The organism is Flavobacterium sp. IB48, from assembly GCF_016405855.1.
In the GTDB taxonomy this organism is placed as follows: domain Bacteria; phylum Bacteroidota; class Bacteroidia; order Flavobacteriales; family Flavobacteriaceae; genus Flavobacterium; species Flavobacterium ginsengisoli.
This window is the reverse complement of sequence record NZ_JAEFCA010000001.1, coordinates 1,528,588-1,586,258: the sequence shown is the minus strand read 5'-3', so window position 1 is coordinate 1,586,258 and position 57,671 is coordinate 1,528,588. Positions and strand designations below refer to the sequence as shown.

General features: G+C 33.0%; 55 protein-coding genes (2 of these 55 only partly in view). 25 read left to right on the top strand and 30 right to left on the bottom strand.

Features of this window, described 5'->3' with window-relative positions; all coding sequences use genetic code 11:
- The 4 genes from JC605_RS06910 to JC605_RS06895 all read right to left on the bottom strand — a co-directional run.
- A protein-coding gene (locus JC605_RS06910) for a prephenate dehydratase (protein ID WP_111425077.1) crosses the window boundary here: on the bottom strand, nt 1-707 show its 5' portion. It extends 133 nt beyond the left edge of the window; only the first 707 of its 840 coding nucleotides appear in the window; the start codon lies at nt 705-707; the stop codon falls past the left edge of the window.
- Nucleotides 708-1,216: 509 nt separating this feature from the next.
- Nucleotides 1,217-3,610: a ribonucleoside-diphosphate reductase subunit alpha gene (locus tag JC605_RS06905; RefSeq protein WP_198855472.1), complete on the bottom strand. Its 2,394-nt coding sequence runs from the start codon at nt 3,608-3,610 to the stop codon at nt 1,217-1,219.
- Nucleotides 3,611-3,872: 262 nt separating this feature from the next.
- The gene (locus JC605_RS06900) at nt 3,873-4,850 is read right to left on the bottom strand and encodes a ribonucleotide-diphosphate reductase subunit beta (RefSeq protein WP_198855471.1); all 978 of its coding nucleotides are present in this window, start codon (nt 4,848-4,850) and stop codon (nt 3,873-3,875) included.
- Between the two features lie 338 nt (nt 4,851-5,188).
- On the bottom strand, nt 5,189-5,758 hold the full coding sequence (locus tag JC605_RS06895) for a DUF3109 family protein (protein ID WP_198855470.1): 570 nt from the start codon (nt 5,756-5,758) through the stop codon (nt 5,189-5,191).
- A 321-nt stretch (nt 5,759-6,079) separates the two neighbouring features.
- On the opposite strand from JC605_RS06895, the gene JC605_RS06890 reads away from it, so the two are divergent.
- The 3 genes from JC605_RS06890 (at nt 6,080) to JC605_RS06880 (ending at nt 7,575) form a co-directional block, all read left to right on the top strand.
- A complete protein-coding gene (locus JC605_RS06890; protein ID WP_008465051.1) occupies nt 6,080-6,658 on the top strand; it encodes a MarC family protein in 579 nt (192 codons plus the stop codon).
- 106 nt (nt 6,659-6,764) lie between these two features.
- Nucleotides 6,765-6,968, top strand: coding sequence for a hypothetical protein (locus tag JC605_RS06885; protein ID WP_095928256.1), 204 nt, complete (start codon nt 6,765-6,767; stop codon nt 6,966-6,968).
- A 1-nt stretch (nt 6,969) separates the two neighbouring features.
- Nucleotides 6,970-7,575, top strand: coding sequence for an FAD-dependent oxidoreductase (locus tag JC605_RS06880; RefSeq protein WP_198855536.1), 606 nt, complete (start codon nt 6,970-6,972; stop codon nt 7,573-7,575).
- Nucleotides 7,576-7,580: 5 nt separating this feature from the next.
- Here the strand turns inward: JC605_RS06880 and JC605_RS06875 are convergent, their stop codons facing one another.
- From JC605_RS06875 to JC605_RS06850, 6 genes are all read right to left on the bottom strand, one after another.
- Nucleotides 7,581-8,195 (bottom strand): hypothetical protein, encoded by a 615-nt coding sequence (locus JC605_RS06875; RefSeq protein WP_198855469.1) that lies wholly within the window; start codon nt 8,193-8,195, stop codon nt 7,581-7,583.
- Between the two features lie 35 nt (nt 8,196-8,230).
- Entirely contained in the window at nt 8,231-8,548 is a 318-nt protein-coding gene (locus JC605_RS06870; RefSeq protein WP_198855468.1) for a hypothetical protein, read from the bottom strand.
- 129 nt (nt 8,549-8,677) lie between these two features.
- Nucleotides 8,678-9,043, bottom strand: coding sequence for a nuclear transport factor 2 family protein (locus JC605_RS06865; protein ID WP_198855467.1), 366 nt, complete (start codon nt 9,041-9,043; stop codon nt 8,678-8,680).
- A 17-nt stretch (nt 9,044-9,060) separates the two neighbouring features.
- On the bottom strand, nt 9,061-10,638 hold the full coding sequence (locus JC605_RS06860) for a S41 family peptidase (RefSeq protein WP_198855466.1): 1,578 nt from the start codon (nt 10,636-10,638) through the stop codon (nt 9,061-9,063).
- The gene (locus tag JC605_RS06855; RefSeq protein WP_198855465.1) at nt 10,638-11,069 is read right to left on the bottom strand and encodes a dCMP deaminase family protein; all 432 of its coding nucleotides are present in this window, start codon (nt 11,067-11,069) and stop codon (nt 10,638-10,640) included. The genes JC605_RS06860 and JC605_RS06855 overlap by 1 nt, the downstream gene beginning before the upstream one ends.
- A 5-nt stretch (nt 11,070-11,074) precedes the next feature.
- A complete protein-coding gene (locus JC605_RS06850) occupies nt 11,075-11,668 on the bottom strand; it encodes a HupE/UreJ family protein (protein ID WP_057115093.1) in 594 nt (197 codons plus the stop codon).
- A gap of 168 nt (nt 11,669-11,836) precedes the next feature.
- On the opposite strand from JC605_RS06850, the gene JC605_RS06845 reads away from it, so the two are divergent.
- Entirely contained in the window at nt 11,837-12,268 is a 432-nt protein-coding gene (locus JC605_RS06845) for a TerB family tellurite resistance protein (RefSeq protein WP_198855464.1), read from the top strand.
- A gap of 78 nt (nt 12,269-12,346) precedes the next feature.
- Here JC605_RS06845 and JC605_RS06840 read toward each other — a convergent pair whose 3' ends face one another.
- The 3 genes from JC605_RS06840 to fbp all read right to left on the bottom strand — a co-directional run bounded on the left by JC605_RS06840 (nt 12,347) and on the right by fbp (nt 14,564).
- Complete coding sequence (locus JC605_RS06840; protein WP_198855463.1) at nt 12,347-12,763, bottom strand: hypothetical protein; 417 nt, start codon at nt 12,761-12,763, stop codon at nt 12,347-12,349.
- Between the two features lie 258 nt (nt 12,764-13,021).
- Nucleotides 13,022-13,525, bottom strand: a complete 504-nt coding sequence (locus tag JC605_RS06835) for a hypothetical protein (protein ID WP_198855462.1) — start codon at nt 13,523-13,525, stop codon at nt 13,022-13,024.
- A 31-nt stretch (nt 13,526-13,556) separates the two neighbouring features.
- Complete coding sequence (fbp, locus tag JC605_RS06830; protein WP_198855461.1) at nt 13,557-14,564, bottom strand: class 1 fructose-bisphosphatase; 1,008 nt, start codon at nt 14,562-14,564, stop codon at nt 13,557-13,559.
- Nucleotides 14,565-14,735: 171 nt separating this feature from the next.
- Between fbp and JC605_RS06825 the strand changes: the two genes are divergently transcribed.
- From JC605_RS06825 to JC605_RS06810, 4 genes are all read left to right on the top strand, one after another.
- Entirely contained in the window at nt 14,736-15,224 is a 489-nt protein-coding gene (locus tag JC605_RS06825) for a GNAT family N-acetyltransferase (protein WP_198855460.1), read from the top strand.
- 139 nt (nt 15,225-15,363) lie between these two features.
- Nucleotides 15,364-16,623, top strand: a complete 1,260-nt coding sequence (locus JC605_RS06820) for an aspartate kinase (protein WP_198855459.1) — start codon at nt 15,364-15,366, stop codon at nt 16,621-16,623.
- Nucleotides 16,624-16,771: 148 nt separating this feature from the next.
- Complete coding sequence (locus JC605_RS06815) at nt 16,772-16,993, top strand: hypothetical protein (RefSeq protein WP_198855458.1); 222 nt, start codon at nt 16,772-16,774, stop codon at nt 16,991-16,993.
- Between the two features lie 2 nt (nt 16,994-16,995).
- A complete protein-coding gene (locus JC605_RS06810; RefSeq protein ID WP_198855457.1) occupies nt 16,996-17,220 on the top strand; it encodes a DUF5808 domain-containing protein in 225 nt (74 codons plus the stop codon).
- Nucleotides 17,221-17,224: 4 nt separating this feature from the next.
- Here JC605_RS06810 and JC605_RS06805 read toward each other — a convergent pair whose 3' ends face one another.
- Both JC605_RS06805 and JC605_RS06800 read right to left on the bottom strand, forming a co-directional pair.
- Nucleotides 17,225-19,483 carry a TonB-dependent receptor domain-containing protein gene (locus tag JC605_RS06805; protein ID WP_198855456.1) on the bottom strand — a complete coding sequence of 753 codons (2,259 nt, stop codon included), beginning with the start codon at nt 19,481-19,483 and terminating at the stop codon, nt 17,225-17,227.
- Nucleotides 19,484-19,599: 116 nt separating this feature from the next.
- Nucleotides 19,600-20,658, bottom strand: coding sequence for an AraC family transcriptional regulator (locus JC605_RS06800; RefSeq protein ID WP_198855455.1), 1,059 nt, complete (start codon nt 20,656-20,658; stop codon nt 19,600-19,602).
- 92 nt (nt 20,659-20,750) lie between these two features.
- Between JC605_RS06800 and JC605_RS06795 the strand changes: the two genes are divergently transcribed.
- The 4 genes from JC605_RS06795 to JC605_RS06780 all read left to right on the top strand — a co-directional run bounded on the left by JC605_RS06795 (nt 20,751) and on the right by JC605_RS06780 (nt 26,707).
- Entirely contained in the window at nt 20,751-20,978 is a 228-nt protein-coding gene (locus JC605_RS06795; protein WP_198855454.1) for a hypothetical protein, read from the top strand.
- 98 nt (nt 20,979-21,076) lie between these two features.
- Nucleotides 21,077-24,511, top strand: a complete 3,435-nt coding sequence (locus JC605_RS06790; RefSeq protein ID WP_198855453.1) for a hypothetical protein — start codon at nt 21,077-21,079, stop codon at nt 24,509-24,511.
- Between the two features lie 63 nt (nt 24,512-24,574).
- Nucleotides 24,575-25,150: a hypothetical protein gene (locus tag JC605_RS06785; protein ID WP_198855452.1), complete on the top strand. Its 576-nt coding sequence runs from the start codon at nt 24,575-24,577 to the stop codon at nt 25,148-25,150.
- 477 nt (nt 25,151-25,627) lie between these two features.
- Entirely contained in the window at nt 25,628-26,707 is a 1,080-nt protein-coding gene (locus tag JC605_RS06780; RefSeq protein ID WP_198855451.1) for a glycosyltransferase, read from the top strand.
- A gap of 145 nt (nt 26,708-26,852) precedes the next feature.
- On the opposite strand, the gene JC605_RS06775 is transcribed toward JC605_RS06780, so the two are convergent.
- From JC605_RS06775 to JC605_RS06765, 3 genes are all read right to left on the bottom strand, one after another.
- On the bottom strand, nt 26,853-28,163 hold the full coding sequence (locus tag JC605_RS06775) for a porin (RefSeq protein ID WP_198855450.1): 1,311 nt from the start codon (nt 28,161-28,163) through the stop codon (nt 26,853-26,855).
- Nucleotides 28,164-28,326: 163 nt separating this feature from the next.
- Nucleotides 28,327-29,412, bottom strand: coding sequence for a cell wall metabolism sensor histidine kinase WalK (locus JC605_RS06770; RefSeq protein ID WP_198855449.1), 1,086 nt, complete (start codon nt 29,410-29,412; stop codon nt 28,327-28,329).
- A 206-nt stretch (nt 29,413-29,618) separates the two neighbouring features.
- Nucleotides 29,619-30,302 (bottom strand): response regulator transcription factor, encoded by a 684-nt coding sequence (locus JC605_RS06765; protein WP_008465097.1) that lies wholly within the window; start codon nt 30,300-30,302, stop codon nt 29,619-29,621.
- A 243-nt stretch (nt 30,303-30,545) separates the two neighbouring features.
- Between JC605_RS06765 and JC605_RS06760 the strand changes: the two genes are divergently transcribed.
- From JC605_RS06760 to JC605_RS06745, 4 genes are all read left to right on the top strand, one after another.
- The gene (locus JC605_RS06760) at nt 30,546-33,320 is read left to right on the top strand and encodes a TonB-dependent receptor (protein WP_198855448.1); all 2,775 of its coding nucleotides are present in this window, start codon (nt 30,546-30,548) and stop codon (nt 33,318-33,320) included.
- A gap of 213 nt (nt 33,321-33,533) precedes the next feature.
- The gene (locus JC605_RS06755) at nt 33,534-34,712 is read left to right on the top strand and encodes a hypothetical protein (RefSeq protein WP_198855447.1); all 1,179 of its coding nucleotides are present in this window, start codon (nt 33,534-33,536) and stop codon (nt 34,710-34,712) included.
- Nucleotides 34,713-34,819: 107 nt separating this feature from the next.
- Nucleotides 34,820-35,158 carry a T9SS type A sorting domain-containing protein gene (locus JC605_RS06750; protein ID WP_095928275.1) on the top strand — a complete coding sequence of 113 codons (339 nt, stop codon included), beginning with the start codon at nt 34,820-34,822 and terminating at the stop codon, nt 35,156-35,158.
- 140 nt (nt 35,159-35,298) lie between these two features.
- Entirely contained in the window at nt 35,299-36,279 is a 981-nt protein-coding gene (locus JC605_RS06745; protein ID WP_198855446.1) for an acyl transferase, read from the top strand.
- A gap of 68 nt (nt 36,280-36,347) precedes the next feature.
- Here JC605_RS06745 and JC605_RS06740 read toward each other — a convergent pair whose 3' ends face one another.
- A complete protein-coding gene (locus JC605_RS06740) occupies nt 36,348-36,692 on the bottom strand; it encodes a hypothetical protein (protein WP_198855445.1) in 345 nt (114 codons plus the stop codon).
- A gap of 173 nt (nt 36,693-36,865) precedes the next feature.
- Complete coding sequence (gene tyrS, locus JC605_RS06735) at nt 36,866-38,161, bottom strand: tyrosine--tRNA ligase (protein WP_198855444.1); 1,296 nt, start codon at nt 38,159-38,161, stop codon at nt 36,866-36,868.
- 233 nt (nt 38,162-38,394) lie between these two features.
- On the opposite strand from tyrS, the gene JC605_RS06730 reads away from it, so the two are divergent.
- Nucleotides 38,395-39,396 (top strand): NAD-dependent epimerase/dehydratase family protein, encoded by a 1,002-nt coding sequence (locus tag JC605_RS06730; protein ID WP_198855443.1) that lies wholly within the window; start codon nt 38,395-38,397, stop codon nt 39,394-39,396.
- On the opposite strand, the gene JC605_RS06725 is transcribed toward JC605_RS06730, so the two are convergent.
- Genes JC605_RS06725 through JC605_RS06715 form a run of 3 tightly spaced genes read right to left on the bottom strand, consistent with a single transcriptional unit; the run spans nt 39,391 to nt 41,965 of the window.
- A complete protein-coding gene (locus JC605_RS06725) occupies nt 39,391-39,879 on the bottom strand; it encodes a DUF4296 domain-containing protein (RefSeq protein WP_198855442.1) in 489 nt (162 codons plus the stop codon). The genes JC605_RS06730 and JC605_RS06725 overlap by 6 nt on opposite strands.
- A gap of 9 nt (nt 39,880-39,888) precedes the next feature.
- Complete coding sequence (locus JC605_RS06720; protein WP_198855441.1) at nt 39,889-41,229, bottom strand: dihydroorotase; 1,341 nt, start codon at nt 41,227-41,229, stop codon at nt 39,889-39,891.
- A gap of 10 nt (nt 41,230-41,239) precedes the next feature.
- Entirely contained in the window at nt 41,240-41,965 is a 726-nt protein-coding gene (locus JC605_RS06715; RefSeq protein ID WP_198855440.1) for a polyprenol monophosphomannose synthase, read from the bottom strand.
- 107 nt (nt 41,966-42,072) lie between these two features.
- Here JC605_RS06715 and JC605_RS06710 point away from each other — a divergent pair, with 107 nt between their 5' ends.
- The 3 genes from JC605_RS06710 to JC605_RS06700 all read left to right on the top strand — a co-directional run bounded on the left by JC605_RS06710 (nt 42,073) and on the right by JC605_RS06700 (nt 44,118).
- Nucleotides 42,073-42,741, top strand: a complete 669-nt coding sequence (locus JC605_RS06710) for a DUF4271 domain-containing protein (protein WP_198855439.1) — start codon at nt 42,073-42,075, stop codon at nt 42,739-42,741.
- 14 nt (nt 42,742-42,755) lie between these two features.
- Nucleotides 42,756-43,505, top strand: a complete 750-nt coding sequence (locus JC605_RS06705; RefSeq protein ID WP_008465120.1) for a uroporphyrinogen-III synthase — start codon at nt 42,756-42,758, stop codon at nt 43,503-43,505.
- 142 nt (nt 43,506-43,647) lie between these two features.
- Entirely contained in the window at nt 43,648-44,118 is a 471-nt protein-coding gene (locus tag JC605_RS06700) for an Lrp/AsnC family transcriptional regulator (RefSeq protein WP_111365821.1), read from the top strand.
- A gap of 176 nt (nt 44,119-44,294) precedes the next feature.
- Here the strand turns inward: JC605_RS06700 and JC605_RS06695 are convergent, their stop codons facing one another.
- The 3 genes from JC605_RS06695 to JC605_RS06685 form a co-directional block, all read right to left on the bottom strand.
- Nucleotides 44,295-44,981, bottom strand: a complete 687-nt coding sequence (locus JC605_RS06695) for a zinc metallopeptidase (protein WP_198855438.1) — start codon at nt 44,979-44,981, stop codon at nt 44,295-44,297.
- Nucleotides 44,982-45,083: 102 nt separating this feature from the next.
- Nucleotides 45,084-45,713, bottom strand: a complete 630-nt coding sequence (locus JC605_RS06690) for a response regulator transcription factor (RefSeq protein ID WP_233074035.1) — start codon at nt 45,711-45,713, stop codon at nt 45,084-45,086.
- Entirely contained in the window at nt 45,703-47,715 is a 2,013-nt protein-coding gene (locus JC605_RS06685; protein WP_198855436.1) for a sensor histidine kinase, read from the bottom strand. The genes JC605_RS06690 and JC605_RS06685 overlap by 11 nt, the downstream gene beginning before the upstream one ends.
- A 167-nt stretch (nt 47,716-47,882) precedes the next feature.
- On the opposite strand from JC605_RS06685, the gene JC605_RS06680 reads away from it, so the two are divergent.
- Complete coding sequence (locus JC605_RS06680; protein ID WP_198855435.1) at nt 47,883-48,281, top strand: MmpS family transport accessory protein; 399 nt, start codon at nt 47,883-47,885, stop codon at nt 48,279-48,281.
- Nucleotides 48,282-48,348: 67 nt separating this feature from the next.
- Here the strand turns inward: JC605_RS06680 and JC605_RS06675 are convergent, their stop codons facing one another.
- The 4 genes from JC605_RS06675 to leuS form a co-directional block, all read right to left on the bottom strand.
- On the bottom strand, nt 48,349-48,945 hold the full coding sequence (locus JC605_RS06675) for a hypothetical protein (RefSeq protein ID WP_198855434.1): 597 nt from the start codon (nt 48,943-48,945) through the stop codon (nt 48,349-48,351).
- Nucleotides 48,932-49,405 (bottom strand): RNA polymerase sigma factor, encoded by a 474-nt coding sequence (locus tag JC605_RS06670; RefSeq protein ID WP_198855433.1) that lies wholly within the window; start codon nt 49,403-49,405, stop codon nt 48,932-48,934. Before JC605_RS06670 ends, JC605_RS06675 begins: the two co-directional genes overlap by 14 nt.
- Nucleotides 49,406-49,407: 2 nt before the next feature.
- The gene (locus JC605_RS06665) at nt 49,408-50,256 is read right to left on the bottom strand and encodes an alpha/beta fold hydrolase (protein WP_198855432.1); all 849 of its coding nucleotides are present in this window, start codon (nt 50,254-50,256) and stop codon (nt 49,408-49,410) included.
- A 546-nt stretch (nt 50,257-50,802) separates the two neighbouring features.
- On the bottom strand, nt 50,803-53,667 hold the full coding sequence (gene leuS, locus JC605_RS06660; RefSeq protein ID WP_198855431.1) for a leucine--tRNA ligase: 2,865 nt from the start codon (nt 53,665-53,667) through the stop codon (nt 50,803-50,805).
- 273 nt (nt 53,668-53,940) lie between these two features.
- Between leuS and JC605_RS06655 the strand changes: the two genes are divergently transcribed.
- The 4 genes from JC605_RS06655 to JC605_RS06640 form a co-directional block, all read left to right on the top strand.
- Nucleotides 53,941-54,288, top strand: a complete 348-nt coding sequence (locus tag JC605_RS06655) for a winged helix-turn-helix domain-containing protein (RefSeq protein ID WP_198855430.1) — start codon at nt 53,941-53,943, stop codon at nt 54,286-54,288.
- Between the two features lie 91 nt (nt 54,289-54,379).
- Nucleotides 54,380-56,377: a TonB-dependent siderophore receptor gene (locus JC605_RS06650; protein ID WP_198855429.1), complete on the top strand. Its 1,998-nt coding sequence runs from the start codon at nt 54,380-54,382 to the stop codon at nt 56,375-56,377.
- Between the two features lie 248 nt (nt 56,378-56,625).
- Nucleotides 56,626-57,501, top strand: a complete 876-nt coding sequence (locus tag JC605_RS06645) for an ABC transporter permease (RefSeq protein ID WP_198855428.1) — start codon at nt 56,626-56,628, stop codon at nt 57,499-57,501.
- Nucleotides 57,502-57,571: 70 nt separating this feature from the next.
- A protein-coding gene (locus tag JC605_RS06640) for a DUF3098 domain-containing protein (RefSeq protein WP_198855427.1) crosses the window boundary here: on the top strand, nt 57,572-57,671 show its start. Its footprint extends 158 nt past the window's final position; 100 of the gene's 258 nt are visible here — the first part of the coding sequence; the start codon lies at nt 57,572-57,574; its stop codon lies off the right edge, out of view.

Here is a 57,671-nt window from a genome sequence, read left to right as displayed (position 1 = left end):
TATTTCCAAGGTGTTTCTATTTTTGGAAGCGACTGGATTTTTGTCAAATTCAGTTTGCAATCGCTCATTACATTCAAAACCGCAGCTAAACTTCCTCTTTTATGATCTAATTCAAATTTTACAGAAGCTCTATTGATTTCGCTTTCTGGCAAAAATGAATTTTGCTTTTTAATAATTACAAAACGAGTCATATTATTTTTGATCGTTTGAATCGATGACGCAATAATATCCAGATCGTACATTTCAGAAGCGGTTACACTTGCAATTGCCGCAATTCCAGTCAATTGTTTTTCCTGAATTCTTCTTGCTGTTTCAGCTGTATCTTTATCCTCAACCAATTTGATATTTGGATATTGTTTCAAGAAATCCATACACTGCAAAAGTGCCATTGGGTGCGAATGAACTTCTCTAATATCTTCAATTTTCTGACCTTTTAAAGCCATTAAATTCTGCTGAATGTTTAAATAATGCTCTCCAATTATGTGTAAATTATTCTTGTCAATCAATGCATAATTTGGGATAATTGGCCCTGCAATTGAATTTTCGATTGCCATAACAGCCTGATCAGATTTTCCGGCAATAAGGCTGTCGATCAATTCTTCAAAAGACAAACATTCATCAATATCCACATTTTCAGAGAAATACTCTTTTACAACCTGATGATGAAATGATCCTTTAATACCTTGTATTGCAATTTTCGTTGTCATATAGTCAAAAAAAAATCCTGATTTGCATCAGGATTGTATATTAGTTTTATTTGTCTTAAAATTTTTCTCAAATAACCATAGCACAATCCTCACTTCTACTAAAGAAGAAATAAAAAGAGTTGCTAAAATAAAAACGGTTACTTGCCATTTTGTTTGTGTTTTGTTTTAAATTCTCTGCGAATGTATAAATTATTTTTAGTGCACCAAAAAAAAGATTGCATTTTATGAAACAAAAAGGGATTTCTTAACAAATTTAGCAGGTTTTGTATGATAATATAAAAAAATCGGCTTAAAATGAGAATATTAAAATGAGTTTCTGAGGTTCTAAGATGCTGAGAGTCTAAGTTTTTTTTGCTACGAATTCACAAATTGACTCAAATCATTATGATTATAAAATATAATTTCACAGATTTTCCAAATAAAATTCGTGAATTCGTGGCTATAAAAAAAGCAGCTATCATTACAATAACTGCTTTTCGTATATCAAATTAAAAATTAAAAATCTAAAATTAAGACCCACACATTTCACAATCTTCAGGATCTGCGGCTTGTGCTTTTAAAAGCATCGCTTTGTAATCCTCAACGCTGATTGCCTCAGTTTCCTGAACTAAAGATGGTGCTGTCTCTTCTTTTTTATCGTTGTTTAATGTGAATTTAATCGCATCTACAGCCGCTTTTGTTCTTAAGTAATACATTCCTGTTTTTAAACCAGATTGCCAAGCGTAAAAGTGCATTGACGTCAGTTTAGAATAGTTAGCGTCTTGCATGAACAAGTTCAACGATTGAGACTGGTCAATGAAATATCCTCTTTGACGAGACATGTCGATAATATCTTTCATCGACATTTCCCAAACTGTTTTGTAAAGATCTTTTAAGTCTTGTGGAATCTTATCAATGTTTTGAACAGATCCGTTATGACGCATAATTTCTTGTTTCAAATCTTCGTTCCATAAACCTAGTTTTACTAAATCTTCTAGTAAATGTTTGTTCACTACGATGAACTCTCCAGACAATACACGACGTGTGTAAATGTTTGATGTATATGGTTCGAAAGCTTCGTTGTTTCCTAAGATTTGAGAAGTCGATGCAGTTGGCATTGGCGCAACTAACAATGAGTTACGAACTCCGTGCTCTACAACTTCTTTTCTTAATGAAGCCCAGTCCCAACGGCCTGACAATTCTTCATCTTTCATTCCCCACATATTGTGTTGGAATTCTCCTTGTGACATTGGCGAACCTTCGAAAGTTGAATATGGACCTTCTTCTTTTGCCATTTCCATAGAAGCGGTTACAGCAGCAAAGTATAAAGTTTCGAAAATCTCTTGGTTCAGTTTTTTAGCTTCATCACTTGTAAACGGCATTCGCAGCATAATGAAAGCATCTGCTAAACCTTGCACACCTAAACCAACTGGACGGTGACGCATGTTAGAATTTTCAGCTTCTTTTACAGGATAATAGTTTCTGTCGATTACTTTATTCAAGTTACGAGTTACACGTTTTGTAACATTGTAAAGTGCTTGGTGATCAAATTCTCCATTATCAATAAACATTGGTAATGAGATAGAAGCCAAGTTACAAACTGCAATTTCATCTTTAGATGTAAACTCCATAATCTCTGTACACAAGTTTGAAGAACGAATTGTTCCTAAATTCTTGTGGTTCGATTTACGGTTTGCCGCATCTTTATATAACATATAAGGAGTTCCTGTCTCAATTTGAGATTCTAAGATTTTCTCCCATAATTCACGAGCACGGATTGTTTTTCTACCTTTTCCTCTAAATTCATAATCTGTATATAATGCTTCGAATTCTTCTCCGTAAACATCATATAATCCTGGACATTCGTTAGGACACATTAAAGTCCAAGTTGAATCTTCCTGAACACGTTTCATGAATAAATCTGAAGTCCACATTGCGAAGAATAAATCTCTCGCACGCATTTCTTCTTTTCCTGTATTTTTCTTCAAATCCAAGAAATCAAAAATATCAGCATGCCAAGTTTCGATGTAAATCGCAAAACTTCCTTTACGTTTTCCACCACCTTGATCTACGTAACGAGCCGTATCGTTGAAAACTCTCAACATTGGAACAATTCCGTTTGAAGTTCCGTTTGTACCACGAATATAAGATCCAGTTGCACGAACGTTATGAATAGAAAGTCCAATTCCTCCCGCTGACTGCGAGATTTTTGCTGTTTGTTTTAATGTATCATAAATACCATCAATACTATCATCTTGCATTGCTAAAAGGAAACAAGAAGACATTTGCGGTTTTGGAGTTCCTGCATTAAACAACGTTGGTGTTGCGTGCGTAAAGAACTTTTTAGACATTAAGTCGTAAGTTTCAATAACCGATTTTAAATCGTCTAAGTGAATACCGACAGAAACACGCATTAACATGTGCTGTGGACGCTCAACAATTTTTCCGTTTATTTTAAGAAGATAAGAACGTTCTAAGGTTTTGAAACCAAAGTAATCGTAATTAAAATCTCTTGTATAAATAATATGAGAATCTAAAAAAGCAGCATTTTCCTGAATTACTTTGTAAACATCATCAGCAATTAATGGTGCATCTTGTCCATTTCTTGGGTTAACGTATGCGTACATATCTTTCATCGTTTCAGAGAAAGATTTTTTAGTATTTGAATGTAGATTAGAAATAGCTATACGAGCTGCTAATTGAGCATAATCAGGATGCGCAATTGTCATAGAAGCCGCTGTTTCTGCTGCAAGATTATCCAATTCAGAAGTCGAAACCCCATCATACAATCCTTCGATAACTCTCATGGCTACCTTTACTGGATCTACGAGCTCATTCAAGCCGTAACACAATTTTTTGATTCTTTCTGTAATCTTATCAAACATTACGGGCTCTCTGTGGCCATCTCTTTTTACTACATACATAAGCTTACCTTTTATAGTTATTGAAAAAATGAAAGTAACTAGAGAACGAACTCTAGTACTTAAACATTGCGTGTTTTTAAATTAATTTTAGAGAATTACCAAATTCTCAATAGTTACTCGTTTCAAATTCGAAAATCGAATTTAAATGCGTCAAAAATTGCTATTGAACCTGCGACTTGGGGAAAGAGATTCAACCTTAAAATATTCCTGTAATCTTTTTTAGCGTCTCTAGAAGATAGACGCTAAAAGTATTTTTTGTTGTCTAAAAATCTGCATCGAATGAAATTTTTTGAGCATCGCTGTCATTGTTCATCACACCTGACTTTTGATACTCTGCAACACGTTTTTCAAAGAAATTAGTTTTTCCTTGAAGAGAAATCATGTCCATGAAATCAAACGGATTCGCTGATCCATAAACACGCTCGCAGCCTAATTCTACTAATAATCTATCAGCAACAAATTCTAAATATTGCGTCATTAAAGTAGCGTTCATACCAATTAAACTTACCGGAAGAGATTCTGTAACAAATTGTCTTTCGATATCTAAAGCATCAACGATAATTTCTTTAATTCTTTCTTTTGGAACTTTGTTTACTAAATGGTGATTATGCAAGTGAACTGCAAAATCACAGTGTACACCTTCGTCACGAGAAATCAACTCATTAGAGAAAGTTAAACCTGGCATTAAACCACGTTTTTTCAACCAATAAATTGAACAGAAAGCGCCTGAGAAAAAGATTCCTTCAACTGCAGCAAAAGCAATAAGCCTTTCAGCAAATGAATCTGATTCGATCCATTTTAAAGCCCATTCTCCTTTTTTTGCAATAGCTGGGAATACTTCCAAAGCATTAAACAATTCTGTTTTTTCTGCTTCGTCTTTAACGTATGTGTCAATTAACAAAGAATATGTTTCACTATGAATGTTTTCCATCATAATCTGGAAACCATAGAAAAATTTAGCTTCAGCATATTGAACTTCGTTTACAAAGTTCTCAGCAAGATTTTCGTTTACGATTCCGTCAGAAGCCGCAAAGAATGCCAAAATATGCTTAATGAAATATCTTTCGTCGTCATTAAGTTTATTATTCCAATCTGTCAAGTCTTGGTGCAAATCGATTTCTTCAGCAGTCCAGAAACTAGCTTCCATTTTTTTATACCATTCCCAAATATCATGATGTTTGATAGGAAAAATAACGAAACGATTTTTATTTTCTTGTAAGATTGGTTCTACTTGAGACATGACAATTTTTATTTAATTTTTATACCGAATTTTTTACTAATTCAATAGACTACAAAGATTGTCAATTAACGCCAAAAATGAAAGTCAAACTTATTCACAATTTGCTGTAGTTTTTAACAACGTTAATTTTTTGAAACATTTTTCATACAATAATCAAAATACTGTAAATGAATTATTTATACAAAATAATTAAAGCTCATAGCCCGTAAAATATAGACTTTTAAATATAAAAAACAAGAAATTTTGAATAGTTTTAAAAAGTTTTTTTTGAGTCAAAATTTTATTTTTTCGAGTCAAAAAAGCGCATAAAAAAAGCCTATCAAATAGGCTGTTTTTTTTTATGAATTTTTATGCTCTTCGGCTACTTTTTCGAGTTCCAAATACCAATCTTCGCCAAAGCGTCTAATAAGCGCCTCTTTCACAAATTTGTATACCGGAACTTCTAATTCTTTCCCTAACGAACAAGCGTCATCGCAAATATCCCATTTATCGTAATTTACCGCTGCAAATTCTGTGAAGTCTTTTACACGAATTGGGTATAAATGACAAGAAACAGGTTTTTTCCAGTCAACTACTCCTTGATTATATGCTTGCTCGATTCCGCATAACGCAGTTTTTCCGTCAAAAATTACATACGCACAATCCTTATTATCAATAAGCGGAGTTTCAAGATCTCCATCAGTTCCTTTTACCCAAGTTCCTTGAGCTTCGATTGCTTCAATTCCTTCTTTTCGTAAAAAAGGTTTCACTTTTGGATAGATTTCTTCTAATATTTTGGTTTCAGCCTCATTCAAAGGCGCCCCCGCATCTCCATCAACACAACAAGCTCCTTTACAAGCAGACAAGTTGCACACAAATTCTTTTTCCAGAATGTCCTCTGAAATAATAGTTTTACCTAACTGAAACATGATATTAAATACTGTAATTTATAAAGCGCAAAGATAGTCAAAGAAAACAGATAAAACACTGTAAATGTTTAACCGCAAAGTACGCAGGGGAATTACGCAATCCCGATAACTAACGGGAGCAAAGTATTATTAATTTTTAGCCTTGCGGACTTTGCGTAATTTCTTTGCGAATCTTTGCGGTTAAATTATCAATTGTTACAAATATCACTTTTTTAACCAATAAAACATGTTTTTATAACAAAAATACATTGTATCGAAAAAACACCTAACTTTATTAACTACTTTTGCAGCAGTTTTTTAAACCCTAAAAATCAAAGCGATATGTTAGAAATCGATTTTAAAGAAATCATTACCGTTAGTATGGTGCTTTTTGCCGTAATTGATATTGTTGGCTCAATTCCGATTATTGTAAATTTAAGAGCTAAAGTCGGACACATCGAATCTGAAAAAGCTTCTATTGTAGCAGGAGCTATTATGATTGTTTTTCTTTTTGTTGGGGAAGGTTTACTAAATTTAATTGGTATCGATGTTCATTCGTTTGCCGTTGCAGGATCGTTTGTATTATTCTTTCTTGCTTTAGAAATGATTTTAGGAATCAGAATTTATCGTGATGAAGAACCAGGTTCTGCTTCTATCGTGCCATTGGCTTTTCCTTTAATTGCCGGAGCAGGAACCATGACAACTTTATTATCACTTCGATCTCAGTTTCATACTATTAATATCATCATTGCAATTGTATTGAATATCATCTTGGTATACATCGTTTTAAAGTCTTCTAAAAAAATAGAAAATCTATTGGGAGAGAACGGACTTGGAGTGGTTCGCAAGACATTTGGAGTGATACTTTTAGCAATTGCTGTTAAATTATTCGCTGCTAATGTTAAAGGTTTGTTTGTCTAAAATTTATTTTTATACATTTACCCCGTAAAATTTCTAAAATACAACTTTAAGGCAATTTCTCCATAAAGTTTTACTTTATTATTTTAGGCAAAAACAAAACAACCTTATGAAAATTTTCACTTCAATCTTAGTGCTTTTGGCATTAGCTTTAATTGTTTTTAATATTACGCTATTAGACTTTCAAAACCCTTTTCAAGGAGATAGTATGGTAGCTTTTATTGGAATCGCCGCTTCATTTTGCGCTGTTTTGATTCTTTTGATTTTTAGAATTTCGAAAAGAATTGAAGAAAAAATGAATGACAACAGATAATATGTTTGATGTTTTAATTATTGGCGGAGGAGTATCTGGAATGTCTTGTGCTCTAGTCTTAGGATCCGCAAAAAATAAAACTTTTGTTACTGACAAAAAAATAGGAATTTTTACTCATCAGAAAAATTCTTCTTTACAAGAGGCAATATTTTACAACGCTTACGGAATTACTCCAGGAAAATTAGGTTCTGAGCTTCTAACTGAAAGTACACAGAATTTAGCAACAACTTACCCGCATATTACTCAAATTCCAAATGAGAAAGTAATGAAAATTGAGGGCAGTTATCCTGAATTTACAGTAGTGACCAACAAGAATTCATACAAAACAAAAAATATCGTAGTCGGAATTGGTTCAGCCAATACTTTCGACATTGAAGGTTTAATGCAATTTATTGAACCTCACAAAAAAGCACTTCCAGAAAAACAACGAATTCAACTAAAAAACGAAGATCATAAAGTTGCTGACGGCATTTATGTAATCGGAACTTTAGCTGGATGGAGAAGTCAATTGGCAATTGCTGCCGGAAGTGGCGCTGCTGTAGCAACAGATATTCTTACTTTATGGAATAACGGTGTGCAGACTCACGCTCACGATAGTATTCGATAAAATTACTATTTGAATTTTACTTTATTATAAACTGGCAATCCTGGTAAAGGCATTGCCAATGTATCGTTATGCATTGAAAAAGATATAATCGCTTTCTTTTTTTCAGCAAAAGAAAGAGTGTCTTTCATTTTCTCATATTTTCCGTCAATCTGATTTATTTTTAAAGCAACGTATATTTTTTTTATAGCTGAATCTATATTGCTACCGTTTTGAAAATAATATTGATAATACTTTTCTTCATTGTTAGAATAAACAACTTTTAATCGAAACATCGAAGAGCTTTCCATACAACCATCTTGCTTATAAGAGCTTACAAGAACTTTGCTTTTATCAATTTCAGGCAAAGACTTTACCAAATCAGTTATTAGTTTCACATCAATCTTTGAATGAAAATAAACTTCAGTTTTATTTGGAGAGAATTCGCACACATAGCTTAGATTCTCTCCATTTAAATTTAGAATAGAATATAATTTTGGCTGAATGTAAAATTTTCCTTTGAAAGATTCTGTAGGGTACTTTAAATCCCAATTATAACATATAACCTCAATACTTCTAATATCTTTTTGGCTTGAAGAGCATCCAAAACAAAAAAAGATCAAACCTATCAGAAGTTTTTTCATATATTAAACTAGTTTCTTTTAATGAAATTAAATCTTTATTTAACCGAAACGATTTCTGTTACTTTAATGTGACTTTCGTCCTCACTTTTCCATTTTTCTCCTTTTACAGATACTACATCGCCAATTTTTAATTGTTTGTAGTTTTGAGGTCCGCCAACGTTTACAATGCTAATTGTGGCAAAATAAACTTCTTTAGCATCTGTTGTAATTTTGGCTGTGTAGCCGTCTTTACCAGCTTCTATACCATCCACTTTTCCTGAAACTACAGCATTTGTATCGTTTTTCATAGTTGTGCAAGAGATTACAAAAGTCATTAAAAGCACTAGAAAACTTATTCTTTTTAGATTTTTCATTTTTAAATATTTAAATGTGTAATAATCTCCAAGATTACTATTTTTTCTTTAGCCACAGATTAAAAAGATTAAAAGGATTTTATAATCTGTGTTAATCTTTTTAATCTGTGGCTTCATATTATTTCAAAATTATGCCAGCTGGACGCAGCTTCCCGCAATAACCTTTAGATTTTTTCCTGTTTTTTTCCAAACCCTTATGTATTTGAAAACTCCGTTAATCGGATTACCATCATAAGACCCATTTAATGCGACTGTAACAGTAACGACGGCCGAATCTCCAATTATATTAACGATTTGATCAGAACCTTCCAAAGAATCAATTTTAATCTTTCCAGAACGGTAGGTCTGCAAATCGAAATCTTTAGTGATGGTTTGTCCGTCTGGCATGTTGAACAATAAATCATCATGAAGAATTGTATCCAAAGCCAAAACATCCGATTTTTTAATGGCAGTTAGAAGTTCGATTTCTGCATTAACAACGGTTTCTATTTTCATGATATTAAAGATTGAAGTTATTTCTTTGGAGCTAGAATTGTTTTCATCATGGCATCTTCTTTTAAGATTACATCATAATAATACAATTCTCCATACAGCTGTCGGGCGAATTCAGCGGTAATATAACGGTTCACAAGCGCTTTCGTTTTATCCAATTTCAAATCTAAACCTGTCATCAGGATATAATTCTTGAATTTTTTGAAATACACATCTGAAGTTTTCATTTTAGCTAAAAATCCAGCAAAACTATCTCCTGCAAAAGCATTTCTGTTTTTGTCTAATTCTTCAAAAACAAAATGGCCAACAATTCCTGTTTGCAATAAATAAGCAACATTTTCATTTCCGTGCTCTGCTTCGATTGGAACAAAAACATCAGGAACAATTCCGCCGCCACCGTAAACAATTTTACCTTTCGGAGTTTTAAATTTTAAAGAATCGGCCACTTTTATGCTATCTTTTGCATACAATTCGCCTGTTGCGATTCTAGATTCAGATTCTTTAAAATATTCTTCGTTTCCTTTTTTATATGGCTTTTGAATGGATCTTCCTGTCGGAGTATAATAACGTGCTACAGTTAATCGTACTGCAGATCCGTCATTGAAATCCATTTCTCTTTGAACTAGACCTTTTCCAAAAGAGCGTCTTCCGACAATTGTTCCGCGGTCATTATCTTGAATGGCTCCAGCTAAGATTTCGCTTGCAGAAGCACTATTTTCATTAATTAAAACATACACTTTTCCAGTTTCAAAACTTCCTGCTTTTGTGGCGTATGTTTTTTCGGTAGAACCGTTTTTGCTTTTTGTAAAAACGATTAATTGTTTGTCTTTCAAAAATTCATCTGCAATTGCAATTGCTTCTTCCATATAACCGCCTCCATTGTCGCGAAGGTCAATTACAAGGGACTGAATTCCTTTTTGTTTTAATCTCGTTAAACCTGTTTTGAACTCGTTGAAAGTAGTTTCTGCAAAACGGTTTATTTTGATGTAACCTACATTATCCCCAACTAACAAAGAAGCATCAACACTCTTAATCGGAATGATATCTCGTTTTACTTTAAACTTTAATTTCTTTTGTTCTGATTTTCTAAAAACAGTCAATTCAATTTCTGAACCTTGAAGACCTTTTAATTTAGAAAACAAACTATCAGAAGGCAGTTTTCTGCCATATAATTTGGTTTTTCCTGCAAATAAAATACGATCGCCAGATTTTATTCCCGCTTTAGCTGAAGGACCGTTTTCGACTGGCTTTATAATCGCTACCGAATCTTTATACATATAAAAATTGATTCCGATTCCGACGAAATCTCCTTTCATACTTTCGGCAACCTCAGCCTGTTCACTTGGCGGAATATAAACTGAATGCGGATCTAATTTAGAAAGAATATTATCGACTGTAAGGTTTACAATCGAATCGGTATTGACGCTATCAACATATTCGGTGTTGATAAAATCAATAAGTTTATTAAGCTTGGTTTTAGAGTAATTTTTAGCCAAAAGCTGGTCGCTTGCAGGAGCATTCATAAGGCTTCCGGCAATTGTTCCAAGGGCAAAAGTTGCTCCTATTACGATCGGCAAATATTTCGAATTAAATTTCATTACTCTTCCAAAACAGGAATATGTTCTACTTCTACACCTGCTTTTATTAAAAATTGAATTCCAGAATCGTCACGATATCCATCTTTGTACACCACTCTTTTTATTCCTGACTGATGTATTAATTTACTGCATTCTTTGCAAGGCGAAAGCGTAATATACAGTGTTGAGCCTTCACAAGACTGAGTCGATCTTGCTACTTTTAGAATGGCATTTGCTTCGGCGTGTAAAACATCCCAGCGGGTTAATCCGTCTTCATCTTCGCAGCAATTTTCAAATCCAGATGGCGTACCATTGTAACCATCAGAAATGATCATTCTGTCTTTTACGATAATAGCACCAACTTGTTTACGTTTACAATAAGAAAGCAAACTCCACTCTTTTGCAATTCTCAGATATGCTTTATCGTATTTATTCCGTTTTTTTACTTCCATTTAATTTATCTGTTCCAAATTGGGCTTTCAATAATCATCGGAATTACAACTCCAATAATAAAAGCCGACATTACAAGTGCCCAGTCGCGTTTTGAAAAACGAAAAACAGTCTGCACTATATATGAAATTACCAGAACAACAAAAACTACTACTAGTTGAGCAGCTTCTATTCCTAAGGCAAACTCTCCCAAAGGTAACAATTTTGAGGTTGCAGAACCTCCTAAAATTGTTTTGAAATAATTAGAAAAACCTAGTCCGTGAATAATTCCAAAGAATAAAGTTATGAAAAATACCAGATTTACGCCATCATTTTTTGAGGTCTTTCCTGCTGTAAATAAATGATAAAGAGCTGTTACGAGAATTGTAATCGGAATCAAGAATTCTACAATATTTACTTTTATGGCAATTATTCCGTAAACAGAAAGAATTAAAGCCAAGGTATGACCAATTGTAAAAAGAGAAACCAATAAAAAAATCCTTTTCCAGTCTTTAAATAAATACGGAACGGTTAAGGCGATTAAAAAAAGAACGTGATCGTAAGCATTGATATCTAAAACGTGTTTTAATCCTATTTGAAAATAAATCCAAAATTGTGACATAGGTGTATTGCAATTAAATAATTAGGGGTTGTAAACTTACGATTAATTTTCAAACTTAAATATTCGAGACGCCAAATCCTTCAATAAAGAAAAGTTAAATTTATGAGAATTTTAAAATTGTTAAATTAAAATAAAATTTATCTTTGTTTAACAAAAATACTTTTAATTATGTCATTTTCAGAATTATTTGATAGCGAATTCAAGCAAAGAAATAAAGGACACTTTTCTGCTATCGTACGTGTAGCACTAGCAGATGGAGTTGTATATCCAGAAGAAAAAGCCTTTTTAGACAAACTTGCTGCTCGTTTAGAAATTACAGAATCGGAATACGAAGAAATTCTTAGCGATCCTTTAAAATATCCGATCAATCCACCGTATTCTTACGTTCAACGTTTAGAGCGTTTATATGATTTAACAAGAATGGTTCATGTTGATCACCATCTTGAAGATAAACAAGAAGTGCTTCTAAAAAAGATAAGTGTTGCCCTTGGATTTACACCAAGCAACGTAGATTACATTATTGCAAAAGCATTGTCATTGGTTGACAAAAAAGTGGATGCAGATACTTTTATCTATGAAATGCAACATATGCATAAATAATATTCTTCTTTAAGAATTAATTAAAAAAAAAGAAACCCGATAATTGATTTTATCGGGTTTCCTTTTTTTTTAGATCGTTTATTTTGCTTGAACGACATTTATGCTATTAAAAAAATCTCCATTTTGGAGGCTAATAGAAAGAACTCTTTCTGCATTTGTTGCATTTTTATTCATTGTAATAATAATCGTTTTTCCATCCTTTCTCTCTACTTGAAATTCAGAATTTGTAACAACAAAGTCTTTTGAAATCTTATTAATATTACTCAAGTCAACCCCCACTTTATTTAGTGCAATACCATTCAACCACCAGCCATCATATTCTGAAGTAATAGTTACAGAATTACTTTCAGAACTAAAGTTGGCTGTTTTTTGCGAAAGCTTGATATTGTCATCCCATTTTCCTTCAATATTAGGTCCATTTTTATCACTATCACAAGAAGCAAGTGGCAAAAACATTACACTTAATAAGAGTCCAAAAATTAATTTTAATTTCATAATACTGGTTTTAGTTTGTCGGTTAAATTTAATCAAATTTTTCTCAGAAAAAATAATTCACTTATAAGATATATTAAATAAAAAATGGTTGCGTGTTATTTTTTAGCTTTCAGCATTCGGCAACAGTTAACCATTTCATAATTAAAGCTTTAAAATTTAACTCAAAACAAAACCCGACAGGTTTTAAAAATCTGTCGGGTTTGCATGAAAAATGTGATTAAAAACAAAATACTTAGTTAGTCTCGTGTTTTCTTCGTTTTAACGTTTATAACCATTTATGTTTTTAATTTCTCTTAAGCTCATTCCATAATTTTGATCCACATTTAGATCCCAAACATCAGGTTTCGAGTAAGTACTTTTATCAAATAAATCTGCACCTTTAATAAATTGTATTGAACCAGTAATCTCTTTAATCATACCCGTTTTTACTTTTAAATAATCATAAAGCATATTATTGGATTCACTGACTTTTTCAACAACAATTAAAAAATTCATTTCATTTGCATTTGTTCCCTGTAAGGCTGCGTTTCTAACATAACCAGGACTTAAATATTTTACTTTTCCCGTAAATTCAACATCATAAGTATGTCCAAAAGATGTATTTTCTACACCACGAACTATATTAAAATCTACTAATTCTACATTATCAAAAGATTCTTGAGCTATTTTAGTTTTAATTATATTCTGAATTGCTGCATCTTTTGGCAAATCATTACAGGATATAAAAAGCACCAAGAAGCTAAATAATAATGTTTTTTTCATAAAGTATTTATTTTTCGTTTTTCAATTATACTTAATTCGCTTCAGCCATAAATTCCTCGGCTTTTTCTACCATATTATAGCTTCCGCAGAAGAAAGGAACTCTTTGATGCAATTCGGTTGGTTGAATTTCTAAAATTCTTCCAAAACCATCTGTTGCTTTTCCTCCCGCCTGTTCTGCTAAAAATGCCATCGGATTACATTCGTACAACAAACGTAATTTTCCTTTTGGCGCTTTTGAACTTGTCGGATAAATATAAACTCCGCCTTTTATCATATTTCGATGAAAATCGGCTACCAAACTTCCTATATACCTTGAAGTATAAGGTCTATCTCCTTCTTCGCGCTGGCAGTATTTAATATAATTTTTTACTCCCTGCGGAAAATGAACATAATTTCCTTCGTTTACTGAATAGATATTTCCGTTTTCTGGAAATTTCATGTTTGGGTGCGAAAGATAAAATGTACCTATCGCTGGATTTAACGTAAAACCATTCACGCCATGTCCAGTAGTATAAACCAACATCGTTGAAGTTCCATAAATTACATAGCCTGCTGCAACTTGATTGATTCCCGGTTGTAAAAAATCCTCGCTAGTTACCGGAGTTCCTATTGGAGTTACTCTTCTGAAAACAGAAAAGATAGTTCCTACAGAAACATTTACATCAATGTTTGAAGATCCGTCAAGCGGATCCATTAAGATCACGTACTTATTATTATGACTGTTGTCGCTCCCCTGAACAGTAATAAAATCGTCGTTTTCTTCAGAAGCAATACCACAGACAATCTCACGGTTTATTAACGTCTGGATAAATACTTCGTTTGCATAGACATCTAATTTTTGCTGGTCTTCTCCTTGAATATTCTGTTCGCCTGCGGCTCCCACAATATCTACTAAACCCGCTTGGTTTACTTTATGGTTGACAACTTTTGCTGCCAATCGAATAGAGTTGATAATTCGCGAGAGTTCTCCCGACGAATACTGAAATGCTTTTTGGTTCTCAATAATAAACTCTCCCAGTGTTTTATTGCGTTCTTCCATTTCTAAATCGTTATAGTTTTATTTTTAAGTCACAAATATCGCTTATTTTGTGAGAATGATTTAAAAATTATTTTGTTAGTTTGCTACTATTGTATATTTGCTAATAATCTGCAAAAAGCACTACTTAAAATGAGGCTTTTTTAGATATTAAATAGTTAAAAATAGGAATATATGAATATTAGAAAAGGAAATCCTGAAGATATGAAATCGGTGTTAGGGCTTATTCAGGAGCTGGCTATATTCGAAAAAGAACCCGATGCGGTTGTCATTACAGAAGAGGATTTAGTGCGAGACGGCTTTGGAGAAAAACCATTATTTCATGTTTTTGTAGCAGAGATCGAAAACGAAGAAAAACAAAAGGAAATTGTTGGAATTGCTTTATATTATTATCGCTATTCGACTTGGAAAGGAAAGACAATTCATCTTGAAGATTTGATTGTAAAAGAAAAGATGCGAGGCACTGGTTTAGGTTCTGCTCTTTATGCCGAAATCATGAAACAAGGAAGAAGAGATAATGTAAGAAGAGTGGAATGGAATGTTTTGGCATGGAATACACCAGCGGTTAATTTTTACAAGAATTCTGGCGCAAGAATTCTAGAAGACTGGCAAGTTGTACAAATGGATGAAGCAGGAGTTAATTTGTTCTTAGAAAAATTATAAAAAAATAGTTTGCCACTAATTTCACGAATTAGCACGAATTAAATTTGTGGAAATTTGCGGAATTAGTGGCAGAAAAAACAAAATACTAGGTTTCTGTTTGAATCTGAAATCTAAAATCTAAAAATCTATTAATTAAAAAATGAGAGTATTTAAATTTGGTGGTGCATCGGTAAAAGATGCAGATGGAATTAAAAACGTATATGACGTTTTACAGAAAGTAGGTTATGAAGATGTGATTCTTGTAGTTTCAGCTATGGGAAAAACAACAAATGCTCTTGAAGTTGTAATCAAGAATTACTTTGAAAAATCGACAGAATTAAATGCTTCTGTACAAGAAATTAAAAAATACCACAATCAGATCTTATTAGATTTGTTTGAAGATGAAAATCATTCCGTTTTCAATGCTGTAAATGCACAGTTTGCTGAGTTGGAATACTTTTTAGCTCATAATAAATCTCCAAATTACAACTTTGTTTACGATCAAGTGGTAAGTTTTGGTGAATTGATTTCGACTAATATCTTAAGCCATTATATGAATTTCAGAGGAATTCAAACGCAATGGCTTGATGTTCGCAATTTCATTAAAACGAATGCAAATTATAGAGATGCAGAAGTTGATTGGGAAACTACGCAACAAAACATCAGTAAAAATGTACCTAGAAAACAATTAAATATTACACAAGGTTTCTTAGGTGCTGATGAAAATAATTTCACAACGACTCTTGGCCGTGAAGGTTCTGATTATACTGCTGGAATTTTTGCTTACTGCTTAAATGCAGAAAGTGTAACAATCTGGAAAGACGTTCCTGGAGTTATGAATGCCGATCCGCGTTATTTTGAAAATGCAAGTTTGTTAAACCAGATTTCATACCGCGAAGCAATCGAATTAGCTTTTTACGGAGCAACGGTTATTCACCCAAAAACATTACAGCCCTTACAGAAAAAAGAAATTCCGTTGTACGTAAAATCTTTTATCAACCCGTTATTAAAAGGAACTTGTGTTTCTAAAGGAGTTGATTTGGAACCGCAATATCCATGTTTTATCGTAAAAAGAGAACAGCTTTTAATTTCACTTTCATCAATTGATTTCTCTTTCATTATGGAAGAAAACATCAGTGAGATTTTTGGTCTATTCCACGAATTTAAAATCAAAGTAAACTTGATTCAGAACTCTGCAATTAGTTTCTCTGTTTGTGTGGAAGATAAATTTGGAAATTTCCCAGAATTGAATGCTATTCTTTCTAAAAAATTCAAAGTAGAATACAGCGAAAATGTAACTTTATATACAATCCGTCACTTTACAGAAGAGGCTGCGCAAACTGTTGAAGCTAACAAAGAGGTTTTATTGAAACAAGTTAGCCGCGAAACAATGCAAATTGTGACTAAAGAATTAAACTAATATTGCTTTATAAAAGGTAATTATTTCAATTCAAAAATTATTGATAAGGCTTCACTGATTAAGTGAGGCCTTTTTTATTATGAAAGAATTTTCTCTGTTTTTTCTCTATTTTTTGATTACATTTACTCTTCCTACTAAAGAACTCAAAATGAGCAGAAAAAACATTTTATTCACTATTATTATCTTTGATGTTTTATACATTGGCATAACTTTAAGTCCGCTGCTTACAAAAGAAATAAAAGACATCTCTTACTCTGATTTTAGATTGGTAATTGGGCCTTTTTTATCTACACTTGCAATTCTCATCAGTTACATACAGTTAAAAAAGGAAAAGCGAACAAGCAATAGCAGTATTCCCAATAATTCTTAACGATGGAAAATCAAAAGCCCACCGAGGAAGAAAAAAACAGTTGGCATAACGATCCCGATAATTGGGTTTGGGGAATGTTTTACTATAACCCAAAAGATGCAAGAATGTTTCCTCCAAAGAAAATTAAAGGACTAGGATGGACTATTAATTTTGCAAATCCTAATTCGGTTTTTCTTTGCGCTGTGCTTATTCTTGTTTTAATGATTTTATCAGAAAGCATCAAATAATATATTACCTCGTCCTACTATTTTCTGACTGTTCAACTTCTGTTTTTTTATACGTTGTCTTTTTTGAATCTCCGAAATTGTATGTTGCAATTAGTTTAAAATAATCTGTACTATACGTTCGATGATAATAAATTTGCGTTTGTCCGACATTATAATCGCCAGAAACCATAAACTTATGAAAGATGTCGTTTGCTGTAAAATTGAGTTTTAATGCATCTTTAAAAAAGTTTCTCTCTATTCCTAAAGTTATAGTCGAACGGCCATTTTCGTTTCCTAACCCATAGCTTCTATCACTTAAATACCAAGCCAAAAGTTGGAGTTTAAAAAGTTTAAGAATCGTAAATGTATTATTAGTATATAAATAAATTTGAGGCTCTACAGGACTAAAAGCAAATGCATAAAAATTATCTACCGATTTCTGCCATGTAATGCTAGCTGTATTAACAGAATTCCACCATTTAATATTGAAAGCTCTAGAAAGTGAGGCGAAAAAAGTATGTCCTTTTTCGAGATTCAATGCCCTTAAAATATAGCTATTTGGCGTGTCTCCGCGTAAAGCGGCTGCCGAAATGGGATCAATTTTATAAGTGTACCCAACTTTAAAATCGAACTTTTTGTACATCATACCTATTTCAAAAGCATGTGTTTTTTCTGGAAGCAAATTCGGATTTCCTTCAATCGTCGTAAAAGGATCTTGATAAATTACATACGGATTTAAAGCCTGATATCTAGGTCTTGTAATTCTGGAAACATATGAAAAATGCCCTTTCCAATCTTCTGAAAGATTAAAATTTAAAAGTGCATTTGGAAAAAAATTGCTGTACGATTTATCAAATTTCTGAGTTCCGTTGGCATCTGTAAACAAATCATAACTTGTTTTTTCTCCTCTTACACCAAGCGAAAAATTAACCTTTTCATTCAATGTCCCGATATAATTTAAGTACGCAGCAGCAATTTTTTCATTGTATTCAAAATCACTCGAAAGCTCATCGTCTAGCTCAAAATTTATTTCATCATCAGAAATCAAAAAATCTGTTCCTGAGTTTATCGTCGCGCGACTAAACTTTGCTCCTATTTCTAATTTTGTTTTTTCATTTATTTTCTTCGAATAATCGGCTTGAACTGCAATTATATTAATTCGGCTCCCAACATTATTCTTTAAATATCTTTCGGCATTTGTTTCCTCAATCTCACTATTTTCATCGATAAAATCTCTTATAGTTTGATTGTAATTTGAAAATTGCGATCCAATAAATAGTGTTGAGCCTTTGCTGGTTGTCAAATTATAATTCAAATTGATGAACTGATTTAATAAAACATCATTTCGGTCAACATCTGTGGCATAAAAACTTTTTCCTGAATTGTTGGTTATAGAATTTCTACTTTCTGTAATTCCGCCCAAATCATTCACATTGCCACTATAAGCCAATGAAATATAGTTGTTTGGAGAAAAAGTATACTGAAGTCCGAATCCGAAATTAGAAAAATTATTAAATCTCCTTTTCCAGTCGGTTGCCAATTCCGATTTCATAAAATCATCAGGATCTGGACGCGTTCTCGTTGTGTACAGCAATTCGCGATTTCTTCCTAACTGCAAACCGTAATTGGTTACAAAAGAAAATTTTCCTTTAGAATAATTAAAATCTAAAAGCGTGTTATAAAGCGTTCCTCCAAATTTAGAAATTGTGACGTGCTGATTGACAGCGCCCATCATGCCACTTTCAATGTTTTGTTTGGTAATAATATTGATAACCGCTTTTCCTTCTGCATCGTATCTAGCAGAAGGATTGGAAATGACTTCAATCTTTTGAATCTGCGAAACCGGAATTGCTGCAAAGCGCTCATAATTTATCAAAACTCCGTTGAGATAAATAATGGCTTCACCTTTTCCAACAACGCTGATTTCTCCGTCGGCAACCACAACATTGGACACTCTTCCAAGCAATTCGCTTACCGAACTGCTTGTTGCCAGAACAGTTCCGTTTACGTTGACATCAATATTTCCGTTTGATCTGTATTTTAGCAATGAAGTCTGATTTTTTATAACTACTTCATTTAACTCATTTTGCTCTTTTTCTTTCTCTTTCTCCTTTTCTTTAACAATTATAGTATCTTGAGCAGACTTTAATAGTTTTTTCCCAAGGATTACATCATCACTATAATAGCTTTTATCTTTAACATTTTTTATGCGTTGCGCTTTTATTTCTATTGATGAAAAAATCAGAAAAAAAACATAAAGGATAACCAATTTTAGAAATCTCATAAACTTTAATAATTAAAGGTTTGACTTTTATTTGAAACAAAAGTCATCCGAAAATCAATAAATGAGATTGTAAAAAGCGAAATCGGGAGTACGAATTTATAAATTCACACTCTATTTCATGACTGCAAAGCCTGAATTTGGTAATTAAGAGGCGTTGTACCAGTATGTTTTTTGAAAGCGGCAAAAAAGGTCGATTTAGAATTAAAACCAACATCGTAACCAACAGATTCTAGTGTTAATTTATCTGTAGAAGTAATTATTCTACAAGCTTCATTGATTCTAAATTCGTTTACAAAACTGGTAAAATTCTTTCCTAAATTGTTATTCAAAAACTGCGATAGCTGATGACTTGAAATATTAATTTCTTTAGACAAATCTTGAAGCGTTAAGTTTGGATTTTTATACAAACTTTTTTCAAACATCGCATTTTCTAGTTTTTCTAACCATATTGTTGCTTCTGTTGCCTCTATTTTTTTATTGGAAATCTTTCCATTTAATAAAAATAAATCGTCTGTTTTTTTTCTGTACAAAAGAATCGAAATTCCTAAATATAAAATAAATGAAAAAACCACTGCACCGCTTATGTAAGTTGCTGCAGAAGCTCCCATAATAGCCAAGAAATAAAATAGGAATAAGAGAAAATTCCCAAAATAAAGCATTGAAAACCATATTTCGGCTGGAGTATTTTTTTCTTTTCTGTTCAAGATTTTTTTCAGCACACCGCGAAGTTCGTAGCCAGCAAATGCAATGTAAACAAACCACTGAAAATAAATGATTCTTATAAAATAGCCACTCCAAAATTTCGGATATACTTCATACGGATACAAAATACCAACAGCAATGATTAAAGTTCCCCAAAATGCCAATATAAATTTCCATGATTTGGGCATAATCTGTACTTCATCTACTGCCGATTTGATGAAATAATACAAACATGGCCCGATAAAAAAACAAGCTGTAAGTCCGAATTGGAGATACATTTTTGGCAATTCTGGATGAAAATAAACAAATACAGATTTTGCAATTCGAATACTTAGCGCAAATAAAAGCGCACCCAAAAAATAATTCGTCAGGTATTTTTTCTTGGTAAAAAAGAAAAAATAAATCCCGAGAATAATTCCATTGAAAGCTCCCAAAGCACTAAAAAAGAATAAAAGTTCTTTACTAGTATCCATAATTTAAATTGATTATATCCTAAACAAAGCTAAAATATTATTTTTAAATGGAAATTAATTAACTTTATAATAGCCAAATAATTCCAAAAATTATGAAAAACATTAACGACCCAAGCGAAGAAACTAAAAACCGATGGGAAAATGACCCCAATAATTGGATTTGGGGAATGTTTTATTATAATCCGAAAGATAAAAGATCTTATTTTCCAAAACGAATAAAGGAATTTGGATGGCATGCCAATTACGCAAATCCTATTTTTATTGTAATTATCGCGTTTTTAGCCTTAATAATTCTACTTTTCATTAAATATGCAAAATAAGAATTGGCGCTTCTTTTCTCATCTCTAAAACTACATTTTCCGACACAACAATTCCCAATTATAAATACTACTTTTGACTTTTTAGAGTTAAAGTATTTATGTTGAAAAAATTACTGTTTTTGACGGTTTTCTTCTGGTTTTCTGCGCTTCAGGCTCAAGAAACCGAATCACTGTACAAAACAAAAAAAGTAATTGTTTCAAAAGATACTATTCGGCTTGAAAAAGTAGCCATCAACTCTGGATTTTTTCAAATTCTAAATACTAAAAACGAACCGATCGATTCAACTTTTTATAAAGTCGATTTTCAAAAAGGATATTTGCTTTTAAATGAAAAATATCCATCGGTTTCAGATACTTTAATTGTCAACTATCTTAATTATCCCGATTTCTTAACCAAAGAATACAGTCTTTATAAATCGGATCAGATTGTAAGTGGCGATGTCGGAACAGAAAAACTTTACCGAATAGATAATAACTCAAATGGCAAAAAAGTAACACCTTTTGACGGTCTAGAAACTTCTGGAAGTATTACCCGCGGTGTTACAATTGGCAATAATCAGAGTACAGTTTTAAACTCCAATTTAGATTTACAAATTACAGGAAAACTTTCAGATAAGGTAAGTTTAAGAGCTTCACTCCAAGACAATAATATTCCGTTGCAAGATGGCGGTTATTCGCAAAAACTGGATCAGTTTGATAATATTTTCATTGAACTATTCAGCAATGATTGGAACATTCGCGCCGGCGATGTTTTTTTAGAAAATAGAAAAACACAATTTTTAAGTTTCAATAAAAAAGTTCAAGGACTTTCTGCCAACTTTGATTTTGATACCGAAACAAGCAAAACTAATGTTTTTGCTTCGGTCGCTTTTGTAAAAGGCCAATATGCCAAAAGTACTTTTACAGGTCAAGAAGGAAATCAAGGTCCGTATAAATTAAAAGGTCAGAATGGCGAATTGTATGTTTTGGTAATTTCGGGTTCGGAGCGAGTTTATGTAAATGGCGTTTTATTAAAAAGAGGAGAAAACAATGATTATGTGATTGATTATAATGCTGGAGAAATTGTCTTTACTTCGCTTTTTACCATTACTTCCGAAATGCGTATCAATGTCGAATACCAATATTCTGAACGAAATTACAACCGATTAGTCACTTACGCTGGTGCAACTCACGAAAATAAAAATTGGAGTTTTGGCGGTTATTTATATTCAGAAAATGACATGAAAAATCAGCCTTTACAGCAAAATCTATCTCCAGAACAAGTTCAGATTTTGAGTCAGGCGGGCGATGATGTCAATTTGATGAAAGCACCTTCTGCTTATGAAGATACTTATGCCGACAATAAAATTTTATACAAAAAAATACTCGTCAATTCGGTCGAAGTTTATGAATATTCTAACAATCCGGCGGATGTTTTGTATAACGTTAGGTTTAGTCAAGTTGGTGCAAATGCAGGAAATTATATTATTCAGAACAATAATTCTGTTGAGCGTATTTATCAATATGTCGAACCAATAAACGGTGTTCTTCAAGGAAATTACGAACCAATCGTACAGCTTGTTGCGCCAATAAAACTACAAGTGGCAACATTTTTAGGAAAGTACAATCCTAATGAGAAAACATTGGTTGACTTTGAATTGGCTGTAAGCAACAATGACCAAAATTTATTTTCTGATATTGATGATTCTAATAACGAAGGAATTGCTTTTAAAACCAATCTTAAAAAACGTCTTTTCTCTAAAAGTTGGAGTTTAGATGCTTTCGCGAATTATCAATACGTGCAGCAAAATTTTAAATCGGTTGAGCGTTTGTATAATATTGAGTTTAATCGCGATTGGAATTTAACGGGAACACTTTTGGGCAATCAAAGTCTTTTGGTTACAGGTTTAAATTTTGATTTATTCTCTAAAAATAAAACTTCAAATATTGGTTTATTGACATATCAATTCGAAAAATTGGATTTTAGCGAAAGCTATTCTGGCGTTAGACATACGACAAATGCTTTATTCAAATTGAAAAATTGGACAGTTGAGAACAGCGGAAGTTTCCTTAATACTGATGCTACATCTTCGACTTCAAAATTCATTAGAAACCAAACTAGAACCAAATATCATTTTGGCAAAAATTGGGTTGGAGGAAGTATGCAACTAGAAGACAATCAACAAAAAGATAAAATCACCAATCAGTTTTCGGCGTTAAGCCAAAGATTTTCAGAATATGGATTTTTTACAGGACGTGGCGACAGCACTAAAGTTTTCGTGGAAGTTGGTTTTCTCCAAAGACGCAACGATAGTTTGCAAAACGGATTATTGCAACATGTTAATAATTCACAGACTTATTATTTAAAGTCCAAATTGATTCAGAACAAAAAAACCGATTTAGCGGTTTATGCGAGTTATCGAAATTTAGATTTTACAGATGAATCCAGACAGAATGAACCGTCATTAAATTCAAGGATTTTATACAATGATCGTTTTTTTAATCAGCTCATGCAAATTGGAACGACTTACGAAACGAGTTCTGGAACTATTGCACAACAAGAATTTACATACGTAGAAGTTCCAACTGGACAAGGAGTTTACACTTGGAACGATTATAACGGAAACGGAATTCAGGAATTGGAAGAGTTTGAAATTGCCGTTTACCAAGACCAAGCGAGATATGTGAGAGTCTTTTTGCCGAATCAAATTTATATTAAAACCAATCAAAACAAGTTTTCGCAATCATTAACCTTGAATCCGCTACAGTGGCAAAATGAAAAAGGTTTCAAAAAACTGTTGTCTTATTTCTATAATCAGACTTCTTTTATAATGGATCGAAAGGTAAAAAGCGAAGGCGAAAAACTAGAACTTAATCCGTTTAATTCCTCAGAAGAAAATATTTTAGGACTGAATTCGAGTTTTAGAAACAGTTTATTTTACAATCGAGGCAAGCAAAAACATTCTGTCACGTATTCTTATTTGGTAAACAAAGGCAAAAGTTTACTTTCTATCGGCTCACAAAACGTCCAGAATTATTCGCATCAAATTCAATACACACATTTATATCAAAAAAGCTGGCTGTTTAATTTCTTTACCAAAACCATAAAAACCGATTTGGTTTCTAAAGATTTTACAGAGAAAAACTATGATATTCAAGGTTGGCAATTGGCGCCCAAAGTGAGTTATTTATTTTCTAAAAACACCAAATTGGATTTCTTTTATGAACTTCAAAGCAAGAAAAACCAAATTGGAAATTTCGAAACTTTGGACCAAAACAGAATCGGAACTTCTTTTTCTTATGCAGGTGAAAGGAAAGTAACCGTAAATGGCGAATTTTCTTTTTATGAAAATAAATTTAATGGAAACGAGTTTTCGTCAGTAGGTTTTCAGATGCTGGAAGGGCTTCAAGCAGGATCAAATTTGGTTTGGAAACTTCTTCTACAAAAGAACATTACGTCTTTTTTGGATGTTAATTTAAATTATCAAGGACGCAAAAGCGATACTGGATCTACCATTCATACAGGAAATGTTCAGCTCCGTGCATATTTTTAATTGGTTGCGAAAAAGATGACAATAAATTGCTTAATTTTAATTGAAATTTAAATATCTAACCCTATGAAAAAATTAGTATTGTTCTGTTTAATGGTTGTTTTCTCTTCTAATTTTTATGCACAAGAAACAACTGCAAAAACTACAAAAAGTAAAACAGAAGCTTCAGCAAAAAAAGCAAAAACAACTGCAGACAAAGCTTCGGCTGATGCCAAAAAAGAAGCCACAAAATCTAAAAAAGCTGCTGACGATGCAAAAGCAGCTTCGTCTAAAGCAAAGAAAGAAACTGCAGACGCAGCAAAAAAGACAGCAGACAAACAAGCTACAAAAGCTAAAGCTGATGCAAAAAAAGCTACTATAGAATCTGACAAAGCGAAAAGCACTGCTGACAAAGCAAAAACAAGCGCAGATAAAGCTAAAGCCGATGCAAAAAGCTCTACTGCAAAAGCTGACGCTGCTAAGAAAGATGCCACAGCTGCTAAAAAATCGGCAACTAAGACTTTAAAGGAAACTAACGAAAAAGCACCTGCTGTTCCAGATAAAGTTACTGGCGAATACAATGGTAAAAAAGTATATACTGGACCAAGAGGCGGTAAATACTACATTAACAAAAATGGTAATAAAACGTATATTCAGGATTAAATAAAGGTGCTTAGGGACTAAGGTTCTGAGGTGCTAAGGTTTTAATACGAGACTTTGAGAAGCTGTTCTTTTGGACAGCTTCTTCTTTTTGTAAGCTTCGGAGAAGCGAAATATTTGTAGCAAATAATGAACATTTATATATAAAGCTTCGGCGGAGCGACATATTTTATTGCGAAAAATATGTCGCTCCGCCGGAGCTCTTTGTCTTTTCGCAATTGAATTTCTATAAATATGCCGCCCCGCTGGGGCTTGTCGATATAAAAATTTTATAAATATTCTATTAACTCAAAATGGCTGTATTTTTGAGATAACCTCTTTTAATTCAAACCAACAAACCTTAGAGCCTTAGTTCCTCAGCACCTTAGAACCTTAATCTTAGAACCTTAATCTTAGAACCTTAAATTAATAATTTAGTAATACCCTCGAAATAACATAAAAAACATATTTGTCTATCTTCGTTTTTAAAACGTGTTAAAAATGAGCATAGATTATTCTGCGAATAAAACTATTTTAATTGCTCCATTAAATTGGGGACTTGGACATGCCACTAGATGCATTCCTATTATCAAAGCGCTTCAAGAGAATAATTACATTCCTATTATTGCTTCAGACGGAATTGCATTGTCTTTATTGCGAAAAGAATTTCCTTATATACAAACTTTAGAATTGCCTTCTTATCATATTGAATATGCAAAGAATGGTAAAAACTTTAAATGGAAGCTGATCAAAAATCTTCCAAAAATGATTACTGCCGTTTTGGATGAGAAAAAAATGATCAATCATTGGATTAAAAAACATGGTATTGACGGCATCATCTCAGACAATAGATTAGGAGTTGTCAGCAAGAAAGTGCCTTCTGTTTTTATTACGCATCAACTGAATGTAATGACAGGAAATACAACTTGGTTTACAAGTAAATGCCATCAGTATTTCATTAAAAAATATAATGAATGCTGGGTTCCCGATACTAATGAAAAAATAAACTTGACAGGAGATTTAGGTCATTTAAAATCGAATGAACTAAATCTAAAATATATCGGTCCGTTAAGCCGAATGAAGAAAAAGGATACTCCAAAAATATATGATTTAATGATTATATTGTCTGGACCAGAACCGCAACGTACTTTCTTGGATGAAAAACTGCAAAAAGAAGCTGCAAATTATCCTGGAAAAGTTGTTTTTGTACAAGGTGTTGTAGAAAAAACACAGACTAAAAGAGAATCAGGAAATGTTACCTATTATAATTTTATGAATTCTAAACAGTTAGAACAGACTTTTAATGAAAGTGAATTTGTTTTATGCCGTTCCGGATATACAACTGTAATGGATTTGGCAAAACTAGGCAAAAAAGCTTTTTTTATTCCGACACCTGGTCAATATGAACAGGAATATCTAGCCATAAAACTTCAGGAAGAAAATCTTGTGCCTTATGCAATGCAAGACGACTTTAGTATTGAAGATTTATCAAAAGTAAAGTCGTTTAAAGGATTAACTCAATTTGAAAACAACATTGACTGGGATTCTCTGTTTAAGGTTTTTGAAGACAAAACTGTATAATTGCACGCTGATAAAACGGATTAATAAGTTGTTTTTCGCTATAAAAAAACCTCCAGTTAAAGCTGGAGGTTTTTCATTTTTTATATAAAGAAATCAGTTTTCATCAGCGTCTTTGTGATAGCAAATGCATCTAATCTGTATCGATTTAGAAGTTAAACTGTGCTTGTAATCTAAGCACATTTCCTTGTTGTCTGTTTATTGGAAGTGCACTGTCTACAAAGCTTCTGTCTGCCACTACATATTCAGCAGTTAGCTCAAATGCTTTGATTGGCTGCCATTCTATACCAAATTCGTAATCTCTAACGACGTAGCTTCTAGCATCTTTTTCGTATTTTTTTCCTCCGTCATAATATTGAAATTTTGCGAAAGGGTAAATACGCTGTTTTTTAAGATCCCATTTATAGTTTAACAAAACATAACCACCGTTCAAATCGGTTTGGTCAATGGTATTGGTAAGAGTATTGTATCTCGGTCCAGTTCCTATATTATATTCTGTCTGGATTCCGAATGGTCTTGGATATAAAACGAAAGTCGCTCCAACTCTCTGATCTTTTACATATTGAGGATCGTTAACAATAACTCCCGACGAAACTTCTCCCGTAAAAGCCCATTTACCAGTATAAGCCTGAATTCCTGGTTCTATAATCTGACTTCCAATAACAAAAGGATATGTTACTCTTGCCACAACATTTAAGTCTCTGTTTCCGTCTAGTTTATTTGCAATCTGACCATTGTAAACTCCAAAAGCAAAAACACCAAAATCTCCAGAACCTTTGTAACCATCTTTAACCAGCATGTCAAAACGCTGTCTAATTTCGGCTGGCGCCCAATAAAAGAATACTCCTAAATCACGTTCATTTAAGATTGAAGAGTTTATTGCATCGGCACGATCTAAAGTTAAACGCTGTGAACTTGATTGCATATTTTCAAATCCGTACGGGATTTTACTTTGTCCAACACGAACGCGATATTCTTTTTTCTTATCAAAAGAAAGATCAAAATACAAGTCACGAATCTGCACAAAATTATTAATTCCACTTGCCGGTGAACTTGCAAAATCGGGTTGAAAATAGAAAAACACATTCGGATGCACTTGTCCAGAAAACACTAAACGGGCACGGCGAATAAAAAGTCCGTTATTTGCTTTGGCATCTGGAGCTGTAGAAGTAGTCCCCCAAGATCTATCACATTGTTCGCAAGAAACCTTATCGTTTGTAGATAATAGACCATTGTATCTAATCTGTGCATAACCTCTTAAGGAGATTCTATCGTACCAATGTTCTTCAACTCCTCCTCCAGACTTGGTTTCTGGAAGTTTTGCTTTGTTTATAGAATCTAAAATACGCATTACTTCGTTTTTTACATCCTGTTTATTCAGCTCTTGCTTATTTGTTTCTTGTGCATTGACTGCACAAGTTAGCAGTAATAAAACGGCTAATAGTTTTCTTTTTATCATTAGTTCTGTAATTCCCTTAATTTCAGGATGCAAAGATGGAGCACCTATGTTAAGAAATCATTAACCAGATGTTACTATAATAAAAATTTAATGTTATGGCCTAAATCGGAATGTTTATTTATTGTTAAACACCTTTGTTTTAGGACTTTTAGCAAAACTGCCGTTACGATTTTTTAACGTCAATTTTTGTCGTTTTATTTGCTTTTTCGAGTGTAAAAGAGAATTCAGAGCCAATTCCGAACTCACTTTCTACGTAAACTTTCTCTTTATGAGCTTCAATAATATGTTTTACAATCGCCAATCCTAAACCAGAACCGCCTTCAGATCTTGTTCCGCTTTTATCTACTCTGTAAAAACGTTCAAAAAGTCTTGGAATGTTTTGTTTTTCAACACCTTCTCCGTTATCACTAATACGTATTAAAACTTTTTTCTTGGTTAAATTTACTACGCCAACTTCAGTCAAACCGCCTTCTTTTCCGTATTTAATAGAATTCACAATCAGATTTTCCAACACTTGTTGAATTCTGTCTTGATCTCCTCTTATCATTACAGACTGTACATTTTTGCTTTCAAAAGCTAGTTTAATTTTCTTTTTGTCTGCCTTCATTTCTAAAAGCTCAAAGACATTCTGAATCAATTCAACAACATCAAAATCAGTCATATTTAAATCTAAATCTCCCGATTCTAATTTGGTAATCATATCCAAATCTTCAACAATATATATAAGACGCTCCACTCCTTTTTCGGCACGTTTTAAATATTTTTTTCTGATATTTTTATCGTCCATTGCGCCATCTAGCAAAGTAGAAACATAACCTTGAACAGTAAATAAAGGGGTTTTTAATTCGTGCGAAACGTTTCCTAAAAACTCTCTTCTATATTGTTCACGAATTTCGAGCATTTCAATTTCGAGCTTTTTATCGGTTGCAAACTTTTTCACTTCACGCGAAAGCGTTTCCATATCGGTATTAATCGGCTGATTGATTAATGTTGTGGATTCTAGCAACGAAACCTCATCGTAAATTTTCTTCACTCTTCGGTAAATAAAGCGTTCTACACGATATTGTAAAACCAGAAAAGAAAAAATATAGATTACGATTATGAAAATTATTCCAAACGCAACTTGATGTTTTAATTGATTTTTATAAAATAATGACATTAACATCAGTACAAATGCTGTTGTAAAAAGACTGATATACAATGCCGATTTTATGGCGAATTTGTATGTTTTTTTAAAATTAATTTTCATTGATAATTTTAACCATTAAGAGATTAAGAGAAATTAAGTGTAATTCAAAAACCATATAAAAAACTGAAGTTCGGATAAACTTCAGCTCCTTATATGGTTTAAATGTATTGAATATTTTTAAAAGAATTTGAATGGATTTAAATCTTAACCAAATCCCAAAGAGTCTTAGTAACTTAGCACCTCAGAATCTTAGCATCTTAAAAAAACTAAACTTCAAATTTGTAACCAACACCTTTTATAGTTTTAAAAAGATCTTCTCCTATTTTTTCGCGCAGTTTTCTGATGTGAACATCAATTGTTCTTCCTCCAACTACAACTTCATTACCCCAAACTTTATCCAAGATTTCGTCTCTTTTAAAAACTTTCCCTGGTTTTGAAGCCAATAGATAAAATAATTCGAATTCTTTTCTTGGCAAAGCAATTTCTACATTGCCTTTTATGATTTTGTATTCCTCACGGTTAATCTCGATTCCGCCTACATTTAAAGTATCTGTAACAACTTCTTGTTCTTTTAACCTTCTTAACAGAGCCTTTACTTTTGATACCAACAATTTTGGTTTAATTGGCTTGGTAATGTAGTCATCTGCACCAGCATCAAAACCAGCCACTTGAGAATAATCTTCACTTCTTGCTGTAAGAAATGTTATGATAACATTATTTAATTCTGGAATTTTTCTAATATGCTCGCAAGCCTCCATTCCGTCCATTTCTGCCATCATTACGTCCATAATGATTAATTCTGGCAGCTCTTTCTGCGCTTTTGCTATAGCATCTTTTCCATTAGAAGCTGTAACAATCTGGTAGCCTTCCTGAGCAAGGTTATAGCCAACGATTTCTAAGATATCTGGTTCGTCGTCAACTAATAAAATCTTAGTTTGTGTTTTTTTCATAAATAGCAAAAATTGAGATTTTTATATCGAAACTTCTTCATTAAACATTCGATATTTCTTATTTCACAGGGTAAATATACTAACAAAAGAACCTTTAAAAAATGGTGTTAACCGTAATTTAATCTCGTAACAATTTGATAATCTTAACAACACAAAAACATAACAAGTCGGTAACATGGACTTCACAGAGCGGTTCTTTCTTTGCACAAAAATAATTAAGACACAAACACAACACTGAAAAAAATGAAATTCAATTTAAGATTTCTCTTTATTGCATTATTTATCTGTACGATCTCGATCGCGCAAAACAAAGGTACGATTTCTGGAGTTCTAACTGACAAAGATATGAACAACGCATCTCTACCATTTGCTAATGTTTTAGTTAAAGGTACAAATATTAGCGCAAATACCGACGTAGACGGAAAATATTCCTTAAGCGTAAATCCTGGAAACTATACTTTAATCTTTAGTTTTTTAGGATATGAATCTGTAGAAGCTCCTGTTGCTGTAAAAGCAAATGAAACTGTAGTGGTTAATCAAGGACTTTCATCAGGAAGTTATACTCTTAAAGATGTAGTGGTTCAAGCTTCAACTGGAGGCAAACAAAAAGAATCTGCTTTACTTCTAGAACAAAAAAATGCTGTAGATATTAAACAAGCTATTGGTGCACAAGAACTTTCTAAAAAAGGCGTGAGCGATGTTGCCAATGCTGTTGTAAAAACTACTGGTATTACTAAACAAGAAGGAACCAATAACATTTTTGTGAGAGGTTTAGGAGATCGTTACAACTCTACAACAATGAATGGACTTCCAATTCCATCAAATGATCCTGAGAAGAAAAACATCAATTTAGATATTTTCTCAACAGATATTATTGAATATGTTTCTATCGACAAAGTATACAACGGAAAATTCTTTGGAGATTTTGCTGGAGGAAATGTTGACATCGTTTCAAAAGATTACAAAGGGAACGGTTTCTTAAAAATTGATTTTGAATCAAAAATAAATACAAACGCTATTAGCGAAAACAATTTTACTTTACAAAAAGGACCAAATGCTTTTGGATTTAGCAAAGCTGAAATCCCAAATAATCCTTTGACACAATACAATTACGGTTCTTTGCAATTTGACAAAAAGACGCCAATTGGAGGATCTTTTGGAATCTCAGGTGGTGATTCTTATAACGTTGGTGAAGAAGGAAAAATCAATATCTTCGGAACTGCATCTTTCACAAACGAATATGCTTCAAGAACAGAAGGTATTGCAAGAGGTAGTGTTAATGCTGCTGGTGTTGCTGGAAAAGATTTGGATTACAACTATCTTTCATACAATACAAACACTACTGCAATGTTTAATGCTGGATACAAAATTAACAGCAATAACAAGATTAACTTCAATACTTTGTTCATCAATACCTCTACTCAAAGAAAAGAAGAATCAAGAGGTTATATTGTTGACTTAGCAAACGAAGGAAACGGATACATCCGAAGAAATGAATATGAAAAATCGGCTTTATGGGTAAACCAATTATTAGGAGAGCACAAATTAAGCGATAGAAGCACATTTAACTGGGGCGGATCTTTTAATACTGTAAAACAAGATATTCCAGACAGAACATACAACACTATGAATGTTCTTGACCAAGGTTATGTAATCAACTCTCAATCTGCGCCAAACAACCACCGTTATTTTCAAACTTTAAAGGAAAACGAATTAGCGGCAAATTTATCTGTAAACTACAAATTCAATAAAAATGAAGAAGGAGATTACAAAGGAAAATTTACTTTAGGCTACAACGGAAGGTTTAAAAACAGAGATTTTGAGGCAACTCAATTCAACTTTAAAACTACAACATTCCCAGTTTCTCATACAGGTGATATCGTAGACCCAAATAACTTGGATTTATTCTACAACCAACAAAACTTGGATAACAACTTCTTTACCATTTCTACTTTCCGTGGAGGACCAGAAGTTCCAAACGCACTTGACCCACAAACATATAATGGAGACTTGACTATTAATGGAGGTTTCTTAAATACAGAATACAAATTCAACAATAAATTTACTGCAGTTTTAGGATTAAGAGCTGAAGTTATTACACAAACTGTTGACTGGAGCACGCAGTTAGATCCTGCAGGAGGAAGCGATAAATTAGACAAAACAGCTTTCTTACCAAGTTTGGTATTGAAATATGAACTTAACGAAAAACAAAATTTACGTTTCGGATTCAGTAAAACTTATACATTGCCACAATTCAAAGAAAGATCTCCTTTTATCTACGAAGAATTTTTACAAGCTAAAATTGGTAACCCATTTTTATATGCTTCAGATGATTACAACTTTGACTTAAAATGGGAAATATTCCCGAACAGTGATGAAGTTCTTTCTGTAACAGGTTTCGGAAAATACATCTTAAACCCAATTAACGAAGTAGTTATTAACTCTTCTACAAATGATATCTCTTATGTAAACTCAGGAGATTATGGTTATGTAGCTGGAGCAGAGGTAGAATACAAGAAAACACTTTTTAATTTCGATAGCGAAAATGCTAAAAAATTAACTGGAGGAATCAACGTATCTTACTTATACAGCAAACAAGAGCTGAATAACGAAAAAGTTCAAGAAGAAACACAAGGAACACGTCCAACTACTTTTACCAACACAACAGGTAAATTTACAGGAGCTTCTCCTTTGTTATTAAATGCCGATTTATCTTTCTTCAACGAATGGAATGACAAAAAAAGCAATTTGACAACAACTATAGCTTACAATTATTTCTCTGATCGAGTAAATGCAATTGGTACATTAGAAAAAGGTGATTTAGTTGACAAAGCTGTTGGTTCATTAGACTTTATTGCAAAATCGAAATTGAACAAAAACTATAGCCTTGGTTTTGTTGCAAAAAACTTACTTAACCCAACTATAGACAGAGTTCAAGAAAACAAATCGGGCGATGTAAGCGTTTTGAGCTACAAAAAAGGATTGAATTTAAGCCTACAGTTTAGTTACGAGTTCTAAACCGAAAAAATATTTAATTAAAAAAGACAGCTTCTAAAAGCTGTCTTTTTTTTGCTCTTTAATTCAAAATATTTCCTTAACAAATTAACATTTCCTTAATATAAAGCATTCGTTTTGTTAAACTAACAATTACAGTAGCTTAACACCTAAAAAAGATTTCTAATCCATCTTTGCAACAGAAATTAAACACAAAAAAAAATTATTAAAACGATTATGAAAAAATCAATTTTAAATTTCGTTACAGTTTTTGCTTTATCAGGAGTTTTGCTTACAAGCTGTTCTTCTAACGATGATGATAAAAAACCAACTTCTACGTTTACAGCAGATCCTGCTAATTTTCAAGGAAAAATTACTGATGGTGAAGTAATTCTTGATGCTACTAAAACGTACAAATTAACTGGAGCTATTAAAGTAGAAAATGGTGCTACTTTGACAATTCCTGCTGGAACAGTAATTGAAGGAACAGGTGGAACTGCTGCTTACATCGCAGTTGCGCAAGGTGGTAAAATCAACGTAAACGGTACTGCTGCTAAACCAGTTATTATGACTGCTTCTGTAAAAGCTGCTGGTAAATGGGGTGGATTAGTAATTTGTGGAAAAGCGCCAATCAACCGTGATAATGGTAAGACTACTACAGCTACATCTGAAGTTGCTGAGTTAACTTATGGTGGAACTGTTGCTAATGACAATTCAGGTTCTATTAAATATTTAAGAATTGAGTACGCTGGTGCTGCTTTCAATACTGAAAAAGAATTCAACGGACTTTCATTCTTCGGAGTTGGTTCAGGTACAACTGTTGAAAATGTACAAGCTTACTACGGAGCTGATGACGGATTTGAATTCTTCGGAGGAACTGTAAATACTAAAAACTTAATCTCTATCGGTAACGAAGATGACCAATTTGACTGGACTGAAGGATGGAGTGGAACAAACGAAAACTGGTACGGTAAATTAGATTTCGGAAAAGGAAACAGAGGAATTGAAGCTGATAACTTCGAATTTGGATATGCTTTTGCTCCAATCTCTAACCCAACTATTACAAACTTAACTCTTGTTGGACCTGGAAGTACAGCTTCTACAGCAAACTTCCAAGAAAACCAAGCTATCAAATTAAGAAGAGGAACTAAAGCTAAATTCTCTAACGTAGTAGTAACTGCTTGGGCAACTGGTGTTGATGTTGAAAACGATGAAACTATCGCTTTTGTTGGTACAGATTTAAAAATCACAAACATCTTATTTGGTGCTGATATAGCTACAAAAACTAAAGGAAAGAAAACAGACGGAACTTCAGCTAATGTTTCTGCTGTAGCTGTTGAGTCAGCTTCTGCAACTGGAGCTGGAGCTGGTATTGCTCAACCAACATGGGCTGCTGGATGGTCAGTAGGTTTCTAATCACTTCGAACACATAATGTTAAAAACATCCTAATTCTTTAGGATGTTTTTTTTTGGCGTACTTTTTGTAATTTTTTTTGTATATTTACAATATCCAAATATACGCGATGGCAAAAAACTACTTTTATATTACTTTCTTATTGGCATTTTTCTTTACTGTAAGCGTTTCGGCGCAAGACAGCAAGCAATTACCAAAAACTCAAGAATCTACTTCTATTGAGGGTTTAAGCTTGTATCCTAACCCAGTGACAAATGGCAAAGTCTATATATCGTCTAAAAACGATTTAGAGAAAGAAATTATTGTGTTTGACATCTTAGGAAAAAAAGTTTTGCAAGCCCATTTAGTTTCAAGAGAACTAAGTGTTGCAGAATTACCTCCTGGTGTATATATCATCAAAATAAGTGAACAAAACGCATCGGCAACCCGAAAACTCATTATACGATAAAAGCTCCATTGGAGCTTTTTTTAGTTTTAAGACTCAGTGCCTGTATTTAGTTTACACACTTTACTGCAAACCAAGATTGAAAACTGTGACTGAATACTGCGACTAAACACTAAATATAATATCTTTGCAAAAAAAAAGTTTTGATCACAGCCAACGATATCTTTACCATTTCAAGTCAGAAACAATTTGAAAAAATAGCATTAAAAGTGTTTCGTTTTCAGCACGAGAACAACAAAGTTTATCGTGAATTCTGTGATTTTTTAAAGGTTAATCCGCAACAAGTAAAATCACTGCAGCAAATTCCTTTTTTACCCATTCAGTTTTTCAAAAGTCATGATGTGGTTTCTAATACAGATCCTGCACAAGTAACTTTTACAAGCAGCGGCACAACCGGAATGATTACTAGCAGACATATCGTGACCGATGTTTCTCTATATGAGGAAAGTTACCGCAAAGGATTTTCTCAGTTTTATGGCAATATCGAAGATTACGTTGTTTTAGCCCTTTTGCCGTCTTATTTAGAACGCGAAGGCTCTTCGTTAATTTACATGGTCGAAGATTTAATAAAACTCTCTAATCAGCCTGAAAGCGGGTTTTATTTGCACAATCACGACGACTTAATCAAAAAACTTCTTGAGCTCGACGAAGCAGGCCAAAATGTAATTTTAATTGGTGTTACGTATGCTTTATTAGATCTGATCGAAAAACACCAATTTAACCTTCAAAATACCATTATTATGGAAACTGGAGGAATGAAAGGAAAACGCAAAGAAATGATTCGTGAAGAATTGCATGACATTTTATGTAAAGGTTTTGGCGTTTCATCTATTCATTCAGAATATGGAATGACGGAGCTTTTAGCGCAAGCTTATTCTCTTGGCGAAGGAGTTTTTGAATGCCCTTCTTGGATGCATATTTTAGTTCGAGATCCGGAAGATGCTTTAACTTATGTCAAAGACGGAAGAACTGGCGGAATCAATGTGATTGATTTAGCTAATATTAATTCGTGTTCTTTTATTGCTACGCAGGATTTAGGCAAAAAAAATCCCAACAACTCTTTCGAAGTATTAGGACGTTTTGATAATTCTGATATTCGTGGATGTAATTTGATGGTTCTTTAAATTGGTTAATCGTTGATTTGTGTAATCGTTTAATCGCAAAAAAACAATTAACCGATTAAACAAAAAAACTAATTCTCCTCTGTTACACCAATACTTTCAATTCCTTCTCTTTTTTGAAGCTCTTTTTCTTTTTCGCCTTTACTCTCTAAAAGCTTGTAAACTCCGTAGCAAGCCAAAGCACCAAAAAGTACAAAAAGTATATTCCATCCCGGATTACTAAAACTGTCATCATTTACATTTTCAACACCTCTAATAAGGACAGCTAAAATTCCAACAAGAAATCCTGCAACGAGAGTACCTCCATAATAAGACACTATTCCAATGCCGAAATAACCCCATTTGTTCTTATCATATTCAAGAGCTAAATTGGTATATCCTTTCCAAATCCAGTAAATAAGTAAAATTCCAATCATATTTTTTAGGTTAGTTTTAGGGAATAAACTTAATAAAAAAATATTTACATTTTCAATATCAGAACTTTAAAACAAAAAATTCCCAATATTCTTTCGAACATTGGGAATTATATATTCAATTTAAGATTTCATGGATCGATTAAACAATTAACCGATTAAACGGTTAAACCTGTTTAAACAACACGAATCACAAAATAATTTTTCTTTCCGCTTTGCAATAAAACAAATTGATTATTGATTAAATCATTTGCAGTTAAAACGAAATCCTCTTTTATCTTTTCTCTGTTTACAGAGATTGAGTTTGCGGTTAAAGCTCTTCTAGCTTCTCCGTTTGATTTAAAGAAACCTGTTTTTTCATTTAAAACAGTAATAATTTCCAATCCGTTTTCTAAATCAGCTTTTGCGATTTCAGCTTGTGGAACTCCGTCAAAAACTTCTAAGAAAGTAGCTTCATCCAATTTTTTCAAATCTTCTGCCGTTGAATTTCCAAACAAGATATTTGAAGCCTGAATTGCTTTTTCTAATTCTTCTCTATTGTGAACAAAAACAGTAATTTCTTCTGCTAATTTCTTTTGTAAAACTCTCAAATGTGGAGCTGTTTTATGCTCTTCAATTAAAGCATCAATAGTATCTTTATCTAAGAAAGTAAAAATCTTGATGTATTTCTCAGCATCAACATCAGTTGTATTTACCCAAAATTGGTAAAATTTGTAAACCGAAGTTTTATCAGCATCTAACCAAACATTTCCGCCTTCAGATTTACCAAATTTAGATCCGTCAGCTTTTGTAATTAATGGAGTTGTTAAAGCATATGCTTTTGCATTTTCTCCACCCATTCTACGCACTAATTCTGTTCCTGTGGTAATATTACCCCATTGATCAGAACCGCCCATTTGCAGAATGCAATTGTTATTTTTGTATAAATGATAAAAATCGTAACCTTGAATTAACTGGTATGTAAACTCTGTAAAAGACATTCCCTCTCCTTCTCCGCTAAATCTCTTTTTTACAGAATCTTTAGCCATCATGTAATTTACAGTAATTCTTTTTCCAACTTCACGTGCAAAATCGATAAAAGAAAATTCCTTCATCCAATCGTAGTTATTCACCATTACTGGCGCATTTGCATCAGTTGAATTAAAATCTAAGAAACGAGATAAAACACTTTTAATTCCAGCAACGTTTTTAGCCAAAGCTACTTCGTCAAGCAAGTTTCTTTCATCAGATTTACCAGAAGGATCTCCAATCATTCCAGTTGCTCCACCAACCAAAGCAATTGGTCTGTGACCAAAATTCTTTAAGTGAACTAATAAAATGATCTGAACCATACTTCCGATGTGCAGAGAATCTGCCGTTGGATCAAAACCAATATACGCAGTTGTAGCTTCTTTTAGTAATTGTTCTTCTGTTCCAGGCATACTATCATGATATAACCCGCGCCATTTTAATTCTTCAACTAGATTCTTCATTTTTTCTTAAATAATTTGCGCAAATGTAATCAATGTCAATGGTAATGACAAAAAAGTCTGCCACGAAGACACTAAGGCACAAAGTTTTTGTTTTTACTATGGAAGTATTGCATAAAATTTATTGAAATAAAAAATTTTGCGTCTTAGCGCATTTGTAGCAAAAAGCAAAAAACCTTTGCAACTTTGTCCCTCTACACCTTTGCACCTTTACAACAAAAACTTATCTTTACAAAATGGTATTAGTAACTGGAGGAACTGGTTTAGTCGGCGCGCATTTATTGCTTCATTTAATTGAAAATGGAGAAAATGTTCGGGTTATTTACAGAACAGAAAAAAATATTCAGAAGACAAAATCGGTTTTTGATTTGTATAAAAAAGCAGATTTGTTTGAAAAAATCAATTGGCTTGAAGCCGATATTCTAGACATACCTTCACTTGAAACTGCTTTTATCGATATCAAACAAGTATATCACTGCGCAGCTTTTATTTCGTTTGAACCAAAAGACGAAGAAATTCTTAGAAAAACCAATATTGAAGGAACTGCAAACATAGTCAATTTTGCTATCGCCAAAGAAGTAGAAAAGTTTTGCTACATCAGTTCTATTGCCGCATTAGGAGATATTGCTGCTCACGAAACGCATATTACCGAAGAAACAGATTGGAATCCTGAGAAACCGCATAGTGATTATGCCATTTCTAAATACGGTGCTGAAATGGAAGTTTGGCGTGGACATCAAGAAGGTTTAAATGTTATTATTGTAAATCCAGGAGTTATTTTAGGGCCACCAAAAATGATGACTATTTTTGACGAAGGAAGTAGCGAAATCTATAGAAAAGTTTCTAAAGGACTTTCATTCTACACACTTGGAAGCACAGGTTTCATATCGGTTGATGATGTTGTGAAAACGAGTTATGAATTGATGAAAAGCGAAATAATAAACGAACGTTTCGCTCTTATCGCAGACAATATTGTTTTTAAAGATCTTTTAGATACCGTTTCTGACGTTTTAAAAGTGAAGAGACCTCATATTCATGCCAAACCTTTCCTGATGAATGTATTGTGGATTGCAGACGGAATTTTTTCTACTTTATTTTTCAGAAAAAGAAGCATCACAAAAGCAACAGCAAAAGCTTCGTATTCAAAGAATTTGTATAGTAATGAAAAAATAAAAACCGCTCTAGGAACGGTTTTTACTGATATTCATCGATATATTAAAGACAGCGCTAAACTATAGTTTTTTTGTTCTATCTCGCATTTGCATGCGAGCTCTTCTTATAGAATCGTCATTAACTCGTGGAGCTGGCTTTTGAATAGAATCTTTTGAGGCTTCTTTGGCCTTCTTCTTACTTTCCTTAGCTGCTTTTTTCTCATCAATTTTAGCTAAAGAATCTGCTGCCCTTTGGTTTACAGAAATTCTTTTATTTACCTCATCAAACATATCTTTATAGTTCTCATAATCTGAAGCATAATACATGTTGCTTTGGGCAAACTGAAGACTATCTACTTTGTATTTTTTCAAAATAAACATTTTCGGATCATTTTCAATCGAGTCCAAAGACAAAGGTTTCTGATATCTCATTGCTTCCAAAAGAGATAAATCATACATAATATCAATCATTTTACCTTTCTCAATAAGCTTTGCAGGCTGTTTTACCAAATCCTTTTTACAGCTTATAGAAAGAAACAAAACCAATATTATTACTATAAAATTCTTCATAGTCATTTTTTATCTGTCAAACAATAGTCTTTTACCTGCTCTGGTATCTTTTACTTTAAAGTTATTGTAAACCAATTCACCGTTTACAAAAGTATGTGTTATTCTAGATTTGAAAGTATATCCTTCAAACGGAGACCATCCGCATTTGTACAAAATGTTTTCTGGCTTTACGCTCCAAGGCAAACTTGGATTAACAATTACTAAATCGGCGTGGTAACCTTCTCTAATAAATCCTCTTTTTTCTATTTTGAAAATTTTAGCTGGATTGTGGCACATTTTCTCCACGATTTTCTCCACTGTAATTTTTCCTTGATGATGTGCTTCAAACATTGCGACAACAGCATGTTGAACAAGTGGACCTCCAGAAGGCGCGTTCAAATAAGATTGCATTTTTTCTTCTTTGGTATGAGGTGCGTGATCTGTTGCTATTACGTCAATTCTTCCATCGTTTAAAGCCTTCCAAAGTTCGGCACGATCTTCAGCAGTTTTAACTGCAGGATTCCATTTAATGAAATTCCCTTTTGTTTTATAATCTTCATCTGTAAACCAAAGGTGGTGTACACAAACCTCTGCCGTGATCTTTTTATCTTCTAACGGAATTTTATTCGTAAATAATTCCATTTCTTTTGCAGTTGAAAGATGGAAAATATGCAATCTAGCTCCTGTACGTTTTGCCAACGCAACAGCTTTTGAAGAAGAAATATAACACGCTTCTGCACTTCTAATTAAATTATGTGCCGTTACTGGAACGTCGTCGCCGTATTGTTCTTTAAAAGCCGCAAGATTATTTTTAATCGTAGTTTCGTCTTCACAGTGAACTGCAATTAACATTGGAGTGCTTGAGAATATTTTTTCTAAAACCGCTTCATTGTCAACCAACATATTTCCTGTTGACGAACCTAAGAAAATCTTGATTCCTGCAACATTTTTTGGATTTGTTTTTAAAACTTCTTCCAAATTATCGTTTGTTGCTCCCATCATAAACGAATAATTCGCAAATGATTTTTGAGAAGCAATTTGATATTTATCTTCTAATATTTCCTGCGTCACCGCATTTGGAACCGTATTTGGCTGCTCGATAAAAGAGGTTATTCCGCCCGCAACTGCAGCACGAGATTCCGATTCGATATCACCTTTATGCGTTAAACCTGGTTCTCTAAAATGCACTTGATCGTCTATCGCGCCTGGCATTAAATAATTTCCTTCAGCATCAATAACGATACAATCTGAAGTTTTTAATGAAATGCTGTCTGCAATTTCAACAATCAAATCGTTTTCAATTAAAACATCACCTTCAAAAATTGTCCCTTCGTTTACAATTTTGGCATTCTTTATTAAAATCCTGTTCATTTCGGTTGGTTTATAATGAATTGACTAATTTTCTTAATCTAAGCGAAATCACTCCAAGTATAGCTTCTTTAATAATAGCATTACTCATTTTAGAAACTCCTTTTGTTCGGTCTGTAAAAATAATTGGGACTTCTGAAATTTGAAATTTAGCACAATAAGTTCTGTACTTCATCTCGATCTGAAACGCATATCCCACAAATTTTATTTTGTTGAGATTTATTTTTTCCAAAACCTCTCTTTTGTAGCAAACAAAACCTGCAGTAGCATCGTGAATTTTCATTCCGGTAATAAATTTTACGTAAACAGATGCAAAATAAGACATCAGAACTCGGCTTAGAGGCCAGTTCACCACATTAACACCAGTTACATATCGAGATCCAATTGCAAGATCTGCTCCACCAAAATGGCAGGCATCGTACAATTTCTCTAAATCATTTGGATTGTGCGAAAAATCGGCATCCATTTCAAAAATAAATTGATATTCGCGCTCCAAAGCCCATTTAAAGCCATGAACATACGCAGTTCCCAATCCTGACTTTTTTGCTCTTTGTTCTAAAAAAAGTTTCCCTGGAAATTCTTCTTGTAAAGCGATCACTTTTTTTGCAGTATGATCTGGAGAATTATCATCAATAATCAGCAGATGAAAAGCTTTATGTTGCGAAAGTACAGCTCTTACTATACTTTCTACGTTTTCAATTTCGTTATATGTGGGAATTATGACAATACTATCACTCATTTTTTTCTCGGTAATTTCACCGCAAAAGTAAACTTTTTATAGCATTTGATTCATAATAAATATATAATAAAAGTATTGCATCAAAAAATTACTAATTTTGTATCGCTATGATTGAACAACTTCATCCTCGAATAATCGAAAACAAGGACTGGGCAACACTTTTATTTGTGGTGACCTTTGCCGTTGTTGCCATGACAAAATCTGCTTACGAAACAAGATTTAGTGAATTTAGTAAACTTATTTTTTCTGATAAATATGCTAAAATTTATCGAGACAACAGCCACATGAAAAACAGCTTTACAGTTGGTTTATTTTTTGTGCAGATTGTATCCTTTGCCTTTTTTATTCTGCTTACGATGAATATTTTTGGTTATGCATCAAAAACCGATTGGGTTCTGTTTATTCAGATTGCCACTTTCCTTCTTTATTTCATTTTAGGGAAGTATTTAATTGAAAAAATTGTAGCAACTTCATTCAATATTGACGATTTTGTAGAACTATTTAACCTACAAAAAGTAACTTACAGAACGTATATTGGTGTTTTAATCCTTCCAATCAATGCTGTTTTGTTTTATTACAACAATATTCCGCAGATTATTCCACTAGCAATCATAGGTATTTCGCTGTGTATTAGCGTATACTCTTACTTTATTTCAATTAAAACATATCAAAACGTAATTATCGGTAAGTTATTTTATTTTATTTTGTATCTTTGCGCTCTTGAAATAGCCCCTTATTATTTTCTTTATTATTGGATTACAAAAGGGAGTGCTTAGAAAATATTTATAATATGAAAGTGAAAACAATTTTGGTGTCACAGCCTGAACCTAAAGTGGAGAATTCTCCTTACTTTGAGCTCCAACAAAAACACAAAATAAAAATTGATTTCAGACCATTTATTCATGTAGAAGGGGTTAGCGCAAAAGAGATTCGATTACAAAAAATCGATCTTAATCATTACACTGCGATCATTTTAACAAGTCGAAATGCTGTAGATCATTTTTTTAGAGTTGCTGATGAAATGCGTTACAAAGTGCCAGAAGGTTTGAAATATTTTTGTCAATCTGAGGCTGTTGCGTTTTACCTTCAAAAGTATGTCGTGTACAGAAAACGTAAGATTTACGTTGGAGCAAAAGATTTTGCAGATTTATCTCCGCTAATTAAGAAGTACAAAGACGAGAAATTTTTACTTCCTGCATCTGACCAATTAAATGCAGATGCTCCTGTTACATTAAACAGTTTAAAAGTAGATTGGGCACAAGCTATTTTCTACAGAACTGTAATGAGTGATTTATCTGATTTAGCTGATGTTTATTATGACGTTTTAGCTTTTTTCAGCCCAACAGGAATCAAATCATTGTTTAAGAATTTCCCAGATTTTAAACAAAACAACACCAGAATTGCCGTATTCGGAAGCACAACGCAAAAAGAAGCTTTAGATCATGGTTTAAGAATTGATATTCTTGCTCCAACTCCTGAAACTCCTTCTATGACAATGGCTCTAGAAAAATACGTAGCAGAAGCCAACAAAGGAAAATAACCTTTTAAAATATACAACTTTTAAAATTCCAAATTTCAAACTAACCATTTGAGATTTGGAATTTTCTTTTGTACAGCATTTTAACTACATTTGATTTCTATTGATAACCCAAATCACAAAAAATAGTTTCAAATTGTAAGTTATGAAAATCAACTCCCTTTTAATTGAAATTGACGGAATCGACAAAGAAATTCTTCGCTATCTAATGGACGATGCCCGCAAACCAATCTTGCAAATAGCTAATAAAATAGGGATTTCTGGAGCGGCAATTCACCAAAGATTAAAAAAACTAGAACAATCTGGAGTTATTTCTGGTTCTAAGTTTACCGTTAATCCAAAAGTTTTAGGCTATAACACTATGGCTTTTGTTGGAGTTTATCTAGACAAAGCGTCTAGAAACTCAGAAGCAGTAAAAGAACTTAGAAAAATACCCGAAGTTTTAGAATGTCATTACACTACAGGAAACTGGTCAGTTTTAATTAAAATCATCTGTCGTGACAACGAACATTTGATGCAACTTTTAAATAACAAAATCCAAGCTATCGAAGGGGTTTCTAGAACAGAAACTTTTATTTCTTTAGATCAGCAAATTGATAGACAGATACAGCTTTAGAAAAGATAAATTCCAAATTTTAAAAATTCCAAATTCCAAAAGTTAAAAGTTAAAAGTTAAACCCGACAGGTTTTAAAAACCTGTCGGGTTTAATTTCGTTTCAGAAATGCATAAAAAAATCCCAAACCCAACAGATTTGGAATTTGGAATTTTTAGATATTGAAAGTTTAAACTATTTAATTCCTTCTGCTTCCAGAGTAAATCGATATATAGTACAGCAACGTTGCAATAGAACCAATTGCCGCTACTACATAAGTTCTTGCTGCCCATTTTAAAGCATCTTTTGCTCCTGCTTGTTCTTCTTGTGTTAGCATGTGTTTATTTTCTAACCAAGCCAAAGCGCGATTACTTGCATCATACTCTACAGGAAGTGTAACAATTGAGAACAAAGTCGTTGCCGCAAAGATGATAATTCCAACTAATAATAGTCCTGGAAAAACTTTAATCATTAGAATTCCTGCTATCAAAATCCACTGTACGAAGTTTGAAGCTACACTTACAATTGGCACTAATTTAGAACGCATTGTTAACCATTCGTAACCAATTGCGTGTTGCACAGCGTGACCACATTCGTGCGCTGCAACGGCTGCTGCGGCGGCATTTCGATGGTTATATACAGCTTCACTTAAATTTACTGTTTTATCTGATGGATTATAATGATCTGTTAACTGACCTGGAACTGAGATAACGCGAACATCTGTAATTCCGTTATCGGCAAGCATTTTTTCAGCGATTTCGCGTCCGCTCATTCCGTTTCTTAATTGCAACTTCGAATACAATTCAAATTTGCTCTTCAGCTGCGAACTTACCAGCCAGCTGAACAACATTATAGCTCCAGCAATAATTAAATATCCTGATCCCATTTTTTTCTGTTTTTAGATTGATTTTTAAATTTACAAAACAAACTGCAAAATGCGAACCATTTTAACAAAATGCCATTTTGACATTTTTCTACCATTTTTGACTTAATTCAGCATGTTGTTTTTGAGCAGAAAAGCAATTAATTCTGCCACATTTTTCATTTTATACTTCTGAAGGATATTTCTACGATGCGTTTGAACGGTTAAAAAACTTAAAAACAAATCATCTGCTATTTCTTGAGTCGATTTTCCTTGAGAAAGCAAAAGAGCAATATCGCGCTCTCTTCGGCTTAAACCCGGAATTCTTTCTAAATCTTCAGACAAAGGCTGACTAATTATCGTTTTTACTTCTTCGCTAAAAACAATTTCACCATCAATTGCCTTGTAAATACATTCTTTAAACTCATCAAAAGAAGCATTTTTAAGAATATATCCATTTCCGCCATTCTGGATAAACTGCATCACCAAACTTCTTTCAGATTGGCTGCTCATACCTATAATTACAATTTTAGGATGTTTTTGTTTGATTGTTTTACATAAATCGACTCCATTTATAACAGGCAGAAAAATATCCATTAAAATCAAATCTACATTATTGTCTTCGATATAATCTAAAAGCGCAATTCCCGATTCGAATTTTTCTACAATTTCTATATTATCTAGATCCGACAACAGGCCTGCAATTCCAGAAATCACAATCGGATGATCGTCTACTATTACCGTTTTATGCTTCATAATCATGATTTGGGTTATATTTTAATTCGATATAAGTTGAAGTTCCTTTTCCAAGAACAGAATCAATTTCTAATTTTCCGTTTAAAAAAGCCACGCGGTTTTTAATATTTCGCAAGCCCATTCCATCTCTTTTTTCTGCATGATCAACATTAAAACCAATTCCGTTATCTTCTACTGTAATAAAAAACACATCTTTATTCTGCGAACAGGAAACCAGAATCTGGGAAGCTTTTGCATATTTTAAAGAATTATTTAAAAGTTCCTGAATAATCCTGAAAATCATTATTTTAAAATGCTGAGGCAAGGTTGTCTTCTTAATCAAATACTGAAATTCGATAGTTGTTTCTGGTGTCGAATGCGAAGCGCACAAATCTCTTAACGCATGTTCAAGCCCTAATTTCATCAAACTTTCAGGCATCAGATTTTGAGAAATATTACGAAGCTCTTTTATCGAATCGTTCAACATTCCGTTTATATTCGGGGCATTTTCATTGTTTTCTCGTTCTGCAAGATTCAAATGGATTTTAAGACCAGAAAGCATACTCCCAAGTCCGTCGTGCAAATCTCTCGCGATTCTTTTGCGTTCAATTTCTTCTCCTTCAATTAAAGCATTTGAAATAGATAATTTCTGCTGATTCTCTAATGCTTCGAGTTCCTGTTTGTGGTTTACCTCTTTTTGAAAACTTATCTTTTTCTGATAATTATTCCAACTCCACAAAAACAAAACCGTCAAAAACAATACAAACGAAAGTACCGCAAAAAGCATCATATTCAAACGATTATTATTCACCTGCAAAACCGCTTTTTCATTCTCAGATTGCAGCAGACCAATTTTCTTTTCGCTTTCTGCTTTTTTGTATTTCGCTTCAAGTTCTACAATTTCGCTTTTAAGCTTGGCATCGTTTAAACTGTCGTTTATAACATTGTATTTGTTTGAATAAAAATAAGCTTTCGGATATTCTTTTGTCGCGTTATAAACTTTAGACAGTTCTTTGTAATAATTCTTTTTGTCTACAATAAAAGGTGTTTTTTCTATCAGATATTCTAAATTACTTTTTGCTTTGTCATAGTTTTTCAGTTTAAAAAGCACTTCATATTCTGCAAATTTTAATCTGTTTACTGCAATAGCATTCTGATGACTTTCTGCCGATTTAATTCCTTTATTAAAACTTACCAATGCTTCATCGTGTTTATTTTGTTTGGCATAGTAAAGTCCTTCCGAATAAAAATAAGAATCATTTAAGTTAGATGCGGGATATTTTTCTAAAGTCGAATAAGCTTTATCCAAAATTTCCTTAGCGTCGTAAAAATGCTTCAGTTCAACTAGATTTTCAGCATTTATAATATACGTTTCCATCTTAGACTCTGCTAAAGTTGCAGATTTTATAGTGGCGCTTTCAATATACTTTTGTGCTTGATCTAGATATTCAGCCGCTTTTTCACGTTCATCATTATTCATAAAAATAATGGCAACAGCTTTATTTAAAGCACTGATTAATTCGTAATCGCCACTTTTTTTAGCAATCGGAATGGCTTCATTTATAAGCAACTTCATATAAGCATTCTCATTATTTTTTCGTTGCTGCATAATGCCATAATTCTGAAGTATAATGGCGCGAAGCTTATAAGCTTCTTTATTACGATATTTTTTGAGTTTATCGTTTGCTTCAAGCAATGCTTTTTCAAAACCTTCCAAATCGCCTTTTTCTATAAAACTGGAAGCGTTATAAAAAATCGAAGCATCTTTTAAAAAAGGATATTTAACTTTTAATTTATTCGCCTGTTCAAGATATTCTTTCGATTTTTTAGCATCCTGTGCCATCAAAAATAGTTTTGATAATCTAAAACTATTTAAACTTTTGACACTGTCTGATTTTGTGTTTTTTGTAATCTTAACAATACTGTCAATATAAACAGTATCATCATCTAATGAAAGAATTACTTGTGAATGAGAAATTACAGTCAAAAACAAAAAAAATAAAATGGCGTAGAGTTTCTTCATAAATGTGGCATTTACTCAAAGTTATTAAAGCTTAATGACTTTCAAAAAGAAATAGCGCTCTTTTACCTGATATCAGGTAATAAAAAATACATTTTATCAGGTATTGTCCTCTCGTAATTAAGGGGCTAATTTTGTTATAAATCTGAATATTAATTAAAAGATATAATATGAAATCAATTTTGAAAACCTTAGCAATTGTAATGACTCTTGCTTTTACAGCGGTTTCTTGTAGCAGCGATAATGATGATAATGGCAAAAACAACTCAAGAGACGTTAAATACGAAATAACTGGAAATTATACAGGAACAGCATCTGTTACATATTTTGAAAAAGGCGGCAATGGATTGAATGAAGATCTTACTACACTACCATGGACTAAAGAATTCACTGCAGAAGAAAAATCTATAGGAGCTTCTTTAAGCGCTAGCGGATACGGTGGTGTTGCTGGACAAACATTAACTGGAAAAATTTACATTGGAGGAAAATTAGAGAATGAATTAACTGCGACAGCAAATAGTGAGGGAATAATCGTATTACCTCTTACACCGTACGTTTTTGGACAATAATTTATAGAAATTTAGAATTTAAATTTTTGTTTTTGGTAAAAAAGCTTCGTATTTCACGAAGCTTTTTTTATGCATCTAATTGATCGCTTACTTCTTCAAACTTTTCTATTAAATTGTCTATTTTATTTCGCTGTTTTTTGACTTGTTTCGGACGAAGGTAAAACCAATTAAAAAGCATCCAAAACAATGTAAATCCGTACATGAGGCTTGCTCCTATAAAATTCATTTTGCTCGCATATTCATACAGATACAAACAAAGGCCGAGTGTAAGTACAATAAAGTAAAAACTCATCATTTTGGTTTGCAAAAACTGTTGTTTCTTTTTTATCGAAATTAGTTTTTGAAGATATTCCTGATTGGTTTGAGTAGAATCAATGTTTTTATAATCGCTCAATAATTTATTATAGACAAACACATAAACGACCATCGCAAGAATAGTAAGCACAATTCCTATTTTAGTAGAAATGAACTGAGGCTGAAAAAATATCCAGATAAAAATTATAATCGCACATGTTGCCAAAAGCATAATGTTAGTCATCCATAAACAGCGCAAAGCCGTTTTTTTAAACTTGCTTAATCTCGTGAGCAAATCGCTCATATCTGGCTGGCTTATGGATTGTTTTTTCCATAAATCTTTAAAATCTATATTGCTATCGTTGTTCATTTTCTTTAAATTTTTGAGTCAGTTTTTCTTTTATTCTGTGAATTTTCACTCTAACATTGGCTTCAGAAAGTCCGACGATTTTAGCAATTTCCGTTTGTTTGATATCTTCTAACTCTAACGAAATGATGATACGATCGGTTTCTGGAAGCTCGGCGATACATTTATACAAAAATTGAATCTGTGGCTCGATTGAATGTTGTTTCTCTTCTGAAAGATGAATCGGAAGTTCGGATTTCGGGAAACGCTTTTGCTTCTCTATTTGTCTAAGGCAATTATTAGAAGCAATTCTAAAAATCCAAGTCCCGATTGTTGATTCATTTCTAAAAGTTTCCAGTTTTTGCCAAACAATTATAAACGTCTCCTGAGTCAAATCTTGGGCGGCATCGTAATCGTTTACGAAACCCATGCATAGTCTAAAAATTCGATCCCAATATGTATTGTAGATTTGTTCAAATTCCATTCTTACTGTTTTAAAAAAGTACTTAACTGCCCTAAATACCAAGCCGTATCATCGTACATAATAAAATGAAGACCCGTTGTGGCATATTGAAAATTAGCCGTTTTTAAACTTCGATACTGACCTTCAATCGCTGGTTTTAAATTTATAAAATAAGATTCTAACAAAATTAATGCTGGACATTTAATCTGTGCTATTCTTTCTCTTAAATCAATATTGAAAAAGTCACAATACATTTGACCAAAAGTTGTTCGATCTGATTTCACACTCCAATCCACCACCATATCAAGCTTAGTCGTATCAGCTAAAAGGCTTGGCATTGTCTTTTTTTGCATATCATAAAACTGATCATTGGTCATTCCTGTCATTTGGTTTACAGTCGTAGAACAATCGTTATTCATTTTTGATTTGAAAGTAGGATCGTTTATCGCAGCCAGACAAGGAACAGCATCTACAACCACAATTTTGCTAATCAAATCTGGATAATCGGCAGCAAGTGCAAGTGCTAGAGCGCCACCCATGCTATGTCCAATTAAAATTGGCTTTTCAATTTGGTTGTCTTTTATATAATTGGCAATTCCAGTTTTCCAGTTTTCAAACGAGGCATTGGGCTGTGGTTTTCTCCCTGCAAAACCAGCCATTGTGAGTGTATAACAAGTAAATTCATTTTCGAATGTTACTCTGGTTTCATTCCAAACATCTCCAGAAGAAGCAAAGCCAGGAATAAATATAATAGATTGATCTCCGCTTCCCGTTTTTAAAACTTCAAACGGAAATTGTTTGGTTTGGCCGAAAACATTTAAACATAATGCCGAGAATAAAAATGCAATAATTAAGATGATATACTTTTTCATTTTTAATAGTTTTAAGTTGTTAATTAAATCGGATCCATGCTTTTGATACGGAAGCTATTAAAATGTTACAACTTAATTTAAAATTTCAATGAAAAAAATCCAAATTCCAATGTTGGTGCGGGTTTTTAACCGAAAAGGAAACAAAGGTTTACGCAAAGAACGCGAGTTTTTTTACTTGCAAAGACGCGAAGTCGCAAAGTTTTCCGCCACGAATTGCACTAATTTTCTCGAATTTTTATTTTTAAAAATACATAGTTTATCTTTTCGATGAAGGAAACTAGAGCGATAGCGAAATGACAAACTGTACGCATTGTCAGTCTGAGCGAAATCGAAGACCACGCGAGAAGCTCCGCAAACTGAATCGCCAATCTTTGTCGAGTTTCGCGTGTGATCCTTCGTTCCTCAGCATGACAAACTAAGCGTTTTTAAAAATAAAAATTCGAGAAAATTAGTGTAATTCGTGGCAAAAAATTAAACACAAAAAAAAATCCCAAACCCCAATCGTAAAATTGGAATTTGGAATTTTTATATTGAAAATTAATTTGGTTATCCTACCAAATTGATGATTTTTCCAGGAACAATAATCACTTTATTTGGCGTTCTTCCGTCTAAGTGTTTTTGTGTTCTCTCGTCTTTCATCACGATTTCTTCAATTTGTTCTTTAGTTAAATCTAAAGGCAATTCGATTGTGAAACGCATTTTTCCATTGAAAGAAACTGGGTATTCTTTATTAGTTTCAACTAAATGTTTTTCTTCAAAAACTGGAAAAGCAACATCCGAAATTGAAGTTGTATATCCTAACTGAGACCATAATTCTTCTGCGATATGAGGTGCATAAGGCGAAACCAAAATTGCCAACGGTTCTAAAATCGCTCTTGAATGACAGTTTTGAGAAGACAATTCATTTACACAAATCATAAACTGAGAAACCGAAGTATTGAAAGAGAAATTCTCAATATCTTCTGCAACCTTTTTAATCGTTTTATGCAACGATTTTAAGTTGTCTTTTGTTGGCTCTTCATTGTTTACGATTAAACCATTATCATCAAAATACAATCTCCATAATTTTTTCAAGAAACCAAATACTCCAGAAATTCCAGCAGTATTCCACGGTTTTGCTTGCTCTAAAGGACCTAAGAACATTTCGTACAAACGCAATGTATCTGCTCCATATTCAGCGCAAATATCATCTGGAGTTACAACATTATAGTATGATTTCGACATTTTTTCAACCTCGCGTCCTACAATGTATTTTCCGTTTTCATCAAAAATAAATTCTGCCGTATTGAAATCTTCTCTCCAAGCTTTGAACTTTTCAATATTCAATTCATCAGAAGAATTCACGAAATGAACATCAACGCGAATTGGCTGTACATTTTGACCTTCAATTTTATTTTTAGATACAAAAGTATTCGTTCCTTCCAATCTGTAAACATAAGCCGTTGTTCCTAAAATCATTCCCTGATTGATCAGTTTTTTGAATGGTTCTTCGGTTGGAGCCAAACCTTTATCTTTTAAGAATTTGTTCCAAAAACGAGAATACAATAAGTGACCAGTTGCGTGTTCGCTTCCACCAATGTATAAATCTACATTTTCCCAGTAAGCCAAAGCTTCTTTGCTTGCAAATTCATTTTCATTGTGTGCATCCATATAACGCATCCAATACCATGAACTTCCTGCCCAACCTGGCATTGTATTTAATTCTAAAGGAAAAATCGAAACATTGTCAACTAAATCTGTATTGACAACTTTATTTTGTTTTGTATCCCAAGCCCAAACTGCAGCGTTTCCTAATGGAGGTAAACCGTCTTCTGTTGGTAAATATTTCTCTACTTCTGGTAAAATAATTGGCAAATGCTGTGTATCGATCATTTTTGGTAATCCATTCACATAATAAACCGGGAATGGCTCACCCCAATAACGCTGACGAGAGAAAACTGCATCACGCAAACGGTAATTGGTTTTACCTTTTCCTTGTCCTAATTTTTCTAATTCAGCGATTGCTTTTTGAGTTGCCTCTTTATAATTCAATCTGTTTAAGAAATCAGAATTTGCGATTTCAACATTGTCTTTAGATCCATAAGCAGCTTCAGAAATATCAACATTTGCGAAAATGTTTTTAATTTCCTGCATTCCATTCTGACCTTTAAAGAAATTAGCAAAAGCATAATCTCTTTCGTCTCCGCAAGGAACCGCCATTACAGCACCAGTTCCGTAACCTGCCAAAACATAATCACCAATCCAAACCGGAATTGGTTCTTTTGTAAATGGATGTTCTGCATAAGCTCCAGTAAACGCACCAGAAATAGTTTTTACATCGGCCATACGTTCACGCTCTGAACGTTTTGCTGTTTTTTCGATATACGCTTCAACAGCTTCTTTTTGTTCTGGAGTTGTAATTTTAGCAACCAAATCATGTTCTGGCGCCAAAGTCATAAAAGTAACCCCAAAAATAGTATCAGGACGAGTAGTAAAAACCTCGATTACTTCATCATGATTTTTCACATTAAAAGTTACCAAAGCACCAACCGATTTCCCGATCCAGTTTCTTTGAGATTCTTTGATTGACTCACTCCAGTCAATATTATTTAGACCTTCAAGCAAGCGTTCGGCATAAGCAGAAATTCGCATACTCCATTGTGTCATTTTTTTTCTTATAACAGGAAAGCCTCCACGTTCTGAAACTCCGTTTACAATTTCATCATTTGCCAAAACAGTTCCTAAGCCTGGACACCAGTTTACTTCAGTTTCTGCCAAATATGTTAATCTATATTGTAAAAGAATTTTTTCTTTTTGATCTTCAGAATAAGAATTCCATTCGTCAGCAGTAAAAATCGCAACATTGTCATCGCAAACTGCTTCGACTAATGCATTTCCACTTTCTTCAAAAACAGTTACCAACTCAGAAATATCAAAAGCTTGACCTTGTTTTTTGCAATACCAAGAGTTGAACAATTGGATAAAAATCCATTGTGTATGTTTGTAATAATCTGGGTTTGATGTACGAACTTCACGTCCCCAGTCAAATGAAAATCCAATCTTATCTAATTGTTTTCTATAACCAGCAATTTGTTTTCCTTCTTTATCAACACCTCCATCAATATTTACACGAGTTGTATCTTCTGGGCGCTGACCTGTTTGAATTGCATATTGTTCTGCTGGTAATCCGAAACTATCGTATCCCATTGGATGCAAAACATTGAAACCTTGATGTCTTTTGAAACGAGAATACACATCTGAAGCAATATAACCCAGCGGATGTCCTACATGCAGTCCTGCTCCAGATGGATAAGGAAACATGTCGAGAACATAATGTTTCGGTTTTTCGGAGTTATTTTTTGCTGCAAAAGTTTGATTTTCTGCCCAATATTTTTGCCATTTGGCTTCAATTTCGTTTGGATTGTACTTCATTTCTAAGCGACTAAGATTCTAAGTTACTAAGGTTCTAAGCTTTTCACTAAATTAATTAAGCCGCAAATTTACATTTATTGCGGATTGTAGCAAAGCTATTTCACTGACAAACAAATAAAATAACAAAATACTTATTTTTAATTACGTAAAAATACTTATATTAGCATCAAAAATACGTACGTTACTCATTTCACAAATCAATTTCTTAAAAGAAGGAAAGAATATTTTTATTAACTAATCATTATTTTTACAAAAGTCATTAAGGGAATAAAAATGAATAAGGATAAAAAATATTCTGTTGAAGTTCGTGTTTGGATCGAAGAAACTGAAGGTGCGTTTTTAGGAATTGGTAAAATCTGGCTTTTAGAAAATATCCGAAAAACAGGATCAATTACAAATGCCGCGAAAGAAATGAAAATGGCATATAGGCAAGCTTGGCAATTGGTTGAAGAAATGAATCAGCGGGCAGAATCTCCATTGGTAGAAAAACTTCTTGGCGGAAAAGGAGGCGGCGGTGCAAAATTAACTGAAGCAGGAGAAAGAGCCATCGAAGTTTTTTATGACGTTGAAAACCGTATTAAAGAATTTGCCAAAAAAGAAACTCAAAATTTAAAATTTTAAAATCAACCCTATTCTAAAAAAAACGATTAACCAAACCCTTTTTTTCAACAAGCAGTATTCATTTTAAAACATACTGAAAAACTATTTTTATATGAAACCAAAATTATTATCCTTTCTGCTTTTTCCACTCATCGGATTTGCACAACAAAACAATTCGAAAACCACAGATTCTCTCAAAATTTCAAATGTCTTTAATCTTGGAGAAGTCATTATTACCAATCAACAAAACAAAGACACTTTGAACCGAGTGACTTCAAAAACAATGGAATCACAAAATAAAATGGAGGTTTCGAAAGCTTTAAACCTATTACCAGGAATAAGCTTAACTGCTTCTGGCCCAAGAAACGAATCGATGGTTTCTGTTCGCGGTTTCGACTTAAGACAGGTTCCGGTTTATATGGACGGAATTCCGGTTTATGTTCCATATGACGGTTATGTAGATTTGGCTAGATTTACCACTTTTGATTTAGCAGCAGTAGATGTTTCTAAAGGATTTTCATCTGTACTTTACGGACCAAATTCGCTTGGAGGCGCGATCAATCTTGTTTCTAGAAAACCTTCTAAAAAATTAGAATATGATGCCGCTTTAGGAATGATTAATGAAAACGGATATCGAGGAAATGTAAATATCGGTTCGAAAATAGGTAAATTCTATTTTCAAGGCGGGTTTTCTTATTTAGACCGTGATTCTTTTAGAATGTCTTCTAATTTTGTTCCAACAGCAAATGAGAATGGCGGACAAAGAGACAATTCGTATCGAACAGACCAAAAAATCAGCTTTAAAGTTGGATGGACTCCAACTGAAAAAAGCGAATATGCAATTGGCTACATCAATCAGCAGGGCGAAAAAGGAAATCCTGTTTATACGGGATACGACACACAAAATTCACTTTTGCTAAAACCTCGCTATTGGCAATGGCCAAACTGGGATAAAGAAAGTTTTTATTTTATTTCTAATTCTGCTTTTGATGATAAAAACAGTTTCAAAACTAGATTGTATTTTGACCGATTTAAAAACACACTCGATAGTTACGACGATTCTTCTTATTCGACACAAACAAAACCATATGCTTTTGAAAGCATTTACAACGATTATACCTTTGGAGGAAATCTGGAATACAACACTAAAATAATTCCAAAAAACGATTTAAAATTTGCCTTTCAATTTAAAGAAGATGTGCATCGCGAGAACAATCTTGGTGAACCCGTTCGCCATTTTATAGACAATACAGTTTTAATTGGAATTGAAGATGTTTACAAAGTCAATTCAAAATTCACTGTAATTCCAGGCATTAGTTACAACATTCGAAAAAACTTGGAAGCTGAGGATTACAACAGCACAACAAAAACAATTTCAGATTTTCCAGATGCTGGAGCAAGTGATGCTTTTAATGCGCAAGTTGGACTTTTCTATCAGTTAAATAATCAGCAAAAACTGGGTGCAACCATTTCTCAGAAAACCAGGTTTGCGACTATAAAAGACCGATATTCGTATAGAATGGGAACAGCAATTCCGAATCCAGATTTAAAACCCGAAAAAGCAATTAATTATGAATTGAATTATACCGCAACTCTTTTCGAGAAAATCACTTTTCAAACAGCGCTTTTCTACAGTTCACTTTCTGATGCAATCTTAAGCGTAAGCAATGTTGAACCAGGAAAATCGCAAATGCAGAATTTTGGTGAAGCTGATTATAAAGGGATAGAAGCGCAACTGAATTATGCAATTTTAGAAAACCTCTCATTAAATTTGAATTATACTTACATCGAAAGAAAAAACATCACCAATCCAAATATTCATTTTACAGATGTTCCAAACACAAAAGTAATGGGAACTTTAGAATATAGTCCAATCAAAATTCTTCGATTAATTGCCAATACCGAATTTAATTCGCCTCGTTTCAGCACAAGTTATGGCGCAAGAGTTCCAGATTATACGCTTCTGAATTTATATGTTTCTGGCAAAATATCTAAAAACTTCAGTCTTGATGCTGGTTTGAATAATATTTTCGATCGAAATTACAGTCTTGTTGAAGGATATCCAGAAGAAGGCCGTAACTTTTTTGTGACACTTCGTTTTTTCAATTAATTTTCAAAGGTGTTAAGAAACTAGGTTTTCTTTCTTCCAATATTTGCTAAAGTTCGTAAAGCTTCTATCGTTAAAAGCTCTGCGAACTTTGCGTTATTAACATTCGAGCATAAAGAAATCTTTACGTACTTTGCGGTTAATTCAACTTTTTATTCCGGAACGAATCGTACATTTATGGGATAAAAGTTCGTTATTAACTTTAAATAAAGAAATTCTTTATTATTTTTACCACATAATTTAAGCAGACTATGAGTTCTAACTTTGATAAATTTCAAAAGCGCAGGTTAATTTCCTCTTATTTTTCGGTAGTATTAAGTGTATTCTTGGTTTTATTCCTTTTGGGAGTACTAGGATTATTCATTATCAATTCTAAACAGTTGGCTGACGATTTTAAAGAAAAAATCGCCATGACAGTTTTCTTTAAAAATGAAGCAAACGACAGTGTTATCAAAGCATTTAACACCGAACTTAAAAGAGCTCCTTTTGCCAGATCTTTTGTTTATGTAACCAAAGAGAGAGCTGCAAAAGAACATACAGATATTATCGGAGAAGATTTTTTAACCTTTTTGGGAGAAAATCCTTTATTGAATTCATACGACATTCACTTAAAAGCAGATTATGTAGAGAGAGACAGTATCGTAAAAATCGAAAGCCGTTTCCGCAAAAATGCTATGATTTCAGATATTGTTTACGACAAACAATTGGTAAATCTTGTAAATGACAACATCAGAAAAGTAAGTATGTGGATTTTGATTATCAGTGGTTTCTTGACTGTAATTGCTGTTTTATTAATCAATAGTTCGCTTCGTTTATCCATTCATTCAAATCGTTTCATTATTAAAACCATGCAAATGGTTGGTGCTACAAAAGCGTTTATCCGTAAACCGTTTGTAATGCGAAGCGTAAAACTTGGAATGCTAGGCGCAGGTTTGGCTATTATTGCTTTAATCGCTCTTTTACTCTATGTAGACACTAATTTCCCTGGTTTGGGAATTCTAGAAGACAAAGCTTTAACTGGTTTAGTTTTAGTTGCCGTTTTTGGATTAGGAGTTTTAATTACTTGGGTAAGCACGCATTTTGCAACACAACGTTTCTTAAATTTAAGAACCGACGATCTTTACTAATTTTAGATTGTAGATTACAGATTTTAAAAAAAATGCCTTCGACTTAGCTCAGGCTGACAAACATATAAAGATGAAAAACAACAATAATAAAGAAGAACAACAAGTTCAAAAACAGGAATTCCTTTTTGACAGCATCAATTATAAAATTTTATTGATTGGCATTGTTGTAA

Bases quoted from the DNA above. Each gene is read 5' to 3' on its own strand.
- JC605_RS06860 (WP_198855466.1), bottom strand. From the start codon at position 10,638: ATGAAATTTAATTCGAAATATTTGCCGATCGTAATAGGAGCAACTTTT.
- JC605_RS06760 (WP_198855448.1), top strand. From the start codon at position 30,546: ATGAAATTCAATTTAAGATTTCTCTTTATTGCATTATTTATCTGTACG.
- JC605_RS06805 (WP_198855456.1), bottom strand. From the start codon at position 19,483: ATGAGATTTCTAAAATTGGTTATCCTTTATGTTTTTTTTCTGATTTTT.
- JC605_RS06815 (WP_198855458.1), top strand. From the start codon at position 16,772: ATGAGCAGAAAAAACATTTTATTCACTATTATTATCTTTGATGTTTTA.
- JC605_RS06680 (WP_198855435.1), top strand. From the start codon at position 47,883: ATGAAATCAATTTTGAAAACCTTAGCAATTGTAATGACTCTTGCTTTT.
- JC605_RS06720 (WP_198855441.1), bottom strand. From the start codon at position 41,229: ATGAACAGGATTTTAATAAAGAATGCCAAAATTGTAAACGAAGGGACA.
- JC605_RS06900 (WP_198855471.1), bottom strand. From the start codon at position 4,850: ATGTCTCAAGTAGAACCAATCTTACAAGAAAATAAAAATCGTTTCGTT.
- JC605_RS06670 (WP_198855433.1), bottom strand. From the start codon at position 49,405: ATGGAATTTGAACAAATCTACAATACATATTGGGATCGAATTTTTAGA.
- fbp (WP_198855461.1), bottom strand. From the start codon at position 14,564: ATGGAAGAACGCAATAAAACACTGGGAGAGTTTATTATTGAGAACCAA.
- JC605_RS06705 (WP_008465120.1), top strand. From the start codon at position 42,756: ATGAAAGTGAAAACAATTTTGGTGTCACAGCCTGAACCTAAAGTGGAG.
- JC605_RS06650 (WP_198855429.1), top strand. From the start codon at position 54,380: ATGAAACCAAAATTATTATCCTTTCTGCTTTTTCCACTCATCGGATTT.
- JC605_RS06655 (WP_198855430.1), top strand. From the start codon at position 53,941: ATGAATAAGGATAAAAAATATTCTGTTGAAGTTCGTGTTTGGATCGAA.
- JC605_RS06825 (WP_198855460.1), top strand. From the start codon at position 14,736: ATGAATATTAGAAAAGGAAATCCTGAAGATATGAAATCGGTGTTAGGG.
- JC605_RS06770 (WP_198855449.1), bottom strand. From the start codon at position 29,412: ATGAAAATTAATTTTAAAAAAACATACAAATTCGCCATAAAATCGGCA.
- JC605_RS06795 (WP_198855454.1), top strand. From the start codon at position 20,751: ATGAAAAACATTAACGACCCAAGCGAAGAAACTAAAAACCGATGGGAA.
- JC605_RS06695 (WP_198855438.1), bottom strand. From the start codon at position 44,981: ATGGGATCAGGATATTTAATTATTGCTGGAGCTATAATGTTGTTCAGC.
- JC605_RS06890 (WP_008465051.1), top strand. From the start codon at position 6,080: ATGTTAGAAATCGATTTTAAAGAAATCATTACCGTTAGTATGGTGCTT.
- JC605_RS06870 (WP_198855468.1), bottom strand. From the start codon at position 8,548: ATGAAAAATCTAAAAAGAATAAGTTTTCTAGTGCTTTTAATGACTTTT.
- JC605_RS06880 (WP_198855536.1), top strand. From the start codon at position 6,970: ATGTTTGATGTTTTAATTATTGGCGGAGGAGTATCTGGAATGTCTTGT.
- JC605_RS06835 (WP_198855462.1), bottom strand. From the start codon at position 13,525: ATGAAAAAAACATTATTATTTAGCTTCTTGGTGCTTTTTATATCCTGT.
- JC605_RS06790 (WP_198855453.1), top strand. From the start codon at position 21,077: ATGTTGAAAAAATTACTGTTTTTGACGGTTTTCTTCTGGTTTTCTGCG.
- JC605_RS06780 (WP_198855451.1), top strand. From the start codon at position 25,628: ATGAGCATAGATTATTCTGCGAATAAAACTATTTTAATTGCTCCATTA.
- JC605_RS06785 (WP_198855452.1), top strand. From the start codon at position 24,575: ATGAAAAAATTAGTATTGTTCTGTTTAATGGTTGTTTTCTCTTCTAAT.
- JC605_RS06685 (WP_198855436.1), bottom strand. From the start codon at position 47,715: ATGAAGAAACTCTACGCCATTTTATTTTTTTTGTTTTTGACTGTAATT.
- JC605_RS06855 (WP_198855465.1), bottom strand. From the start codon at position 11,069: ATGGAAGTAAAAAAACGGAATAAATACGATAAAGCATATCTGAGAATT.
- JC605_RS06755 (WP_198855447.1), top strand. From the start codon at position 33,534: ATGAAAAAATCAATTTTAAATTTCGTTACAGTTTTTGCTTTATCAGGA.
- JC605_RS06885 (WP_095928256.1), top strand. From the start codon at position 6,765: ATGAAAATTTTCACTTCAATCTTAGTGCTTTTGGCATTAGCTTTAATT.
- JC605_RS06690 (WP_233074035.1), bottom strand. From the start codon at position 45,713: ATGAAGCATAAAACGGTAATAGTAGACGATCATCCGATTGTGATTTCT.
- JC605_RS06645 (WP_198855428.1), top strand. From the start codon at position 56,626: ATGAGTTCTAACTTTGATAAATTTCAAAAGCGCAGGTTAATTTCCTCT.
- JC605_RS06845 (WP_198855464.1), top strand. From the start codon at position 11,837: ATGTCATTTTCAGAATTATTTGATAGCGAATTCAAGCAAAGAAATAAA.
- JC605_RS06700 (WP_111365821.1), top strand. From the start codon at position 43,648: ATGAAAATCAACTCCCTTTTAATTGAAATTGACGGAATCGACAAAGAA.
- JC605_RS06750 (WP_095928275.1), top strand. From the start codon at position 34,820: ATGGCAAAAAACTACTTTTATATTACTTTCTTATTGGCATTTTTCTTT.
- leuS (WP_198855431.1), bottom strand. From the start codon at position 53,667: ATGAAGTACAATCCAAACGAAATTGAAGCCAAATGGCAAAAATATTGG.
- JC605_RS06710 (WP_198855439.1), top strand. From the start codon at position 42,073: ATGATTGAACAACTTCATCCTCGAATAATCGAAAACAAGGACTGGGCA.
- JC605_RS06775 (WP_198855450.1), bottom strand. From the start codon at position 28,163: ATGATAAAAAGAAAACTATTAGCCGTTTTATTACTGCTAACTTGTGCA.
- JC605_RS06905 (WP_198855472.1), bottom strand. From the start codon at position 3,610: ATGTATGTAGTAAAAAGAGATGGCCACAGAGAGCCCGTAATGTTTGAT.
- JC605_RS06875 (WP_198855469.1), bottom strand. From the start codon at position 8,195: ATGAAAAAACTTCTGATAGGTTTGATCTTTTTTTGTTTTGGATGCTCT.
- tyrS (WP_198855444.1), bottom strand. From the start codon at position 38,161: ATGAAGAATCTAGTTGAAGAATTAAAATGGCGCGGGTTATATCATGAT.
- JC605_RS06810 (WP_198855457.1), top strand. From the start codon at position 16,996: ATGGAAAATCAAAAGCCCACCGAGGAAGAAAAAAACAGTTGGCATAAC.
- JC605_RS06715 (WP_198855440.1), bottom strand. From the start codon at position 41,965: ATGAGTGATAGTATTGTCATAATTCCCACATATAACGAAATTGAAAAC.
- JC605_RS06740 (WP_198855445.1), bottom strand. From the start codon at position 36,692: ATGATTGGAATTTTACTTATTTACTGGATTTGGAAAGGATATACCAAT.
- JC605_RS06895 (WP_198855470.1), bottom strand. From the start codon at position 5,758: ATGTTTCAGTTAGGTAAAACTATTATTTCAGAGGACATTCTGGAAAAA.
- JC605_RS06850 (WP_057115093.1), bottom strand. From the start codon at position 11,668: ATGTCACAATTTTGGATTTATTTTCAAATAGGATTAAAACACGTTTTA.
- JC605_RS06765 (WP_008465097.1), bottom strand. From the start codon at position 30,302: ATGAAAAAAACACAAACTAAGATTTTATTAGTTGACGACGAACCAGAT.
- JC605_RS06820 (WP_198855459.1), top strand. From the start codon at position 15,364: ATGAGAGTATTTAAATTTGGTGGTGCATCGGTAAAAGATGCAGATGGA.
- JC605_RS06730 (WP_198855443.1), top strand. From the start codon at position 38,395: ATGGTATTAGTAACTGGAGGAACTGGTTTAGTCGGCGCGCATTTATTG.
- JC605_RS06800 (WP_198855455.1), bottom strand. From the start codon at position 20,658: ATGGATACTAGTAAAGAACTTTTATTCTTTTTTAGTGCTTTGGGAGCT.
- JC605_RS06840 (WP_198855463.1), bottom strand. From the start codon at position 12,763: ATGAAATTAAAATTAATTTTTGGACTCTTATTAAGTGTAATGTTTTTG.
- JC605_RS06865 (WP_198855467.1), bottom strand. From the start codon at position 9,043: ATGAAAATAGAAACCGTTGTTAATGCAGAAATCGAACTTCTAACTGCC.
- JC605_RS06665 (WP_198855432.1), bottom strand. From the start codon at position 50,256: ATGAAAAAGTATATCATCTTAATTATTGCATTTTTATTCTCGGCATTA.
- JC605_RS06675 (WP_198855434.1), bottom strand. From the start codon at position 48,945: ATGAACAACGATAGCAATATAGATTTTAAAGATTTATGGAAAAAACAA.
- JC605_RS06725 (WP_198855442.1), bottom strand. From the start codon at position 39,879: ATGAAGAATTTTATAGTAATAATATTGGTTTTGTTTCTTTCTATAAGC.